Here is a 54895-nt window from a genome sequence, read left to right as displayed (position 1 = left end):
GTTGGGGTGATCCACCAGATTCACCTCGTCCAGGGTTAAGGGGCCATAGCTCAGCTGGGAGAGCGCTTGCATGGCATGCAAGAGGTCGGCGGTTCGATCCCGCCTGGCTCCACCACGCTTCGTCCTTCGAGCTACGCCTGGCGCAGCCGCGCGGGGAGCATATCGGAAGTCGCACTCGGGGCGAGCCTTCTCGAAGAAGCGGCTCTGCTAACCCCTACTCCTCGATCACCGCATTCAGCCTGTCCCGCAGCGCGACGATCTCGTCCTTCATCGCCACCAGCTCCGACACCGAGCAATTCGACGCCGCCAAAATCGACTGCGGCACGGCCCGCGCCTTTTCCTTCAGCGCCTGGCCCTGCGGGGTCAGGGAGATCAGCACCTGTCGTTCGTCCTCGCGCGAGCGGGTGCGCTTGACGAGATGGGCGGCCTCGAGCCGCTTGAGCAGCGGCGTCAGCGTGCCCGAATCCAGAAACAGCCTTTCGCCGATCTCCTTGACCGGCACGTCGTCGCGTTCCCACAGCACGAGCATGACCAGATATTGCGGATAGGTCAGGCCGAGCCGGTCGAGGAGCGGCTTGTAGACGCGGTTGAAGGCGTGCGCGGCGGAATAAACCGCGAAGCAGATCTGGTTGTCGAGCCGCAGCGGGGCGTCCGCTGCCGAATGCTTCCGGGCCATGGCGAACCTCACGAGGTTTGACGCCATTGTGGTGCCCGGCGACCGCAGATTCAATTGCGAACAATTAAATGTGAGGCATGGGAATTTCAATTGCGCACAATCTAATTGGAAGCAATATAGGTCGCACTCGCTCCAACACCAGGGAGATCAAGATGTCCGTGAACGTCCTCTACAAGACCAGTGCCAAGGCCACCGGCGGCCGCGACGGCCATGCCGCGACCCTCGACGGCGCGCTCGACGTCAAGCTGACGACGCCGAAGGAGCTCGGCGGCGGTGGCGGCGCCGGCAACAATCCCGAGCAGCTTTTCGCGGCGGGCTATGCCGCCTGCTTCATCGGCGCAATGAAGTTCGTGGCTTCGCAGGGCGGCCCCAAGGTTCCGGCCGATGCCTCGGTCACCTCTACGGTCGGCATCGGCCCGCGCTCCGAAGGCGGTTTCGGCCTCGACATCGACCTCGCCGTCTCGCTGCCGGGTCTTGCCCGCGCCGAGGCCGAGGCACTGGTTCAGAAGGCGCACCAGGTGTGCCCTTACTCCAATGCCACGCGCGGCAACGTCGACGTTCGCCTGACGGTCGTCTGATCACGAGCGGATCGGCTGGCCCGGGATCCCCCTCGGGCTGGCCGCTTCCGTGATTTGCCACGTCACGGGATGACGCGGCGGCGCATACGGCCCCACGCGCGGCGCCATTGCTGGCGCAAAAAAACCTCGCTAGGCCTGTGATCGAACGCCGACACAGGAGAAGCGAAGGCATGAGTTCTGAAGCCGCGGGTTCTGAAGCCGCCCCAGGTGCCATGAGCGGACTGCGCGTCATCGATCTCACGCGCGTGCTCGGCGGACCGTACTGTACCCAGATCCTCGCTGACCACGGCGCCGACGTGATCAAGGTCGAGCCGCCCGCAGGCGACGAGGTGCGCGACTGGGGCCCTCCCTTCCACGAGGAGGACGCGGCCTATTTCATCGGCATCAACCGCAACAAGCGCTCGATCGGCCTCGACCTCGCCTCCGAGGGCGGCCGTGCCGTGCTGCTGAAGATGCTGGAGACCGCCGACGTCCTGATCGAGAATTTCAAGCCGGGCACGCTGGAGAAGTGGGGCATCGGCAACGAGACCTTGCGCGACAAATTCCCGCGCCTCGTGCATTGCCGGATCTGCGGCTTCGGCGCCGACGGCCCGCGCGGCGGCAATCCGGGCTATGACGCCATCATCCAGGCCATGACCGGCATGATCGCCGCGACCGGCTCGCCCGAGAGCGGTCCGATGCGGATTGGCGTGCCCTTGGTCGACATCGGCACCGGGCTCTATGCGGCGATCGGCATCCTGATGGCGCTGTCGGAACGTCAGCGCTCGGGCAAGGGCCAGTTCCTGGAGACGACGCTGTACGAGACCGGCCTTGCCATCATGCATCCGCACACCGCGAACTATTTCATGCATGGGAAGCCGCCGAGCCTCACCGGCAACGAGCACCCGAACCTTGTGCCTTACGCGATCTTCCCGACCAAGACCGACAACATCTTCATCGGCGTCGGAAATGATGGCACCTTCCGCAAGCTCTGCAAGGAGATCGGCAAGCCGGAGCTGGGCACCGATCCGCGCTTTGCGCGCAACAAGGACCGCATCGCCAACCGGGAGGCGCTGCGTGCCGAGCTTGCCGCGGTGTTCAGCCAGCACGAGGCCGAGCCGCTGTGCGATCGCCTGCTCGCTGCGGGCCTGCCCGCAGGTCCCGTCCAGAAGATCGACCAGGCGTTGACCAATCCGCACACGATCTACCGCGGCGATATTATCGAGAAGGACTGGTACAAGGGCGTTGCCTCGCCGATCCGGCTCGACCGCTCAAAGCCGAGCCTGCGCCGCCTGCCGCCCAAGTTCAGCCAGCACTCCCGGGAGGTGCTGGGCGAGTTCGGCTACTCCAAGGCCGAGATCGACGCGATGGTGGCCAAGGGCACGGTCTGCGGCCCCGAGCGCAAGCGTTGAGATAAGACGAGCTTCAATTGCAATGCACGCCCTCTTCCGCTTGCGGGGGAGGGGTTGGGAGAGGTGTCTCCGCAACGGGATAATCTCCCAGAGGACAGAGCCCTCACCCGCGCCTTCGGCGCGACCGCTCCCGCAAGCGGGAGAGGCTTTCGGGCCCGCGGCCTGTTCTTTCGGCGCTCATGATCTGATGCCGCGCTGCGGCGCGGGCACGATAGTGCAGCGCGAACGGGAAAGGCTGCCCGATCCGTCTTCGCCTATTTGACGAGCAGCGCTTGCCGCTTTCGTTTCGGCCGCTTACACAGTCATGTGAACGTCATATGGCGCTGCTAGCGCAAGCGCTTCTTCATTGACGGGCAAGGGAGGTTTTCTTGATGGCTCTTCGACATTTTGGTGCGGCTGCTGCTGTTGCACTCACGGTTGGTTTCGGCGCCTCGCCGGCACTCGCCGTGACCGAAATCCAGTGGTGGCACGCGATGACCGGCGCCAACAACGACGTCATCGTCAAGCTCGCCAACGACTTCAACGCCTCGCAGGGCGATTTCAAGGTGATCCCGACCTACAAGGGCAACTACGCCGACACGATGAACGCCGGCATCGCCGCGTTCCGTGCCGGCAATGCGCCGCACATCATGCAGGTGTTCGAGGTCGGCACCGCCACCATGATGGCCGCGACCGGCGCCGTGAAGCCGGTCTACAAGCTGATGGCCGAGACCGGCGAGAAGTTCGATCCCAAGGCCTATCTGCCCGCGATCACCGGCTATTATTCGACCTCGAAGGGCGAGATGCTGTCCTTCCCCTTCAACTCGTCGTCGACGGTGATGTGGGTCAATCTCGACGCGCTGAAGAAGGCCAATGTCGAGATCCCGAAGACCTGGCCCGAAGTGTTCGACGCGGCCAAGAAGCTGAAGGCGGCCGGCCACGCGACGTGCGGCTTCTCCAACTCCTGGGTCACCTGGGTCAATCTCGAGCAGCTCTCCGCCTGGCACAACGTGCCGCTGTCGACCAAAGCCAACGGCCTCGACGGCTTCGATACCGTGCTCTCGTTCAACGGACCGCTCCAGGTCAAGCATCTGGAGAACCTCGTCGAGCTCCAGAAGGACAAGACCTACGACTATGCCGGCCGGACCAACACCGGCGAAGGCCGCTTCACGTCGGGCGAATGCCCCCTCTACCTGACCTCGTCGGCGTTCTTCGGCAACGTCAAGGCGCAGGCCAAGTTCGCCTTCACCGCGGTGCCGATGCCCTACTATCCCGACGTGAAGGGCGCACCGCAGAATTCGATCATCGGCGGCGCCTCGCTCTGGATCATGGGTGGCAAGTCGGCCGAGGAGTACAAGGGTGTAGCGAAGTTCCTGACCTTCCTGTCCGATACGGATCGCCAGGTCTATATCCACAAATCGTCGGGCTATCTGCCGATCACCAAGGCGGCCTATGAGAAGGCCAAGGCGGAAGGCTTCTACAAGGATCAGCCTTATCTCGAGACCCCGCTGCTCGAGCTGACCAACAAGGAGCCGACCGAGAACTCGCGCGGCCTGCGCCTCGGCAACATGGTGCAGCTCCGCGACGTCTGGTCGGAAGAGATCGAGCAGGCCCTGGCCGGCAAGAAGACCGCCAAGCAGGCGCTGGATTCGGCCGTGGAGCGCGGCAACACCATGCTGCGCCAGTTCGAAAAGACCGCCGTCAAGTAAGGCGACAAGCGGCAGGCCGGTCAGCCGGCCTGCCGCTCCCGCGGGCATCATGCAAAAGCAAGCCATTTTCCAGTCGAAGCTATTGCCCTACGCGCTGGTTGCACCGCAGCTCGCGATCGTCCTGGTTTTCTTCTACTGGCCGGCCTTGCAGGCGATGATCCAGTCGTTCCTGCTCCAGGATGCCTTCGGCCTTTCGACCAGCTTCGTCTGGTTCGAAAATTACATCGATCTGTTCAAGGAGCCCGCCTATTTCGAGGCGATCCTGCGCACCTTCTTCTTCTCGTTTGCGATCGCGGTGTCGTCGCTGTCTTTTGCGCTGCTGCTCGCGGTGATGGCGGACAAGCCGCTGCGCGGCTCGATGCTCTACCGCACACTCCTGATCTGGCCCTATGCGGTGGCTCCGCCGGTCGTCGGCGTGCTCTGGATCTTCATGCTGCATCCCTCGCTCGGCGTGCTCTCGCGCTATCTGCGCGCGCTCGGCGTCGACTGGAATCCGCTGCTCGACGGCGACCAGGCCGCAGCGCTGATCATCCTCGCCGCCGCCTGGAAGCAGATCTCCTACAATTTCCTGTTCTTCCTCGCCGGCCTGCAGAGCATCCCCAAAAGCGTGCTCGAAGCCGCCGCGATCGACGGCGCCCGGCCGATGCGGCGGTTCTGGACCGTGACGTTCCCGCTGCTGTCGCCGACCATCTTCTTCCTCCTGGTCGTCAACATCGTCTACGCCTTCTTCGACACGTTCGGCATCATCGACACCATGACCCGCGGCGGTCCCGGCAAGTCGACGGAGACGCTGGTCTACAAGGTCTATACCGACGGCCTGCTCGGCGGAAACCTCGGCAGCTCGGCTGCGCAATCGGTGATCCTGATGATCATGGTCATCGTGCTGACCGGAATCCAGTTCCGCTTCGTCGAACGCAAGGTGACCTACTGATGGTCGAGGAAGAAGGCTTCCGGCGCTACATCGCCCACATCATCCTCTGGATCGGGATCGCGATCGTCGCCTTCCCGGTCTATCTCGCAATCATCGCGTCGTCCCAGGACAACGCGGTGATCGCGAACGGCCAGATGTCGCTGCTGCCCGGCGGTCATTTCTTCGAGACCTACTACCAGACGATCTTCGTCGGCACGAGCGGCTCGACCCGCGAGCCGGTCGGCAACATGATGCTGAACTCGCTGGTGATGGCGCTCCTGATCGCGATCGGCAAGATCGCGATCTCGATCATCTCGGCCTATGCGATCGTGTATTTCCGCTTTCCGTTCCGGATGGCGATCTTCTGGCTGATCTTCATCACGCTGATGCTGCCGGTCGAGGTGCGCATCTATCCGACCTACAAGATCGTCGCCGATCTGCACATGCTCGACAGCTATGCCGGCCTGTCGCTCCCGCTGATCGCATCCGCCACCGCGACGCTGCTGTTCCGCCAGTTCTTCATGACCGTGCCGGACGAATTGCTGGAGGCCTCGCGCATCGACGGCGCAGGCCCCTTCCGCTTCTTCTGGGATACGCTGCTGCCGCTGTCGCGCACCAACATGGCGGCGCTGTTCGTGATCCTGTTCATCCTCGGCTGGAATCAATATCTCTGGCCGCTGCTGATCACGACGCGCGACGACATGCAGACGATCCAGATCGGCATCCGCAAGATGATCACCACCACCGACGCGCTGACCGAATGGCCGATCGTGATGGCAACCGCCGTGCTGGCCATGCTGCCGCCGGTGTTCGTCGTCGTCGTCATGCAGAAGCTGTTCGTGCGCGGCCTGGTCGAGACTGAAAAGTGAGAGGGGCGAATAGTGAGTAGCGAATGGCGAATCGTACGCCGACGATCGAACGGGCGTTGCATTCCAAGCAGATCAACTACTCGCCACTCACGATCCGCCACTCGCCCGAGCGGAGCTCGCAATGGCTAACGTCACCCTGCGCAACGTCCGCAAGACCTATCCCGGCGGCTTCGAGGCCATCAAGGGCGTCGACGTCGATGTCGGCGACGGACAATTCTGCGTGCTGGTCGGTCCCTCCGGCTGCGGCAAGTCCACGCTCCTGCGCATGGTCGCGGGCCTCGAGACCGTCACCGGCGGCGAGATCGACATCGGCGGCCGTGTCGTCAACGGAATCGAACCCGCCGATCGCGATATCGCGATGGTGTTCCAGAACTACGCGCTCTATCCGCATATGAGCGTCTACAACAACATGGCCTATGGCCTGCGCAACCGCGGCATGGCCGAAGCCGAGATCAAGACCCGCGTCGAGGAAGCCGCGCGCGTGCTCGAGCTCTCCGCGATGCTGGACCGCAAGCCGCGCCAGCTCTCCGGCGGTCAGCGCCAGCGCGTCGCCATGGGTCGCGCCATCGTGCGCCAGCCGAAGGTATTCCTGTTCGACGAGCCGCTCTCCAACCTCGACGCCAAGCTGCGCATCGCGATGCGCGTCGAGATCCGCAGACTGCAGCGCCGACTCAACACCACGTCGATCTACGTCACCCATGACCAGCTCGAGGCGATGACGCTCGCCGACATTCTCGTCGTGATGAACGGGGGGCAGGTCGAGCAGGTCGGTAATCCCCTGGCGATCTACGAAAAGCCGGCGACCACCTTCGTCGCCTCCTTCATCGGCGCACCGCCGATGAACTTGATGTCGACGCGTCCCGAGGAGATCCGGTCGCAGCTGGCGGGCAGCGCGGCGGCCGACGCCGGCGTCCTCGGCATCCGCCCGGAGGATTTCGTCATCACCGACCAGACCCCGGACGGCGGCGTCGCGCTGCCGCTCACCGTGGAAGCGATCGAGCGCGTCGGCGCGGAAACCTTCGTCTACGGCTCCCGTGAGCAGGAGGAGAAGCACGTCGCCGCCACCCCCGGCGAGCTGCCGCCCGGCGAGATCATCGTCCGCATTCCCGGAACCGAAGCCCCCGCGATCGGCGCGAGGATCCGCGTCGCCGCACGACCGGCGAAGCTGCATCTGTTCAGCGGCGACGGGCGCAAGCGGCTCGAGGCCTGAGGGGTTCCGGCCCCCGACAACCCGAGCGCAAAAACAACCCCATGCACAGTAGAAGACGCCATGTTTTCGCTGGGGTATTCGCCCGCAACTTCGTCGTGCCCGGGCTTGTCCCGGGCATGACGTCCGGCAGCACCTGACGGCCGGGCGACCATCCACAGCCCCCCGCTACGTGCTTGAACCCACAGCAGAACGTGCCCATATTGCTGGGCAAGGGGTGCCACTACGGGCCCCGACACACCAAAGTCGCTTCCGCGAGGACTTTGTAAACTATGTCTCGTGTTCCAACGCTCTCCAGCCCCTTCCTGCTGGGCTTCGACGAGATCGAGCGCGTGCTCGACCGCGTCGTCAAAGGCGCCGACGGCTACCCTCCCTACAATATCGAGAGGTGTGACCGCACGGACGGCCAGCCCGAGCGTTTGCGCATCACGCTGGCGGTTGCCGGATTCACCCGCGACCAACTCGATGTAACCATTGAGGAAAACCAGCTCGTGATCCGCGGGCGGCAGCAGGACGACAAGACCCGGCAATACATCCATCGCGGCATCGCCGCGCGCCACTTCCAGCGCACCTTCGTGCTGGCGGAAGGGATGCTGGTGCTGGGTGCGGATCTGAAGAACGGGTTGTTGTCGATCGATCTGGCCCGGCCTGAGCCGGAGAGGATCGTTAAGACAATCGCTATCAATGAGCACGAATAATGGAACGAGTAGCGGACTCGACCGCTTAGTGTTCCAGAGGAGTCGAGACCATGAGTGAAGGTCACGTTGCGTTCGAATACGAAGCCAAGAACGTCTCTCCGGAGACGCTGGCAACTCTGGGCGAAGGCCATATCGCCTATGTGAAGCAGATCCGCTCCGAAGACGTGCCGGGCCTGTTTCCGGAGGCGCCGAAAATCGCGCCGGGCCTCAAGCTGTTCGCGCTTCATGCCGCCGACGGCACGCCGATCATGCTGACCGACAGCCGCGAAGCCGCGGTCGCCAACGCCTGGAGCAACGAGCTGCAAGCCGTCAGCGTGCACTGAGCACGCGCGTCGTACGAAGAGAGTTTTGAGCGGGCATGCCTTCGAGCGAAGGCGTGCCCGTTTTCATTTTGAGTGATGATATGCGCATCATCATTCGGAGCCGACGGGTTCGCGCAAAGCGCGGCCGATGAGGCTTCGAGACGCAATCCAGATCCTCGCGCGGAGGGACTCTGGATTGCTTCGTCGCAAGGCTCCTCGCAATGACGGTGTCGAGAGCTAGGCACGAAAGGCGGATGTTGCCGCAGTTGCGCCTCGCGATGAGGCTCAGGCCGCCGTCGCCGGCGGCAGCGCCAGCACCGAATAGATCGCCTGGGCATCGCGCGAGGCGCGGAGCTTCTTGGCGATGTCCTGGTCGCGCAAGAGGCGGGCGATGCGGGCGAGCGCCTTCAAATGATCGGCGCCGGCGCCTTCGGGCGCGAGCAGCAGGAAGACGAGATCGACCGGCTGGCCGTCCATCGCCTCGAAATCGATCGGGCGATCGAGGCGCGCGAACAGGCCGAAGATCTTTTCCAGCTTGGGCAGCTTGCCGTGCGGAATGGCGACGCCATAGCCGACCGCGGTCGTGCCGAGCTTCTCCCGTTGCAGCAACACCTCGAACACGGAGCGCTCGTTCTGCCCGGTCAGCTCGGCGGCCTTGGCGGCGAGCTCCTGCAGGGCCTGCTTCTTGCTGTTGACCTTCAATGCCGGGAGAATCGCCTCGGGTGCGACCAGATCGGTAATCGGCATGGAGGGTTTCCGAGGTGAATGAAGCCGTCAGGTTCCGAATTGGCCCGCTTGATAGACCAAGCTGAGCCGGCGTCAATAACATGAAGCAGGAGGCGGACTTAGCCCAAGTCCCGTTAGGTCCTGATGTGGGGGGCTTCTACTCCAACGCAATCCCGGTGCCAACTCCCGCGTGCGGCTTTGCCACGGCCATTGTTAAGGGCCGGAATGGTACGGGTGCCGGTCCCCCGGCCTAACCGTCCGACTTGCCGTCGACCTTGGCTTCCGGCGGATCAATCCAGCCGACATTGCCGTCCGCGCGGCGGTAAATGATGTTCACCCGGCCGGACGAACCATGCTGGAATACCAGGCACGGAGCTCCGCTGAGGTCGAGTTCCATCACTGCCTCGCTGACCGAGAGCCGCTTCAGCGAGGTGGTTTGCTCGGCGATGATGACGGGGCTGTAGCCGGTGACTTCCTCCTCGTCCTCTCCGGGCGCTTCCAGCACATAGCTGGTGGCGTCGAGTGCAGCCATCGCCTCGGAGGCGGCATGGGCCTTGCGGGCGGAGCGGTCCTTGAGGCGGTTCTTGTAGCGACGCAGCCGCCTCTCGATCATCACCAGCGCCTGGTCGGCACTGGCATAGGCATCCGGCGCGTTCGAATCAGCTTCCAGCGTAATTCCGGAATCGAGATGCAGCGCGCAATCGGTGCGAAAGCCGAAGCCGTCCTTGCTGAGCGTGATGTGGCCGGAATAATTGCCGTCGAAATATTTGCGCAGCACCTCTTCGGTGCGCTCGGCAACGCGGCCGCGCAGGGCCTCGCCGACGCTGATGCTCTTTCCCGAAACCCGGAGAGTCATTTGATGCCTCGCTTGGTTTGATTGCCCAGCTTGGATCGATCGCGAAAGGGAGATGAGAGTAGCGCGATTTCGCGCCAGCGCAATCAGGCCGGCTCGGTGTTGCGGGAGCGATCAGACAATGCGGTGGAGAGGACGTTACCAAGAGCGCTCTGCTTGTCGCGGCGGCGTTGCACCGAGGAGGGTATGCGCATGGCTTCGCGGTACTTCGCGACCGTGCGGCGGGCAATATCAATGCCCGAGGCGCGCAAGCGTTCCACGATGGTGTCATCCGACAAGATCGCCGAGGGCTCCTCGGAATCGATCAGCTGCTTGATATGGTGACGCACGGCTTCGGCCGAATGCGCCTCGCCGCCATCGGCCGAGGCGATCGAGGCCGTGAAGAAATATTTCAGCTCGAACGTGCCGCGGTTGGTCGCCATGTACTTGTTGGCGGTCACGCGCGACACCGTGGATTCATGCATCTGGATGGCGTCGGCGACGGCCTTCAGATTGAGCGGCCGCAAGTGAGCCACGCCATGGGTGAAGAAGCCGTCCTGCTGCCGCACGATCTCGGTTGCGACTTTCAGGATGGTGCGGGCGCGTTGGTCGAGCGCGCGCACGAGCCAGGTCGCGTTCTGGAGCGCGTCGGTGAAATAGGACTTGTCGCCATCCTTGCCGATCTTCTTCGACAGCTCGGAATAGTAGGTCTGGTTGACCAGCACGCGCGGCAACGTGTCGCTGTTGAGCTCGACATGCCAGCCGCCGTCGGGGCCCGGACGGACATAGACGTCGGGCACCATGGTCTGCAGGCGCGCCGAGCCGAACTTCATGCCGGGCTTGGGATTGAGACGGCGGATTTCGCCGATCATGTCGGCGATGTCCTCGTCGTCGACGCCGCACAGCTTGCGCAAGGACGCAATGTCGCGCTTGGCGAGGAGATCGAGATGCTCGACGAGAGCCTGCATCGCCGGGTCGTAGCGGTCGAGCTCGCGGAGCTGGATCGCCAGGCATTCACTCAAAGAACGCGCGCAGACGCCGGGCGGATCGAATTTCTGCAGCACCGCGAGGACGGCTTCGACGTCCTGTTGCGACGCGCCGAGCCGCTCGGCGGCCTGGCCGAGATCGGGCGGCAGGTAGCCGGCCTCGTCGACGAGGTCGATCAGGTATTGGCCGATCATGCGCTGGGCGGGTGCGGCGAAGGCGACCGACAGCTGCTCGGCGAGATGGTCCGACAAGGTTGTCTCGGCCGCGACAAAGGCTTCGAGATTGTAATCTTCGTCACCAGAGGCGCCGCCACCCCATTCGGTATAGGTGGTCGGCGCGGCGTCCTGGGCGGTGCGGGCCGCAGCCTCGGCAGGCTCCTCGGAGAAGACGTTGTCCAGACCGGTATCCAGGGTCTGCTCGATCTCGGCGCGGGTGCCGAGATCCTTGCTCATCCATTCTTCCTGGCCGGGCTCGAAACCGTCGCCGCTGCCGCCGAATCCGTCCTCGCCCGGACCGTCGCCGTGGCCATCCCCCTGGCCACCCTCGGAATCGCCGTAACTTCCGACCTCGGCCGGGGACTCGCCCGCCGGGCCCTCGTCACTGGCCCGTTCCAGCAGCGGATTGCGCTCAAGCTCCTCTTCCACAAAGGTCGTGAGATCGAGATTGGACAATTGCAGCAGCTTGATCGCCTGCATCAGCTGCGGCGTCATGACCAGCGACTGCGACTGCCGGAACTCTAATCTCTGCGTGAGGGCCATGAAGCAAGAACCGTTCCCTAAATTGGTCCGATTTTTGCTTATCCTAGTCTGAGCCCGATGTACACGTCTTGACGAAACGCAAAAACGGGCTAGAGGCGGAATTCCTCGCCAAGGTAAAGACGGCGAACGTCCGGATCCGCGACGATCTCATCCGGGGTTCCCTCGGTCAAGATTTCCCCGGCATAGACGATATAGGCGCGATCGGTGAGACCGAGCGTCTCGCGGACGTTGTGGTCGGTGATGAGCACGCCGATGCCGCGATTGGTGAGGTGGCGGACCAGATCCTGGATGTCGCCGACCGCGATCGGGTCGATGCCGGCGAAGGGCTCGTCGAGCAGCATGTAGTTCGGCCGCGTCGCCAGCGCGCGTGCGATCTCGACGCGGCGCCGCTCGCCGCCCGACAGCGCGATCGAAGGCGATTTGCGCAGGCGGGTGATGTTGAACTCGTCGAGCAGCGAATCGAGCTGCTGCTCGCGCTTCTTGCGCGAGGGCTCCACCACTTCGAGCACGGCGCGGATGTTCTGCTCGACGGTGAGGCCGCGGAAGATCGAGGCTTCCTGCGGCAGATACCCGATTCCGAGCCGCGCACGCTGATACATCGGCAGCTTGGTGACGTCGTGGCCGTCGAGCTCGATCGCGCCGTGGTCGGCCTTGATCAGCCCGGTGATCATGTAGAACACGGTGGTCTTGCCGGCGCCGTTCGGCCCGAGCAGGCCGACCGCTTCGCCGCGCCGCACATAAATACTGACGCCGCGCACGACCTGACGGCTGCCGAAGGACTTTTTCACGCCATGCACGGCCAGGAAGCCCGGCCGCTTCAGCAGCTGAGGACCGCCGCCATTGGACGCGGCGGCGCTTCTCAGGGGGTGAACAGCCTGCGGGCGCGGCGGCTCGACCTGATAGTCACCCTGGAACGGATCGGGCGCGCGCATCGGCTGGTCCCGGGCGATCGGCGGTGCGTCGCGGACAGGACTGGGCACGAGGCCACCGACGCTGTCACCGAGCGCGGTGATGTCCTGGCGCGCAAATCCTGGCCGGCCGCGCTTGGCGGGGCGCCGACGGAACATGCTGAAGAGATCGACCATCCCCGCCTTCTAGCGTTGCGCGTGCTCTTTGCGCGACTTTTGCGCGATCTGCCGCGCCAGCCTGACCAATCCGCTGACGCAACTGGGTGAAGGGATGTCTCATGCCCAGTGAAACACGCCCGAAAAGCGGCGGCCCCGCTTCGAAAGCCCTGCGCGCTAGATACAGTCTCGCCAGCCAAGCTTCAACCTTGGATCGGGCGCACCCGAAGCAAGTGGTTGGACTTACTTTTGTTTACTTGCACCGGGCAATTGCAGAGGCGGCGCCGCGCCGGGTTTGGCACTCTGCCCCGCTGGGCCGCAATCGCTGCCGCCGCCCTGCGGCAGCAGCGCCTGAACCCGGCCGCTGTCGGATTCCACACGCGAGACGCCGGTCGTCATGTCGACCATCAGGCGGTCACCGCGCAGCACGTTCTTGCATTGCGTCAAGACCACGCCACCGAGCATGGTGATGAGGTTGGTCCTGGTGTCGAACACGGCGGTCTCGCCCGTCACCACCTGATCCTTCTGGGTGACCACGACATTGCCGCGTGCCTCCAGCCGCTTGATCGAGGAGCTGCCTCCGGGTCCCGGCGTCGCCGATTGCATCGGAGCCGATTTCGCGCCCTTCGCCGCGGGCTGCGGCGCGGCCGGCTTTTCGCCACCGCCGGAATCGTAGAACACCACGAGCGTCTTCGAGGTCATCGTGGTGTCGCCCTGCACCACCTTCACATTGCCGGCGAAGGTCGCCTCCTTCTTCTTGTCGCGCATCTCGAGCGAGGCCGCCTCGATCTGGATCGGCTGATCGCGGTTCTGCGAAAAGCCCTGCATCGCATTGGGCACGCCCTGCATCGTGCTCTGCGCGACGGCCGCACCGGTGACGAGCAGCGCGAGGCCGGCGGCGAGCGCGGCTGCGCCAGAGATGCCGCACCGCTTGCCGGCGCCACGCGAAAGAATCCTGGTCATCAAAATCATCTTGAACTGGCGGCCTTGTTCTGAGGCGTACGTGGCTTTGCCGGCGGGGCAGGGTCTGCAGGCGCAGGCTGTGCGGCGGCAGGATCATCCAGCTTTTCCAGATGCATCACCACATTGCCCTCGAAGCGGATGAGTTCGCCGCCTTCGGTGATGCGCAGCCTGTCTGCGGTCAGTGTGCCGTTGGTGAGCTTGACGTCGACACGCTCGTCCGAGGAGACCGTGCCCTTGCCCATGTCGACAAAGGCGGAGTTCAGCCGCGCCTCATAGCCGGCCGAGGTGCGCAGGAAGATGTCCTTGCGCAGCTCGAGCTGCTGCTGCTTGTTGTCGAAGCGGCCGGTGCGGGCATCGAGCAACAGGGTGGATTGGTCCTCCATCAGCACCTTTGCGCGCACATCGGAGAGATCGACATGATCCGGGTCGGTGATGTCCTGGGTCGCGGTCTTGGCCCAGAGCTCGTAGGGCCGCTGGTCCGGCGTGAAGCCGGCCAGATGCGGCGATTCCATCGTGATCTTGGTGCCCGAGACCACCAGGTTCCCGGAATCGAGCGGCAGCTTCGGCATCAGCATGCGGAACGGGTTGAAGATCGACACGCCGACAATGACCGCCATGGACAGCAGCACCGCCCCCGGCACGGCCACGCGCAGGATCCGCACCAGGCGGCTGTGGCGCGCCGCGCTGGCAAACTTCGCCGCGAGCGCGGCGTCGTAGGTCGGATTCTGGGCCGAATTCACCTGGGCTCCTGAGTCAACCTGGGCTCCTGAGATATGCCTCGCCTTGTCCGGTTGAAGGACGTTCCACTCTATCCCGGGCCGGCCAAATATGCAGCCGGCGACAGGCGGTTACGAAAGTGTCCGAAACGGGGCGGCAAGCTCGGGCCAACTGCCGCGCAGGGCCTTCAGGAATGCGCGAAGATGTCCTCTTCCGACCAGCCCTGGAGGTCGAGCAATGCCCGGGTCGGCAGGAAGTCGAAACAGGCCTGGGCGAGCTTGCTACGGCCTTCCCGGACCAGCATGGTGTCGAGCCGCTCGCGCAAGCCATGCAGATGCAGCACGTCGGAGGCGGCATAGGCGAGCTGCGGCTCGGTCAGGTTGTCGGAACCCCAGTCGCTGGACTGCTGCTGCTTGGAAAGGTCGATGTTGAGGACCTCGCGCACGAGATCCTTGAGACCATGGCGGTCGGTATAGGTGCGGGTCAGGCGGGAGGCGATCTTGGTGCAATAGATCGGCCCGGTCATGACGCCGAAGGTCTGGTAAAGCACCGCGACGTCGAACCGCGCGAAGTGGAAGATCTTGGTCACCGCCGGATCGGCGAGCAGCGCCTTCAGGTTCGGCGCGTCGGTGTGCCCCTTGGGGATCTGCACCACGTCGGCGCTGCCGTCGCCGGGCGAGAGCTGCACCACGCAGAGCCGGTCGCGATGCGGGTTCAGCCCCATGGTCTCGGTGTCGATCGCCACCGCTCCGGTGTAGCGGGACAGGTCGGGCAAGTCGCCGCGGTGCAGGCGTACGGTCATGGCGTGTCAAAACCTCGGATCGATTCGGTGCGCGATATCATAGGCTAATCGGATGGACCGCGATGTAGCCAGTGGCGGCAGGTGACGCAAGCGGCGGCCGTGACTTACGGGCGGTCAGATCGCGGCGAGCATGATGCAGATCATCGCCGCAACCGCGATGCGGCTGGGCCCATCCCGGAACGCGTACAGGATCGGATCGTCCGGCATCTCGCGGCGATGCGCCATCATCAGGGCGCGGCCGAACCAGTACAGCAGCAGCGGGGTGAGCAGCCACAGCATCCAGGGACGGCTGTAGAGCGGCGTCACCGCAGACGAGGAGACATAGAGTGAGAACACCGTCACCGCGTTCATCGCACTCGCCGCCGCCATCGCGGCGATGACGTGCAAATCGGTGATCCTGTAGTCTCGATTGGAGGGATCGGCGAGCCCTGCGCTCTCGCGCATGCTGAGTTCGCTGAAGCGCTTGATCAGCGCCAGCGAGGTGAACACGAACAGCGAGAAGATCAGGAGCCATTCCGACAGCACCACGCCGACACCGACGGCGCCGGCGACGATGCGGAGCGTGTAGAGAGCGGCGAGGGTGACGATGTCGACCAGCATCTTGCGCTTGAGCACGAGCGAATAGGCGATCGTGGTGGCGAGATAGGCGCCGAGCACAGCGAGGAAGAGGGGCGAGATGCAGAGGCTAGCTCCGACCGCAAGCAACCACAACACGGGGATCGCCGCCAGCGCCGACGAGATCGGCAATTCGCCGGCGGCGAGCGCGCGATGGCGCTTGGTCGGATGCTGCCGGTCCGCGGCGAGATCGAGCAGATCGTTCATCAGATAGGCGCCCGACGCGCAGGCCGAGAACGCCAGAAAAGCGAGCAGCGCGTAGCCGAGCGTCTGGAAGTTCAGCTGATGCGCGGTGATGACCGGCACGAATACCAGCGTGTTCTTGGCGTATTGGTAGACGCGCAGCGCCTTCGCCCAGGTCTTGAGGCCGGGCCTCGGGGTGCCGCGACGTTCGATCCGCTCGATCGCGGCGCGGTCGAACGGCAGGCCGCCCGCAGCGAGCTCGGCCGGCGTGACGATGCCGTCAAAGCCGAGATGCGTCGCGATGCCGGCGGCATGACCGGCAAAGCGATCCGCGACGAGATAGATCTTCTCACCCCGCGCCCGCGCCGCCAGCGCCCGGTTCAGCACGTCGGAATCATAGGGCAGATGGGCATAGTCGATCTCGGCCCGCGCCAGGACATCCGTGAGCGCCGCCATGCCGGCGCGTCCGCCGGCGCCGAAGCGGGCCAGCATGCGTCCGGGACTGGACAACAGCGCCTCCATCAGCAGCTCGGAACGCAGCAGGGCGCCTTCGAGATCGATGACGAGCGTCCGGTCCGCCGCCGGGCTTGCTGCCGGCTCGGACACGCCAGGATCGTAGTGCCGGGCAGGCTGCTCCATCCGAAAACGCTCTGAATTACCGCAACATGACCGGCATTCGGCCGGGGAGCAGGGAAATGGAAGGTCAGGACATTAGCGGAGCATTCGCTAAAGGCGGCTTAATCGGCGGACCAGGGCAGCGGTACGAACCTCGATCGGGCTGCAGGACTGTTGCAGGGATCCCACAACCTTCAGGGATCCCGTATTCCGGCACAATGTGCGCCGTGCGGCCCGTGGAAATCGTGCTTGCTCACCCCATCTGCCAGTTCCCCCTCCCCTTCGCCCTCAACCAGGTGCCAATGACCGAACAGACGCTCGCAGCGCCCGTCGACGATCCACAGCAACGCCAGCGCGGCTTCTCGCGCTACCAGATGCTGCTCATCGCGCTGCTCGCGTTCACGCAGTTCACGATCATTCTCGACTTCATCATCATGTCGCCGCTCGGCGCGATCCTGATGCCCGCACTCGACATCACGGCGGGGCAGTTCGGCGTCGCGGTATCGGCCTACGCGTTCAGTGCGGGACTCTCGGGCATTCTCGCCGCCGGCTTTGCCGATCGCTTCGATCGCAAGCGCCTCTTGCTGTTCTTCTATGTCGGCTTCACGCTCGGAACGGCGCTATGCGCCGCCGCGCAGAACTATCACGTGCTACTGCTCGGCCGGATCGTGACCGGATTGTTCGGCGGCGTGATCGGCGCGGTCGTGCTGGCCATCATCACCGACCTGTTCCCGCTGCATCAGCGCGGCCGCGTGATGGGTTTCATCCAGACGGCGTTTGCCGCGAGCCAGGTGCTCGGCATTCCCGCCGGGCTGTTTCTCGCCAATTACTGGAACTGGCATGTCTGCTTCGTTGCGATCGTCGCGCTGTCGATCGCGGCAATCGCCATCATCGCCTTCGCCATGGAGCCGGTCGACGCGCATCTGAAGCTGAAGCAGGACAGAAACCCGTTCCACCATCTGGTCGCGACCATCGGTCAGCCGCGCTATACGCTCGCCTTCCTCGTCACGACGCTGCTGGCGACGGGCGGTTACATGCTGATGCCGTTCTCCAGCGCCTATACCGTGCACAATCTCGGCATCGACATCGCGCATCTGCCGACGATCTATCTCGTCTCCGGGCTGTTCAGCATCGTCACGGGACCGCTGGTCGGCCGCGCCAGCGACGCCTTCGGCAAGTATCCGACCTTCGTGTTCGGATGCGCGATGACCGTGGTCATGGTGCTGATCTACACAAACCTCGGCCACGTCTCGCTCGCGACTGCGATTCTAGTCAACGTCCTGATGTTCGTCGGCATCTTCTCGCGCATGATCCCGTCGCAGGCGGTGATGTCCGCGATCCCCGATGCGAGCCAGCGCGGCTCGTTCAGCGCGGCGAGCGCCTCGCTCCAGCAGCTCTCCGGGGGTATCGGCGCGGTGCTCGCCGGCGCAATCATCGCGCAAGCGCCCGATGGCGCGCTGATCCATTTCGACCGGATCGGCTACGTCGTCGTCGCGACGACGATCATCACGCTGGTGGCGATGTATTTCGTGCAGAAGGCCGTGGCGGAGCAGACGGGGAAACTGGTGGTGTAAGGGCACCATGCAGCAGCAGCAGCCCGGCTCGTCGATCAGCCGCCACCGAACTTGGATGGATCGTCATAAGCTGGAGGGTCGTCGTGGTCGGTCCGCAGACCGCCGGGAACGGAGTCGTCGCGATAGATGCGCACACCATTCGGAGTGACGTAGACTGGCACCACGGCCTGGCCCGGCCGAACGACGACATGTTGCGACTTGTGATGCCCTCGTGCGGCGGCCTTCGCGGAAACGCACGGACCGATGAGGAGGCAAAGGCCCAAGACGCTCGATCCCAAGACACTCGATCCCAAGACGCACCATCCAGAGACGCCGCGCATTGCACCTACTCCGATGAATCAGCCGAGCTCCCAACCGGCAGCACGGGTTGCATCAGCTAACGATGGCTGTATCTCCATTGCAAAGAGGGCACCGCCGTCGGCCTAAGGCCCGATACCATCGCAACACTCTGAAAGGGCTTATCTATCTGGATCTGCTTGCGATCCAGGAAAGCATGGTGCCCAGGAAAGGACTCGAACCTTCACGGCCGTTAAGCCACTGGCACCTGAAGCCAGCGCGTCTACCAATTCCACCACCTGGGCATGCCGTTTGGGGCACGGAGGCGGTTACTACGGTTCGGTGACGCCGTTGTCAATTCATGCTTGAGGCCCGGTTCGGGATGCCGATTGCGCATCGCAAACCGGCCCGATACAAGCCTGACAAGACGCACTCTTTCGGCAGGACGGGACCCCTCATGGCATCGAATCTGGACACGCTCGTCACGGTTTTCGGCGGATCGGGGTTTTTGGGCCGCAGCGTCGTCCGCGCCCTGTGCAAGAGGGATTACCGGGTCCGGGTGGCGGTCCGGCGGCCGGAACTCGCCGGGCATCTCCAGCCGCTCGGCCGCGTCGGGCAGATCCACAGCGTACAGGCGAATCTGCGCTATCCGGCCTCGGTCCAGGCCGCGCTGCGTGATTCGCATGTCGCGATCAATCTCGTCGGCGTCCTCACCGAGGGCGGCGCGCAAACCTTCGACGCCGTCCAGGCCAGGGGTGCCGAGACCGTTGCCAAGGCGGCCGCCGCCGCTGGGGCACAGCTGGTGCATGTTTCAGCAATCGGCGCCGATGCCGAATCGCCCTCGCGCTACGCCAGGGCCAAGGCGGCCGGCGAGACCGCGGCCCTGGCCGCGGTGCCGTCGGCGACGATCTTCCGTCCCTCCGTGATATTCGGCCCCGAGGACCAGTTCACCAACCGCTTTGCCGCGCTTGCCCGGATGTCGCCGGTGCTGCCGCTGATCGGCGGCGAAACGAAGATGCAGCCGGTCTATGTCGGCGACGTCGCCACCGCGATTGCGGACGCCGTCGACGGCAAGACCAAGGCGGGCGGCACCTACGAGCTCGGCGGGCCGGAAGTGCTGACCATGCGCGAGATCATCCAGACCATCCTTGAGATCACCGATCGCGAGCGAATGCTGATCCCGCTGCCGTTCGGCCTCGCCCGGTTCAAGGCGGCCTTCCTGCAATTCGCGCCGGGCGCTTTCAAGCTGACGCCGGACCAGGTCACGCTGCTCGAGCGCGACAATGTCGTCTCGGAGGCGGCGAAGGCGGCCGGCCTGACGCTGGAAGGCCTCGGCATCACCCCGGATTCGCTGGAAGCAATCGCCCCGCAATATCTCTGGCGTTTCCGCGCAGCCGGTCAATTCCAGCGCAAGAGCGCGTAAAGCGTCATTGCTCTGGGCTGGGCAGAGAGCCTACCGTCAGCGCGGCAGCGGTCAGAACTTCAGCTTCTTGAACACCGCTTCCGGCAGCGTCTTGATGATCAGCATCACGAGGCGCCATTTGCCGCTGACATAGACGACGTCGGTCTTTCTCTCGACCGCCTGAAGAATTGCATCGCCCACCACGCTCGCCTCGACGGTGAGCGGGCCGATCAGCTTCATGCCTTCGGTCATCCTGGTGCGGACGAAGCCGGGCTTCACCGTGACCACGTGAACGCCGCCACGGCTGGAGCGGGCGCGCAGGCCGGACAGGAAGGCGGAGAAGCCGGCCTTGGCCGATCCATAGACATAGTTCGAGGCACGGCCGCGATCGCCCGCGACCGAGGACACGCCGACGAGCGTACCGCTCCCGCGTGCCAAGAACTTCTCCGCGAACAGGCCGAGGATCAGCGACGGCCCCTCGTAGTTGGAGCGCATGATCGCGGTGGCGTGGGCGAGATCGCTCTCGGCATTCTGCTGCACGCCGAGCAGGCCGACGATGGAAATCACGACGTCGGGCAGCGCCGAAAGGGACCCGGCAAAGGCGTCGAATGAAGCCGTGTCGAGCACGTCGAACCTGGCGAGACCGACGTCGATATCGTAGCGCGCGCGCAGATCGGCGGCATCCGGATCGAGCGCGGCGACGTCGCGGCCGGCGAGCACCACATCGTATCCCGCCTTGGCAAAGGCGCGCGCGGCGGCGCGGCCGATGTCGGAGGAGCCACCGAGCACCAATACAGTCTTGCGTGACGTCATGGCCTAGACCTCATCGAAGAGACGTTGCGACAATTTCGAGCGGATATTGCCAGCGGGATCGAGCGATTTGCGAATGGCGTTGAAGCGCGACAGAGCGGGATAGCCCGCCGCGAACGTCGCACGCGACTGGCGCGCATCCTTGGCGAGGTAGAGACGTCCGCCGGCGGCGACGACGAGACGATCGATCTCGTCGAGAAAATTCAGGATGTCGCCCCTCAACGGGAAATCCAGCGCCAGCGTATAGCCGGGCAGCGGAAACGACAGGATGCCGTCGCCCTGGCCGAGCCTCTTCAGCACCGCCAGGAACGAGGCATCGCCGCGTCGCGCGACTCGATCGAGGAGGTCGCCGAGCACATCGCGCGCACCGGTTTCGGGAACGACGCATTGATGCTGCAGGAAGCCGCGCTTGCCATAGATGCGATTCCAGTCCTTGAGACTGTCGAGCGGAAAGAAATAGGGATAGAGCGAAACCACGCGGCCGCCGCCGGCGCGCCGCGCGCCCATGCGGTAGTACAGCTCGTTGAAGGCGCGGATGCTGAAGCGGTTCAGCGTCATCGAGGGCAGGTCGACGGGCACACCAAGGCCGGGATCTTTGTCGACGGGAAACGCGGCGGCGCCGGCAGGGAGTTCGTCCCTTGCCGCCTGCTCGCCGAGATAGATCAGCGAGCGGCCGAGATCACGCCCACGCGCGGCGCAATCAATCCACGCCACCGAATAGGTCGCAGAATCGCTCATCTCGAGCGCGCGCATCGCGGCGTCGAGATCGGATGCCGAAATCACGCGCTCCCAGATCCACCCCGTTTCGACCTGCCGCAGCCGCAACGTCGCTTCGAGGATGATTCCGGTCAGTCCCATGCCGCCGATGGTGGCGAAGAACGCATCGGAATTCTGCTCGCGCGAGGCTTCGATGGTCTCGCCCTGTCCCGTGCGCAGCAGGATGCTGTCGACATAGCGGCCGAAGCCGCCTTCGCAATGATGGTTCTTGCCGTGCACGTCGGCCGCGATGGCGCCGCCGATCGACACGAAACGCGTGCCGGGCACGACGAAGGGCAGGAAACCGCGCGGGCCGAAGGTGTCGATCAGGTCCGAGAGCAGCACGCCGGCCTCCAGGCGGATGCGCCCGCTCGCCGGATCGAACGACCTGACCCGGTCGAAGCCCGTCATCGTCACGGTCCTGAGGGCGCCGATCGCGGCATCGCCGTAGGCGCGGCCATTGCCGCGCGCGATGCTGCCGGCCGAGACGGCCTCGCCGACCGCTCCGAACGAACGCGGACGCAGCACTTCGCTATCGACGACCGGGAAACGGCCCCAGCCGCTGACGAGGGTCATGGCTCAGCTCCTGTGCCGGGCGCGCCGCCCGGCTTTGGAAACTGACTACCGATCAAAAGCTTATTTTGGGTTGAGGCGCAGGAGGAGCGTAGCCTGGATGGAGCGCCAGCTTGATCCGGGATCGCGCCCCAAGTGATACCGGCCCCGGGTTACGCTTCACTGCATCCGGACCACCGGCCCGAAATCTACCGTCCCAGCGCCAGCGCGATCAGGCCGAGCGTGCCGACGATGACGCGCCACCAGGCGAACACCACGAAGCCGTGGCGGGTGACATAGGTCAGGAACGTCTTCACCACGATGATGGCGGTGATGAACGACACCACGAAGCCGATCGCGACGATGTTGATGTGGTCCATCGTCATCTCGGCCCGGCTCTTGTAGAAGTCGTAGGCGAAGGCGCCGATCATGGTGGGGATGGCAAGGAAGAACGAGAACTCCGCCGCTGCGCGCTTGTCGGCCCCGAGCAGCATTGCCGCAACGATGCTGGCGCCGGAGCGCGACACGCCAGGGATCATCGCCACGCACTGCGCGATGCCGATATAGAGATACGTCAGCAGAGGAAACTTGGTGGCGTCATGCTCGCGCGGCTTGAGATCGAGCTTGTCGACCCAGAGCAGGACGGCGCCGCCGACGATCAGCGTGAAGCAGATGACCCACGGATTGAACAGCAGGCTCTTGATGTACTTGCCGGCGACAAGGCCGACGATCACGGCGGGCAGAAACGCCACCAGCACACCGATCACGAAGCGCCGCGCATAGGCGTCGCCGGTAAACAGACCGATCGCAACGTCCCACAGCTTCCTGAAATACAGACCGACGATCGCGAGAATCGCGCCGAGCTGGATCAGAACCGTAAACGAATCCCAGAACGCGCCCTCGCCGAGATGAAAGAAGCGCTCCGCCAGCAAGAGGTGACCGGTCGAAGATACGGGAAGGAACTCGGTCACACCCTCTATGATGCCGAGGATCACTGCCCGTATTGCGTCTGACATATTTACGGTCCATTTCGGCTGGAAAAGCGGGGCTCTTCTCGCCCATTCGTTCCCACGCTGCAATCGCAAAATGCGAAATCACGCCCTTGCTTCGCGGTTTTGAGGGACTAGTGTGGCGCCGCACAAACATTGATGGATTCTTAAGCACCATCAAATAGTCAAAGGCTTCATGTTTACGCTGTATCATCATCCGTTCTGTCCGCATTCGCGCTTCGTCCGCTTGATCGCGGGCGAATACGGGTTCGACCTGAAGCTGATCGAAGAGCGCAGCTGGGAACGGCGCGAGGCATTTCTGCTGCTCAATGCGGCCGGCACCACGCCCGTCGTGGTGGATGACGAGCAGCCGCCGATCCCGGGCGCGGCGATCATCGCCGAATATGTCGACGAGGCCTATGGCGCCGAGATGGGGCCAAAGCGCCTGATGCCGGAAACGCTTGCCGGGCGCGTCGAGGTGCGCCGGCTGATGGCCTGGTTCAATGAAAAGTTCTTCGAGGAGGTCTCGCACCCTCTCGTCACCGAGCGCATCTACAAGCGCTTCATGAGCGAGGAGAACGGCGGCGGCCCGCCTTCGGCCGACGTGATGCGCGCAGCAAAAGCCAATGTGCGCTATCATCTGGCCTATATCGGCTGGCTGGCACAGACCCGCAATTTCCTCGCCGGCGACCGGCTCACCTACGCGGATCTCGCCGCCGCGGCCCATCTTTCGGCGATCGACTATCTGGGCGACGTGCCATGGAGCGAGGACGACGCAGCAAAGGCGTGGTACGCGCGGGTGAAGTCCCGCCCGTCGTTCCGTCCGCTGCTGAGCGAATGGCTGGCGGGCGTGCCGGCGTCGCGGACCTACGTGGACCTGGATTTCTGAGCTCCGATCCGACTGAACTGAAGACCGCGCTTGCCCGCGAAGCGCGCGCGCTCGGCTTCGACTGCATCGGCGTCACCGCGCCGGGCACGATCGAGAGCGCCGGGAACTACTTCCTCGAATTCATCGCATCGGGCGGCCATGGCGACATGGACTGGCTCGCAGCCCAGCCCGAGCGCCGCGTCGATCCGCGCGGGCTGTGGAGCGACGTGCGCAGCGTGATCATGCTCGGCGTCAATTACGGCCCCGACCGGGATCCGCTGGCGGTTCTGAGGCAGCGCACGCGCGCTGCGATCTCGGTCTATGCGCAGGGCGACGACTATCACGACCTGATCAAGAAGCGGCTGAAGGCGCTGGCGCGCTGGCTGGTCGCGACCGCACCCAGCGAGGTGAAGGTATTCGTCGATACCGCCGCCGTGATGGAGAAGCCGCTCGCCCAGGCCGCGCATCTGGGCTGGCAGGGCAAGCACACCAATCTGGTCTCGCGCGAGTTCGGCTCGTGGCTTTTTCTCGGCGCGATCTACACCACGCTCGAGCTGCCGCGCGACGATGCGGAGATCGATCATTGCGGCTCCTGCCGGGCCTGCCTCGACATCTGCCCGACGGCGGCATTCCCCGCGCCATACAAGCTCGATGCGCGGCGCTGCATCTCTTACCTCACCATCGAGAACAAGGGGCCGATCCCGCGCGAATTCCGCAAAGCGATCGGCAATCGCATCTATGGTTGCGATGATTGTCTTGCCGCATGTCCCTGGAACAAGTTCGCACGGGAGGGGCGCGAGGCGAAGCTCGCGGCCCGCGACGAGTTGCGCGCGCCTGCGCTCGCCGAACTGGCACGGCTCGACGAGGGGGCGTTTCGCGCGCTGTTCACGAAATCACCGGTCAAGCGCATCGGCCGCGACCGGTTCTTGCGTAACGTGCTGATTGCGACCGGCAACTCGGGTGACGTGTCCCTGGCGGACGAGGCGCGACGATTGCTGGACGATGAGAATCCGCTGGTGCGCGGGGCTGCGGTGTGGGCGCTGCGGCAGCTGGTGGCGCGGGAGGAGTTCGAGGTGCTGAGGCTGCACGCTCTCGAACTCGAGCACGACGAGAGCGTTCGCGAGGAGTGGCAAGCAGAAAGCACTGCCGGCTCCTCGCCATGAGGATCGTGGACCTTGATTTCCCCATCCATTCCCGCAATCTCGCACGCATGACAAACATGCCTTTCTTCACCCGCGACGGCGACACATTCCATCCGACGGAAGTCGCCAATGGTCCCTGGGATCCGACATCGCTGCACGGGCGCGTCATCATCGGGCTGCTCGGCTTCGTCATCGAAGAGCGCCATTCCGGTCCTGAATTCGTGCCGGCGCGGCTCACCGTCGACATGTTTCGGCTGCCGACCATCGATAAGCCGATCGAAGTGACGACGCGCCTGGTCCGCGACGGACTGCGAATACGCGTGGTGGAAGCGGAATTCTTTTCCGGCGGGGTCGGCATGGCGCGCGCCTCGTGCCAGTTGCTGCGCAAGACACAAAATCCCGAAGGCAATGTCTGGTCGCCGCCGAACTGGGACGCGCCGAAGCCGGCCGAGATTCCCAAGCCAACCGATCCCAGGCTCGGCATGAACGGCAAATGGGCAACGCGCCCCATCATCGGCCATATGGGCTCGCTCGGACCGCGCCGGCTCTGGATGAGCGAGGTGCGCGAGCTCGTTGCGGGCGTGCCGATGACCCCGTTCGTCCATGTCGCGACCGGCGCCGATTTCGCCAGCCCGTTTGCGAATGCGGGCGACAAGGGGCTCGGCTACATCAACAGCGACGTCACGATCTATCTGCACCGCCTGCCGGTCACTGAATGGATCGGCTTCGAGGTCGTGAACCACCACGCCACCGATGGCGTCGCGATCGGCGAATGCTGGCTCTATGACGAACAGGGCCCGATCGGCACGGCCACGGTCGCCGCGCTGGCGCAGCGCAAGCCGATGGCAAATCCGTCGAAGCGATAACTCACCGTCGTCATTCCGGGGCACGCGTAGCGTGAGCCCCGGAATGACGAGTGGAGAGACCCTAACCCAGATGCCGCTGCATCTCGGGGCGCGCCTTCAGTTCGGCGCCTTGCTTGGCCACGATCTTCGCAATCCGTTCCGGTGCGAATTTCAAGTCGACGAACGCCGGCGCGGTGTTGGCGACCTCGTGATAGCTCGCAATCTTTCCGTCGCGCAGCGTCATGATCGCCACGCCCTCGAACATCGCGCGCGCGCCGTTCGCCTCCGGCAGGGTTGACTTGTAGCTGAACGTGTAGCGCGCATAGAGCGTGGTGCCGTCGGTGACGGGGTGGTGCATGTCCCAGCGGAAGTCGGTCGCCGTGCGGTAGAACCAGTCGTCGATCATCGCGGCGATCTTCTCGCGGCCTTCGAAGGCGCCGTAGAAGACGTCGTGATAGACGCCGTCCTCGGTGAAGAGTTCGGCAAAGGCGCGGCCGTTGCGCTGCTCGACCGCATCGCAGAAGGCGCGCAGCAGGGCGGTGGTGGTCATTAGCTTGCCTCCCAGTGCTTCTTTTTGTGTTTTTGTGCCCTCTCCCCTTTTGGGAGAGGGCAGCTCCGCTCGTCGAAACACATTCGCTCGGGAGGTTTATCTCACCCGATCTCCGCCACCGCCGCAAGGATGCGCGCGATATCCTGCGGGCGGGAGAGGCGGTGATCGCCGTCCTGGATCATGGTCAGTACGACGTCGTCAGCGGGCAGACGGTGCGTCAATGCGAAAGCGTGCTGCCAGGGCACGTCCGGATCCCTTGCGCCTTGCAGGATGCGGACAGGGCAACCGAGATCGATGGCGCTGCCGAGCACGAGGTGGTTGCGGCCCTCCTCGATCAGGTTCCGCGTGATCGGATAGGGCGAGCCGTCGTCGTATTCCGACGGCCGCAGCCAGACGCCCTTGGTCTCGATCTCCTTCTTCACCGCCGGCGGAAAAGTCTTCCACATCAGTTCCTCGGTGAAGTCGGGCGCAGGCGCGATCAGCACGAGCCCGGCCAGCGACGCCTTGGCAGGACGTTTCTTGATTTCGCGCGCGAGCAGCAGCGCCATCCAGCCGCCCATGGAGGAGCCGATCAGGACCTGCGGGCCCTCGCAGAAGCGCTCGAACACCGCAACGCTATCTTCGAGCCAGCGTCCAATGGTTCCATCGACGAAGTCGCCGCCGGATTCGCCGTGGCCCGAATAGTCGAACCGGACCATGGCGCGGCCGTGATCCCTGGCCCAGGCATCCAGCGCCAAGGCCTTGCTACCCTGCATGTCCGACTTGAAGCCGCCGAGCCAGAACAGTCCGGGCCCCTGTCCACGCCGACTGCGCACGGCGATCCTGCGTGTGCACGGGCCCTCGCCCACATCGATGAAGTCGAGCACGGCATCTGGAATTATATCCGTCATGGAACGTTTACTCTGGCTATGCGGTTTGAACTGAACCGGGCGTGCCGCCACGACGCAGCCCGATGCCGACATTGGCCGTTTGGGACGCTTGCGGAACAGAAGCAAGGTGTCTATGTCGTCAGCGTGCCCAGGCGTGGCCAAAATGCCTCGCATTTGAGGGTTTTTCGCGCCTCGCACGAGCGACTTGCTTGCCGGCAAACGCATCTTCCTTCAAGATAGCCGCTTCCTTCACAACTTTGGAGAACCACCCATTCGCCGTCCTAATAAAGCTCCGCCCGCTGCCAGCAAAGACGGGCCGCGCATCAATGATGATATCCGCAATGCGCAGATCCAGCTGATCGACCAGACCGGTGAGAACAAGGGCACGGTCGAGACCGTCCTCGCCATCCGGATGGCTCAGGAAGTCGGCATGGATCTGGTCGAGATTTCGCCGAATGCCAGCCCTCCCGTCTGCAAGATCATGGACTACGGGAAGTACAAGTATTCCGCTCAAAAGAAAGCCGCGGAAGCCCGCAAGCGGCAGAAGACCGTCGAGATCAAGGAGATCAAGCTCCGCCCGATGATCGACGACCACGATTACGACGTGAAGATGCGCGCGATGCAGCGATTCTTCGAAGAGGGCGACAAGGTCAAGATCACGTTGCGCTATCGCGGCCGCGAAATGGCGCATCAGGAGATCGGCACCAAGCTGCTGGACAAGATCAAGACCGACGTCGCCGAGCTCGCCAAGGTCGAGCAGGACGCGCGGTTTGAAGGCCGCCAGGTCGTCATGGTGCTCGCGCCGCGCTGACGCCGGTGTGTTGGGACTGAGAGTTCAACGGCCCGTCCGGATCTCCGGCGGGCCGTTTTGTTGTTCACCTCTCCCGCTCCCGAGAGAGGTCGCGCCCAAGGCGTGGGGGAAGGTTCTTACCCCTCCGGGCTCTCGCTTGCGAGACACCCTCTGCCCAGCCATCCTCGCAAGCGGAGGAGGGAGCGCACCAGCTTCCTGGCGACTACGTGCGCGTTGCCTGCCAGATGCCACTGCACTGGTCGCCGGAAATGACGCCTTTCCACGATCCCGTGCCGTTCATGCCACCGAGGCGGCCGCCGCCGCTGGCATGGGAGGCGCCGACCGAGACCTGGACGGCGACGGCGCCGGAACGATTGACCCTGCCCGAGACGCGGCCGCCGCCGGCGGACGAGACGCGGCTGCCGGTTACCGTGAAGGGGACGCTGTAGCCCGAGCTGCAATTTCCCCGCGTGGTGGCGAAGGTGACGTTCCAGATGCCGTCATAGCCGCGGACACGGGCATCGGCGGTCGACGGCAGCGCGGCCGCGGCAAGCACGGCGAGCAGCGCCAGGCGACGCGGGCGGCCAAGGGTCGGCAAAGAGGAGATCGATTGCGGGAAATGGGCCATTTTGGTCCTGCTCCGGGTGCGACTGGGGGCATGAGGTGGCGACAGCCGATAGTCTCCGGGCCTGTTCCGCGGGTTCATCGTTGCCATTTCGCCGATCCTCTGTCATAAGCCCAGCCTTCATCGCCCGGCTGATTAAGGGCTGCCGTGGCGGTGTCTCGTGCGGGGTTTCGCGCTCGTTCGCAAAACCTAAGCACAATCAACGCTCTAACGAGCATTTTTGACGGTCCAGCCGCCTTCGCGGGCGGATCCCTGTGGCCATTAGGAGAGCCAAATGCCCAAGCTGAAGACCAAATCGGGCGCTAAAAAGCGCTTCAAGGTGACTGCCACCGGCAAAGTGATGCACGCCCAGCGCGGCAAGCGTCACGGCATGATCAAGCGGACGAAGAAGCAGATCCGTCAGCTCCGCGGCACCCGCGTGCTGTTCAAGACCGACGGCGACAACGTCAAGAAGTACTTCTTGCCGAACGCCTGATCGCGTCCACGATCACTGCCACTCTGCCGCGCATCCCGCGGCAATCCGATAACCAAAGTCATCTCTGAAGGATTTCGTCATGTCTCGCGTCAAACGCGGTGTGACCGCCCACGCCAAGCACAAGAAAGTCTACAAGGCCGCCAAGGGTTTCTACGGCCGCCGCAAGAACACCATCCGCGCCGCCAAGCCGGCCGTCGAGAAGGCGATGCAATATGCCTTCCGTGACCGCAAGCGCAAGAAGCGGACGTTCCGCGCGCTCTGGATCCAGCGCATCAACGCGGCAGTCCGTCCGTTCGGCCTGACCTACAGCCGATTTATCGACGGCATGGCCAAGTCCGGGATCACCGTGGACCGCAAGGTGCTGTCGGATCTCGCGGTTCGCGAGCCCGCCGCGTTCCAGGCGATCGCCGAGAAGGCCAAGGCCGCGTTGGCGGCGTAAGCCGTCCTCCACTGTGCTCTGCGCAGCATTCGGCTTGTGATGGCCCGGGCAGAGGTGCATCTCGCGCCTTAAAGCCCCGGCCGTCATTTCTTGCGCAAACACACTTCTCCGACGTGGATGCCCGGCGAATCTAACGCGAAGACGCGCTTCGCGCTTTTGGGCCGGGCGTGACGGGCTAGGATCATCGGCTCAGCATCCTGGCCAAAAGGGATTGCCATGACCGATCTTGTCCAACTTCAAGCCCAGATCATCGCCGACATCGCCGCGGCCGCCGACGAGGCGGCGTTGGAAGCCGTGCGCGTCGCAGCCCTCGGCAAGAAGGGTTCGATCTCCGCACTGCTCGCCACGCTCGGCAAGATGTCGCCGGACGAGCGCAAGACGCAGGGCGCCGCGATCAACCAGGCCAAGGACGAGGTCACCACGGCGCTCGCCGCACGCCGCGACGTGCTGAAGTCGGCCGCGCTCGACGCGCGGCTCGCCGCCGAGACTGTCGACGTCACCCTGCCCCTGCGTGATGCGCCGGCCGAGGCCGGCCGTATCCATCCTCTGAGCCAGGTCTGGGACGAGCTGACCACGATCTTCGCGGACATGGGATTCTCTGTCGCCGAAGGCCCGGATATCGAGACCGACGACTACAATTTCACCAAGCTGAATTTCCCGGAAGGCCATCCGGCGCGCGAGATGCACGACACGTTCTTCTTCCATCCGAAGGAGGACGGCTCGCGCATGCTGCTGCGAACCCACACCTCGCCGGTGCAGGTGCGCACCATGCTCAGCCAGAAGCCGCCGATCCGCGTGATCTGCCCGGGCCGCACCTACCGCATCGATTCGGACGCGACCCACACGCCGCAATTCCACCAGGTCGAAGGCCTCGTCATCGACAAGAGCTCGCATCTCGGCCACCTCAAATGGATCCTGCACGAGTTCTGCAAGGCGTTCTTCGAGGTCGACCACATCAACATGCGCTTCCGGCCGTCGTTCTTCCCGTTCACCGAGCCGTCGCTGGAAGTCGACATCCAGTGCCGCCGCGACAAGGGCGAGATCCGCTTCGGCGAGGGCGAGGACTGGCTCGAGATTCTAGGCTGCGGCATGGTGCATCCGAACGTGCTGCGCGCCTGCGGCATCGATCCGGACGAGTACCAGGGCTTTGCCTGGGGCATGGGCATCGACCGCATCGCCATGCTGAAATACGGCATCGCCGACCTGCGCCAGCTGTTCGACAGCGACGTCCGCTGGCTGGGCCACTATGGCTTCAGGCCGCTCGAAGTGCCGACGCTTGCCGGAGGGCTGAGCTCGTGAGGGCGGTGATCCAATGTGAGATTGCGCAGACTCTCTCCGTTCCCTCCCCCCTTGTGGGGGAGGGTCAGGGAGGGGGGTAGCCGCGGATGCCGCACGCAGTTGTGAGCGAGCGTCAACGCAGCAAGGCGAAGCAGCTTCGCCGAGCGATGTCGCACGATGAAACACTGCTGTGGCGCTACCTGAAAGCCAATCGCATGGATGGTGTCGGCATCCGGCGGCAAACGCCGATCGGAAACTACATCGCTGACTTTGTGTGCTTCTCCTCTAAGCTCATCATTGAGCTCGACGGAGAATCCCACGATTTCGAGGAGCGTCAGAAGAAGGATGAGCGTCGCGACGCCTTCTTCGCCGCCGAGGGTTTTCAGGTTCTGCGCTTCACCAACGATCAGGTGATGACGAACCTCGAGGGAGTTGTTGAGGCAATCCGCCAGGCAGCTTCCGCCGGCGCCCGCGGCTCACCCCCCTCCCTTACCCTCCCCCACAAGGGGGGAGAGTACACTGACATCGACCAAGATCAATTCTTAGACACAGACAAGAGCCAAGGCGCACAGCCATGAAATTCACCCTCTCCTGGCTGAAAGACCATCTCGACACCGACGAGCCCCTGGAAAAGCTCGCCGACAAGCTCACCATGATCGGTCTCGAGGTGGAGAACATCGAGGACAAGGCGAAGGCACTGAAGCCTTTCACCATTGCGAGAGTGATCTCGGCCGAACAGCATCCGAATGCGGATCGCCTGCGGATCTGCATGGTCGACACCGGCGACGGCGGCGCGCCGGTGCAGGTGGTGTGCGGTGCGCCGAATGCGCGCGCAGGCCTCGTCAGCGTGTTCTCGCCGCCCGGCACCTACATTCCCGGCAAGGATATCACGCTCGGTGTCGGCACCATCCGCGGCGTCGAGAGCCGCGGCATGCTGTGCTCGGCGGCCGAATTGCAGATCTCCAATGACCATGACGGCATCATGGAATTGCCGGCGGATGCACCGATCGGGGCCGGCTATGCCGAATGGGCGGCGCTCGGCGATCCCGTGGTCGAGATCAACCTGACGCCGAACCGGCAGGACTGCACCGGCGTGCACGGCATCGCGCGCGACCTCGCCGCCGCCGACATGGGCAAGTTCAAGGACCCCACGATCAAGCCGATCAAGGGCGAATTCCCCTGCCCGGTGAAGGTGACGGTCGAGGATGCCACCTTGTGTCCCGGCTTCGCGCTGCGCCTCGTGCGCGGCGTCAAGAACGGACCGTCGCCGGAATGGCTGCAGAAGCGGCTGACCGCGATCGGGCTGCGCCCGATCAACGCGCTGGTCGACATCACCAACTTCATGACCTTCGACCGCGCGCGGCCGCTGCATGTGTTCGACGCCAAGAAGGTGAAGGGCAATCTCGTCGTGCGCCGGGCCCGCGAGGGCGAGAGCCTGCTCGCGCTTGACGGCCGCACCTACAATCTCGATCCCTCGATCTGCGTGATTGCCGACGAGCATGGCGTCGAGTCGCTCGCCGGCATCATGGGCGGCGAGGCCTCGGGCTGCGACGAAGACACCACCGACGTGCTGATCGAATCGGCGCTGTGGAACGAGATCAACATCGCGCAGACCGGCCGCAAGCTCGGCATCAATTCCGACGCGCGCTACCGTTTCGAGCGGGGCGTCGATCCGGCCTTCATGGTGCCGGGGATCGAGCTCGCGACCAAGCTGGTGATGGAGATGTGCGGCGGCGCGCCGTCCGAGACCGTCGTGGTCGGCAAGGCCTTTGGCGACGATCGCCTGATCGAATTCCCGATCACCGAGGTCAAGCGCCTGTCGGGCATCGAGGTGCCGCAGGCCGAGATGAAGCGCATCCTGACCCATCTCGGTTTCATGATGGCGGGCCCCGGCCCGGTGGTGAAGGTCGCGGTTCCGTCCTGGCGTTCCGACGTGCACGGCAAGGCCGACATCGTCGAGGAGATCGTCCGCATCTTCGGCGTCGACAAGGTGCCGATGACGCCGTTCGAGCGCGGCGATGACGCACGCAAGCCGGTGCTGACCCCGCTCCAGCTTCGCACCCGCCGCGCGCGGCGCGCGCTCGCGAGCCGCGGCATGGTCGAGGCGGTGACGTGGTCGTTCATCGCCAAGCCCGCCGCCGAGCTGTTCGGCGGCGGCCAGCGCGCGCTCGAAGTGGCCAACCCGATCGCCTCGGATCTCTCCGACATGCGTCCGACCCTGCTCGCCGGCCTGATCGCGGCGGCACAGGCCAATGCCGATCGCGGTTTTGGCGATGTCGCCCTGTTCGAGGTCGGCCAGCTGTTCAAGGGCGATCGCCCGCAGGACCAGTTCATGGCGGCGAGCGGCGTCCGCCGCGGCCTTGCGTCGTCCGAAGGTCTGGGACGGCATTGGTCGGGTTCGGCGCAGGCTGACGTGTTCGATGCCAAGGCCGACGCGCTGGCGGTGCTGGCCGCCAGCGGTGCGCCGACGCAGGCGCTTCAGATCGTGGCCGGCGGTCCTGGCTGGCTGCACCCGGGCCGCTCCGGCACGATCCAGATCGGACCGCAGAACGTGCTGGGCTATTTCGGCGAGATGCATCCGCGCGCGCTGGAGACGCTGGGTGCCGACGGGCCGCTGATGGTGTTCGAGGTGATCCTCGACCGCATTCCAGAGGCGAAGAAGAAGCCGACCCGCGCCAAGCCCTTGATCGAGCTGTCGGCATTCCAGCCTGTATCACGCGACTTTGCCTTCATCGTCGACCGCAGCGTGAAGGCGGGCGACATCGTGCGCGCGGCGCAGGGCATCGACAAGAAGCTGATCACCGGCGTGAATGTCTTCGACGTCTACGAGGGCAAGGGCATCGATGAGGGCAAGAAGTCGATTGCGATCGCGGTCACGCTGCAGCCGCGTGAGAAAACCCTCACCGACCAGGAGATCGAGGCCGTCGGCGCCAAGATCGTGGCCGAGGTCACGAAGAAGACGGGCGGCACTCTGAGAGCATGACACCGGAAGGCGTGAAGCGGTCTTCGGACAGCATCATGCTCCAGAATGACAGAGCATGAGTCTCGCCGACTTTCTCCCGACGGACGTCAGCTTCGCCATCGCGATGGCACTTTGCGCCGTCGCCTTCGTTTCGGGCACCGCGCGCGGCTTCTCCGGCTTCGGCTCGGCGCTGATCTTCATGCCGCTGGCGAGCAGCATCGCCGCCCCGCGGCTCGTTGCCGCCCTGCTGCTCGTGATCGATTTTGTCGCGGCGGCGCCGCTGCTGCCTGACGCCTGGCGCAAGGCGGACCGCAAGGCCACGGCGGTGATCGTGCTCGGCGCGCTGATTGGCGTACCCGTCGGCACCTATTTCCTCAGCGTGCTCGAGCCCGTCACCACGCGCTGGATCATCTCCTGTTTCGTCGCAGCGCTCTTGCTCCTGCTGCTGTCGGGCTGGCGCTATCGCGGCAAGGACCACGCCTGGCTCTCGGTCGGCATCGGCGGCCTCTCCGGCTTCTGCAGCGGGCTCGCACAGACCGGCGGCCCGCCGATCGTCGGCTATTGGCTCGGCCGCCCCATCCCACCGATCGTCGCGCGCGCCAACATCGTGCTGTTCTTCGGCGCGTCGGATTTCTTTTCCATGGTCAGCTATGCGGCCACCGGTCTGATCAGCCGTGAGTCTCTGGTGCTCTCCCTGATCGTCGGCCCGATCTATGCGCTTGGCGTCGCCTTCGGCGCCTCGCTGTTCGGCCGCGCCAGCGAGAAAGTGTTTCGCGGCATCTGCTACGCCCTGATCGCCATGGCTGTGATTGCCGGGCTGCCGGTGCTGGACGGGATCTTGCGGTAAACCACCGCCTCACCGTCGAGGCGCTCTGCGCTTCTTCGTCGACTGGGTCGGCACATCGGCGGGCTCGCTCTTCAGCGCGCCGATCTTGCGCAAGGCTGCCTCAGCGGCGCGCTCGCCGCTTTCCCAGGCGCCATCCACCGTGCCCCACAAGGTCTCGTGGGTGGCTTCGCCGGCGAGAAACACATTGCCAACAGGCTCGCTCAGGATCTTTCGCGAGAGCTGGCCGCCGGGCGATGCTGCCGACATCGCGCCCATGACATAGGGCGAGGCATTCCAGCGCGTGGCGCTGGTCTTCTGCACCGCGGCCGCGGCCTCGCTGCCGAACAACTTCGTGATCCACTCCTTCGAGAAGGCAACCATCGCGCTCTCGCCCTGCTGGGAGAGATCGCGGCCGAACGAGCCGCCGACATCGATCGAGCACAGCGACGAGCCGCCGATATTCGCGAACAGCAGCGCCGTGCGCGTCGAATTGCTTTGCTCGACGAGGATATCGTCGCGCGAGAGGCCGAGCGGATTGCCCGGCAATTGCAGCACGATGCGATCGTAACTGCCGAGGCCCAGCTTGGATGCCGCGTCCAGCGTGCGCTTCGGGATGTCGGGTGCGAACCTGATCGCACCCGATGTCAGCACGTTGGTGGAGACTGTGACGATGGCGGCGCGCGCGCCGATCTTGCCGGCTTGTGTCTCCACGCTGACGTCGCGGCTGCTCCACGCGATGCGGCTCGCCGGCGTTGCCAGCGCCACCGGCACCTGCTCGCCAAGTTTCGTGATCAGCGTGCCGAGACCCTGGCGGCAGGCGATCGCGGCGTTGCGGTCCTGCGCGCGGCCCTTGTCGATCGCGGACAGTTCCTTGAGGTCCTTGCCGGCGAAGCTCGCGCCCAGCATGAACTCGGCCGCGCCGGCCCAGTCGCCGAGATCCTTCGGCAGCACCGATGCGCAGGACGTATCGAGCTTGGCGCGCGCGGCCTCATCGATGGCGCGGTTGGCGCGCACCAGCGCCGCCAGGAACTGCTCGGTCTCGCCCGCGCGCGCGTTGCGGCGGCCGATACGCATCTTCTGGCCCGATGGCGCCGGCAGCACGTCGAGCCCAACGCTGCGAGCCAGCCGGATCATCGGATTGGTATCGGGGTTGTACATCCAGCGCGCACCGCGCTCGAACGGCGTGTCGAACGTCGTGCTGTCGGTGACGCAGCGGCCGCCGACTTGGGATGCCGCTTCCAACACCACGACCTTGCGGCCCGTCGCCATGATACGCCGCGCTGCGGCAATTCCCGCAGCCCCCGCCCCGATCACGACAATGTCGGCCTCCCGCGGCAGGGGCGCTGCGGTGGCGCGCAGGACCGGCAGCGCGGCAAAACCCGCTGACGCGACAAGGAAACCGCGGCGCGTGATTGTCATGTCATGGTTTCCGGAGACTTGCGGCGAACGGGAACAGCCAGCGAACCTTGCCGCATCTGATGTTGCACGGCAACCATCATGGTGAATCAATCGTGCTTGACCTCACGGAGTGATGAACCGAATTGCAACACGTTTCGACCATGATAGAGATGGGAAAAAGACGGCCGGAAAAGGCCGTGGGGGGAGTTTGACATGGGGACGGTCCTGGATTCGGTCGGCAAGCTGATTGCCACGTACCTCTCGAAGGAGGTGCCGGGCTATGAGCCGTTCACGCCGAGCGACCCCGAGCATCTGCGCGGCGTCATCGAGCCCGGCGACGTTCTGCTGGTCGAGGGCAACAACCGCATCTCCGGCATCATCAAGTATCTGACGCAGTCGACCTGGTCGCATGCCGCGCTCTATGTCGGCCCTGTCGCGGGCGCGGAGGAGCCGGACGGCGAGCCGCATGTGCTGATCGAGGCCAATATCGGCGAAGGCGTCACCTCCGCGCCGCTGTCGAAATACTTCCCCTACCACACCCGCGTCTGCCGCCCGGTCGGCCTGTCCTATGAAGACCGCACCACGGTCTGCCGCTATGCGATCAACCGCATCGGCTTCGGCTACGACACCAAGAACATCGTCGACCTGATGCGCTACCTGTTCCCGCTGCCGGTACCGCAACGCTGGCGGCGGCGCATGATCGCCATCGGCTCGGGCGACCCGACCAAAATCATCTGCTCGGCGCTGATCGCGCAGGCCTTCGACGCGGTGCGCTATCCGATCCTGCCGAAGATCACCAAGGCCGGCAGCCGCTCCGCCCGCCGCGAGATCCTGCACATCCGCGATTCGTCGCTGTACATGCCCCGCGACTTCGACATCTCGCCCTATTTCGAAGTCGTCAAACCCACCATCGTGCACGGGTTCGACTACACCGCCCTGCACTGGGCCGACAAGCAGAAGCCGCTCGAGGAGGTAGCGGGCTCGTTCAGTGTGTTTCCAGAAACGTTCGTGGCGCCGCCGCTCGTTCCTGAAGCGAGTGACGAAGAGGCGTCGGCTCAAATTCCCGCTGAAGAAGTGAGCGCGCAGCTTGCGGAGACGGGCACCACGTTTTCCGCGCATTTCGTGCAACTGAGCGAACACGCGACCTACCGCGCACGGCGCCGCGGAGACGTATGCGAGGTCGCGGCATAACACTGCTGTTGTCCCTGCGAACGCAGGGGCGACAGGCGTGAGTGGGGCGCGAGCCATCCACAACACTCGTCATTGCGAGCGCAGAGAAGCAATCCAGGCTGTCACCACGGTGGCAGTCCGGCTTGCTTCGTCGCAAGAGCTCCTCGCAATGACGGTGGAGAGATCGTGCGCTACCGCTCCGCCCGTCCGATCACCGCCATCAACTCCGCGATCTTCTCGCGCTGGTCGGCCTTGTCGCCGCTCGCGATGGCGTGCTCGACGCAATGGGCGACGTGATCCTTCAGGATTTCCTCCTCGACCCGACGCAGCGCGGCGCGCACCGCCGAGATCTGCGTGACGATGTCGATGCAATAGCGGTCTTCCTCTACCATTTTCGACAGGCCACGAACCTGGCCCTCGATCCGGCCGAGACGTTTTCCGACAGATGCCTTGATGTCCTTGCGCATGCGGTTTATATACCCCTACCGGGTATGGGTTGCAAGACCGAAACTGAGATCGGAGCAGGCGATGACAAGCAGCGAGCATGAGCATCAACATCACGTGGACGGACATTCCGGCTGCGGTTGTTCCGCCAAGGCCGCACCAGCCACGCCGAAGCCAGCGTCCTCGTGTTGTGGCGGGCACGGGGACCATGCCGGCCATGCCCATCATCACGCGCATGTCTCCGGTGATGACGCGGCGAAGGTCCTCGATCCCGTTTGCGGCATGACGGTAGATCCTGCGACATCCAAGCACCGGTTCGAGCATCACGGTGAGACCTTCCATTTCTGCTCGGCCGGATGCCGCACCAAGTTTGCCGCCGATCCCGCCAAATACCTTGCGAAGGAGAGGGCGCCCGAGCCGGAGATGCCCGCGGGCACGATCTATACCTGCCCGATGCATCCCGAGATCCGCCAGGTCGGCCCTGGCAGCTGCCCGATCTGCGGCATGGCACTGGAGCCGGAAGTCGCAAGCCTGGAGACCGGCCCCAATCCGGAACTCGCCGACATGACGCGGCGGTTCTGGATCGGCGGCCTGCTGTCGCTGCCGCCGGTGGTGCTGGAGATGGGCGGCCATCTGGCGGGCCCCCACAGCTGGATCGATCCGACGCTGTCGAACTGGATCCAGCTCGTGTTCGCAACGCCGGTGGTCCTGTGGGCCGGCTGGCCGTTCTTCGTCCGCGGCTGGCAGTCGCTGCTGACGCGCAACCTCAACATGTTCACGCTGATCGCGATGGGCACGGGTGTCGCTTACGTCTACAGCCTCATAGGCACCCTCGCGCCGCAAATCTTCCCCGCCACGTTCCGCGGCCATGAAGGCGCGGTCGCGGTCTATTTCGAGGCCGCTGCTGTCATCACCGTGCTGGTGCTGCTGGGCCAGGTGCTCGAGCTGCGCGCCCGCGATGCGACGTCGGGTGCGATCAAGGCGCTGCTCCAGCTTGCGCCGAAGACCGCCCGGCGTGTGGACGCAGATGGCAGCGAGCATGAGGTCGAGATCGACACGCTCCATGCCGGTGAGTCCTTGCGCGTTCGTCCCGGAGAGAAGGTGCCGGTCGATGGCACCATCCTGGAGGGACGCTCTTCGCTCGATGAATCCCTGGTCACGGGCGAGTCCATGCCTGTCACCAAGGAGACCGGCGCCAGGGTCATCGCCGGCACGCTGAATCAATCGGGCAGCTTCATCATGCGTGCCGACAAGGTCGGACGCGAGACGCTGCTGTCGCAGATCGTGCAGATGGTTGCGGACGCGCAGCGCTCGCGTGCGCCGATCCAGCGGTTGGCCGACCAGGTTTCCGGCTGGTTCGTGCCGACGGTCATCGTCGTCGCGCTCGCTGCTTTCGGCGCCTGGGCCTGGTTCGGACCGGAGCCGCGGCTGGCTTTCGGCCTCGTCGCCGCGGTCAGCGTGCTGATCATCGCCTGCCCGTGCGCGCTCGGCCTTGCCACTCCCATGTCGATCATGGTCGGCGTCGGCCGAGGCGCGCAAGGCGGCGTGCTGATCAAGAATGCCGAGGCGCTGGAGAGGATGGAGAAGATCGATACGCTCGTGGTCGACAAGACCGGCACGCTGACCGAGGGCAAGCCCAAGGTGGTCGCGACCGTGCCGGCGGCCGGCTTCGCGGAAGACGACATTCTTCGGCTCGCCGCCAGCGTCGAGCGCGCCAGCGAGCATCCCCTGGCGGACGCCATCGTGCGCGCGGCGAAGGAGAAGCAGATCAGCATTGGCCAAGTCGAGCAATTCGATTCGCCGACGGGCAAAGGCGCGACCGGAAAGGTCGACGGCAAGACCATCGTGCTCGGCAATGCAAAATACCTGACCTCGATCGGCATCGATACCAAATCGCTCGACGCCGAGGCCGAACGGCTGCGTGGTGACGGCGCGACCGTGATCAATATGGCTGTGGATGGCCGGCTTGCCGGCCTGTTCGCGATCGCCGATCCGGTCAAGGCCTCGACTCCGGAGGCGCTGAAGGCGCTCGCGGCCGAAGGCATCAAGGTCATCATGCTGACTGGCGACAACCGCACCACGGCACAAGCCGTGGCCCGCCGGCTCGGCATTGCCGAGGTCGAAGCCGAGGTGCTGCCGGATCAGAAGAGCGCTGTGGTCACGAAGCTGCAGAAGGCCGGGCGCAGCGTCGCGATGGCCGGCGACGGCGTCAACGACGCACCGGCGCTGGCCGCCGCCGAGGTCGGCATCGCCATGGGCACCGGCACCGACGTGGCGATGGAGAGCGCCGGCGTCACCCTGCTCAAGGGTGACCTCACCGGCATCGTGCGCGCGCGAAAACTGTCGCAGGCGACGATGAGCAACATCCGCCAGAACCTGTTCTTCGCCTTCATCTACAACGCCGCAGGCATTCCGATCGCAGCCGGCGTGCTCTATCCCGCCTTTGGCCTGCTGCTCTCCCCGATCATCGCCGCCGCGGCGATGGCGTTGTCCTCGGTGAGCGTCGTCGGCAATGCGCTGCGGCTTCGTACGACGCGGCTGTAGGGACACCGTAGCCCGGACGGAGCGAAGCGCATCCGGGTGCATGCCCACACATCGGCCCGTCCCGGATTGCGCTCCGCTCCATCCGGGCTACGGTTCACCGGACCGGCGAGACGTATGAGGAGCATCTGATGCAGCGAATTACGATCACCATCGAGGACGATCTGTTGGCGGAGATCGACGCCGCGGCGGAGGCGCGCGGCTATCAGAATCGCTCCGAGATCATCCGCGATCTCGCCCGCGCCGGGCTTCAGCAATCCAGCGAAGACACGGCACAGACCGGCCCCTGCGTCGCCGGCCTCGTCTATGTCTACGACCATGCCGCCCGCGATCTCTCAAAACGCCTGGTGCAGGAATTCCATGGCCATCACGACCTCGCGCTGGCGACGCTGCATGTCCATCTCGACGACAACAATTGCATGGAGATGACGGCGCTGAAGGGGTCGGCGGACGAGGTCAGGCATTTCGCCGACCATATCATCGCCGAGCGCGGCGTGCGCTACGGCCGGGTGGTGATGATTCCGACCGGGGAAGGGAAGCCGACGAAGGGGCGGAAACACGGGCACGGCCATCGGCATGAGTAGGCTGGATTGACCCTCCCCTGGAGGGTGAGGGTCAGCAGGAGATGGCGCCACCTTTGCCGCGGCCCACTCCTCCCTTGCCGAGACGACATCGGGTGTCTACCTCTCGCGAAGTGTTGACCTCAGAGGGTGCCCCCATGCTGGATGCCGCCGTCAAGGCGCTGTCGCAAATGATCTCTCCGCCGATGCGCTCGATCCTGTGGCGATCGATCGGGCTGGCGCTGGTGTTGATCACCGTGCTGGCGATTGGCTTGCAACGGCTCCTCAGCTGGTTTGCGACCCATGGCGCGGTCTGGCTGGAGGGCCTGCTTGGGGCGGGCTGGCATTCTTCGATCGAAATCCTCTCGTGGATCGTCTCGATCGCGGCGGGCTTCGGCGTCGTGTTCGGCGGCGTCTTCCTGATGCCCGCGATCACCTCGCTGGTAGCGAGCCTGTTCGTCGACGATGTCGCCGACATCGTCGAGCGTGAGCATTACCCCGCTGAGCGGCCGGGCGTGGCCCTGCCGTTCAGCCAGGCGATCCTCGAAGGCATCAAAACCGCCTTTTTGACGATCCTGATCTATCTCGTAGCGCTGCCTCTGGTGCTGTTCGCGGGCGCGGGTTTTCTGATCTTCTTCCTCGCCGCCGCCTGGCTGCTCGGCCGCGAATATTTCGAACTGGCGGCCATGCGCTTCCGTCCGCCGGAGGAGGCCAAGGCGATGCGGCGCGACAACGCCGCGACGATCTTCACGGCCGGCCTGTTCATCGCCGCCTTCGTCTCGATCCCGATCGTCAATCTGGCGACGCCGATCTTCGGGATGGCCTTGATGGTCCACATGCACAAGCGCCTGTCAGGCCCGCGGCCCGAGCTGATCGAGCCGGCGCGGTAGGTGCGGTGACGGCGCCCGGCTCGACGCTGTCTCACACCGTCTTCTCCGGCCACCGACAGAGATCGTTGATCAGGCATACCTCGCAGCGCGGCTTGCGGGCGAGGCAAGTATAGCGGCCGTGCAGGATCAACCAATGATGGGCATGCAGCATGAACTCGGCCGGGATCACCTTTTCGAGTCCGAGCTCGACCTCGAGCGGCGTCCTGCCCGGCGCAAGTCCGGTCCGATTCCCGACGCGGAAGACGTGCGTGTCGACCGCCATGGTGTGCTCCCCAAAAGCCATGTTGAGCACGACGTTGGCCGTCTTGCGTCCTGCACCAGGCAGCGACTCGATCTCCGCGCGCGTGCGCGGCACTTGGCCACCGAACTCGCTGAGCAGCTTTGCCGACAGCGCAATCACGTTCTTGGCCTTGGTGCGGTAGAGGCCGATCGTCTTGATATACTCGCGCAGCCGCTCCTCGCCGAGATCGACCATCTTCTGCGGGGTGTCGGCGACTTCGAACAAGGCGCGCGTGGCCTTGTTGACGCCGGCATCGGTCGCTTGAGCCGACAGCACCACGGCGACCAGGAGCGTGAACGGATTAACGTGTTCGAGCTCGCCCTTCGGCTCCGGATTGGCCTTGCGGAAACGGCTGAAGGCCTCATGGACCTCAGCCGGGGTCCAACGCCTTATCGCCTTCAGCGTCTTCCTGGCGGGGGCGTTGGGCTTCGCGACCACCGCTTTTGCCTTTTTCTTCGGCACGGCCGCTTTGCGCGTGACCGGCTTGCGGGTGATTTTCGCCATGATCGGGATATACTGATGGATGATGAGCACAGGCAACGAAATTGAGCGCAGCGCTTCTGGGGATCCGCGTGACGTGCAAATATTCTCGGCGCTGCTGACGCCGCACCGCTCGCTGAACCGCACCGGCTTTCTCGCCGTGATGCTGTTCCTGAGCGTCGTCAGTTTCGTCACCGGCCTCGCTTTTTTGATGATGGGTGCGTGGCCGGTGTTCGGCTTCTTCGGCCTTGATGTTCTCGTGATCTGGTGGGCCTTCAAGGCCAATTTCCGCGCCGCGCGGGCCCGCGAGGAGATCGTGGTGACCCCTTCCGAATTGCGGGTTCGCCGTGTCAGCCACCGCGGCCAAGTCGCCGAATGGACGTTCAATCCGCTCTGGGTCCGGCTCGACCAGGAGGTCGACGAGGAATACGGCATCGAGCATCTCTATCTGGTTTCGCGCGGTCACCAGATCCAGATCGCCCGTTTTCTTGGTCCTGAGGAAAAAGCAAGCTTTTACAAAGGCTTGGTTGAGGCTCTGAATGCCGCGAGGCGTGGACCGACCTATAATCCGATCACCTGAATCCCGGTCGGAAATCGGGTGGCTCCAAACCCTTCGCTCTCCTACATTCCCGGTCATGATGACCCTTGCGATACATGACCAGCGCTTGGCCAGGCCGGGCACACAGAACGCCGCGTTGCGCGATTACGATTCGGTGCGGCGGGCGATCGCCTTCATCTCGGCGAACTGGCGCGCCCAGCCGACCATCGAGGCGATGGCGGATGCGGCCGGGGTCACGCCGGACGAGCTGCACCATCTGTTCCGCCGCTGGGCTTCGATCACGCCGAAGGCGTTCATGCAAGCGCTCACGCTCGATCATGCCAAGAACCTGCTCAGGGACTCCGCCAGCATTCTTGACGCGGCGCTCGATTCCGGGCTGTCCGGGCCGGGCCGGCTGCACGATCTCTTCGTCACCCACGAAGCGATGTCGCCGGGCGAATGGAAGAACGGCGGTGCCGGTTTGACGCTACGCTACGGCTTCCATCCATCGCCGTTCGGCACCGCGATCGTGATCGCCACGGATCGCGGGTTGTCCGGACTTGCCTTCGCCGATCACGGCGAGGAGAAGATCGCGCTCGCCGACATGACGCGGCGGTGGCCCAACGCCACCTATGTGGAAGATCACGACGGCACGGCGCAGCTCGCAACGCGCATCTTCGACCCAAAGCTGTGGCGGCCGGATCAGCCGCTGCGCGTTGTCCTGATCGGCACCGATTTCGAGGTGCGGGTGTGGGAGACGCTTCTGAAAATTCCGATGGGACGCGCCGTGTCCTATTCCGACATCGCCTGCAACATCAAGAGCCCGAAGGCCTCACGCGCGGTCGGCGCCGCGGTCGGCAAGAACCCGGTCTCGTTCGTCGTCCCCTGTCATCGCGCACTTGGCAAGAGCGGCACGCTCACCGGCTACCATTGGGGCATCACCCGCAAGCAGGCGATGCTGGGCTGGGAAGCCGGCCAGCTGGGGATGCAGTGAAGGACCACCGTCATTCCGGGGCAGTGCGTCAACACTGAACCCGGAATGACGCAACCAGGATTACCCCGCCAGATCCAGCTTCGAGGCGACCGTCGAATCCGCATTGAGCCGATAGATGATCGGCACGCCGGTGGCGAGCTCGCGCTTCAGGATGCCTTCGGGCGAAAGCTTCTCCAGCACCATGATCAGCGCGCGCAGGGAATTGCCGTGGGCGGCGACGAGCGTGCGCTTGCCATTGAGCACGCCGGGCAGGATCTCCTGCACGTAGTACGGCAGCGCGCGCGCGAGCGTATCCTTCAGGCTTTCGCCGCCGGGCGGCGGCACGTCGTAGGAGCGGCGCCAGATCAGCACCTGCTCCTCGCCCCATTTTTTGCGCGCATCGTCCTTGTTCAGGCCGGAGAGATCGCCGTAATCGCGTTCGTTGAGCGCGAGGTTCTTGGTGATCGGCAGTCCCTTCTGCCCGAGCTCGTCGAGGATGAGATCAAGCGTGTGCTGCGCGCGCGTCAGGACCGAGGTGAAGGCGACGTCGAACACGAGACCCTGCGCCTTCAGCTTGCGGCCGGCTTCCTTGGCTTCGTTCACGCCGAGCTCGGTGAGGTCGGGGTCCTTCCAACCCGTGAACAGGTTCTTCAGATTCCATTCGCTCTGGCCGTGGCGCACGAGCACGAGAAGACGTTCGCTCATCAACTGCTTTCCGTTTGGTTTCATGTTCTGAGCATGACCTTGTCGGAAACCGCGTCACGCTTTTCCGGGTCATGCTGGGTGTTCAGATGTCGGACAGGCCGAGCACGTCGGCCATGGAATAGTGCCCCGGCTGCTTGCCGTGCGCCCACAGCGCCGCCTTCAGCGCGCCATGGGCGAACAGCATGCGATCCTCGGCCTGATGCGACAGCGTCAGGCGCTCGAACGGACCGAGGAAAGTGACGCTGTGATCGCCAGCCACGGTGCCGCCGCGCAAGGAGGCGAAACCGATATTGCCCGGCCTGCGGGCACCGGTGATGCCGTCACGCCCACGCTCGGAATGGTCGTCGAGCGTGACGCCGCGGCCGCTGGCTGCGGCCTGGCCGAGCATCAGCGCCGTGCCCGAGGGCGCGTCGACCTTCATGCGGTGATGTGTTTCGACGATCTCGATGTCGAAGTTCTGATCGAGCGCCTTGGCGACGCGCTTGACCACCGCAGCGAGCAGGTTGACACCGAGGCTCATATTGCCGGATTGCACCACCACCGCGCGGTTCGTGACGCTCTTGATCACCGCATTGTCGGAGCCGGACAGCCCGGTCGTGCCGATGACATGCACGATGCCGCGCTCGGCCGCGATCGCGACATTGGCGATCGTCGCCGCCGGTATGGTGAAGTCGAGGATACCGTCGGCCTCCCTGGACATGGCCCAGAGATCGGCGGACAGCTTGATGCCGTTGGCCGGCAGGCCTGCGAGCACGCCGGCATCCTTGCCGAGCAGCTCCGAGCCCGGCGCTTCCAGCGCACCGGCCAGCACCGCGCCCTTGCTCTCGGCAATCGCCCGCACCAGCGCCCGGCCCATCCGGCCGCCGGCCCCAGCAACAATCAAGCGCATGTCGGACATGGTGTGATCCTCTTCGGAGCCGTTGTAGCGGGGGCAGGCAGTTCCGGCAACCGAGGGGGATCAAACGCAAATGGTCATTCCGGGGCGATGCGCAGCATCGAACCCGAAATCTGGAGAGTCCCCGGTGCGCGATGCGCACCTGTAGTCTGGTCCTTCGGACCATCCCGGAATGACAGGATACCTCAGCCGTCCTGCGGCTGCGGGCCGTCATAGCCCTCGATGATGATGAGGTCGGCGACCGAGTGCGGCTGGCGCACCTTGATGTTGGCCTGGTATTCCGGCGAGTTGTAGCAGGCCAGCGCGGTCTCGTAGTCCGGGAATTCGATCACGACGTTACGGGTGCGGCTGGCGCCTTCGACGGTGGTGAACTTGCCGGCGCGGACAACGAAACGGCCGCCCCATTTCTTGAAGATCGGACCGTTGGCGACCGCGTAGGGCTTGTAGCCTTCGTCATTGCTCACGTCGACACGCCCGATCCAGTAGCCCTTTGCCATCGTTGTTCTCCCTGTTGTGTTGGCGGTTAGCCGAGCGCCTCGGCGATCTCTTCTTGGATAGCTTCAGCGGCCGCCTTTGGGTCCGCCGCTTCCACCACCGGGCGCCCGACGACGAGATAATCCGCCCCCGCAGTGATCGCACGGCCCGGTGTCATGATGCGCTTCTGGTCGCCGCTGGCTGCGCCGGCCGGACGAATGCCGGGGGTGACGAGGCTCATCTGGTGACCGACGATCTTGCGCAGGCTCCCGACCTCCTCTGGCGAGGACACCAGGCCGTCGACGCCGAGCACCTGAGCCTGCTGCGCGCGTGCCTCGACCAGCTCCGACACGCTGAGCCGATAGCCGGCCGCATGCAAATCGTCGTCGTTGTAGGACGTCAGCACCGTGACGGCGAGGATCTTCAGGGCGGCGCCGCCGCGGCCTTCGACGGCGCCCTTCATGGTCTGCGGATAGGCGTGCACGGTGACGAAGGTGGCGCCCAGCTTGGCCACGCTCTCCACGCCGCGCGTCACCGTATTGCCGATGTCGTGCATCTTGAGATCGGCAAACACCTTCTTGCCCCTGTTGGCGAGCTTGCCGATCAGCGGCAGGCCGCCGGCATAAGCGAGCTGATAGCCGATCTTGTAGAACGAGACGCTGTCGCCGAGCTTCGCGATCATCGCCTCCGCGGCATCAACGCTCGGCAGATCGAGCGCAACGATCAGGCGGTCCTTGGGGACGATCTCGGCTGGCCTCATGTCACCTCACATCATGCGTTGGGAAACGTCGATCAATTGTCGCACAAGCTCCTTCAGCGCGGCGATATCGTTCTCGTTCTTCAGCCTGTCCATATCGTCATAGGCCTGGTCGGCAAAGGCGAGCGTGAGCTGGCTGGCAATCACGTTGGCTTGGCAGGAGGAGAGGATCAGCCGCAAGGCCTGGAGCGCGCGGGCTGCTCCAAGCCGGCTCTGTGACGCGCCGGCGAGCGCGAAGACGCGGTTGCGGAACACCTCGCCGCGCGCCTCGTGCAGCTCGTGCACGCGGCTGACCCAGTCGATCGCATTCTTGAGTAGCGGCGGCACCGAGGCGTTGTATTCCGGCGTGACGAACAGCACCCCATGATGGGCGCCGATCATGCGCTTGAGATTGATGGCGTGCTTGGGCACGCCGGATTTGGCTTGAAGATCGCCGTCATAGATCGGCAGCGGAAAATCGGCGAGCGAAATGCGGGTGACGTCGACGCCGGCCTGAGCGAATTCATAGGCGGCAACCGCTGCAAGCTTCGCATTGTGCGAGCCGGTGCGCAGCGAGCCGGGAATGATCAGGATCTTGGGAGCCGACATCCAATCCCACGCGTTCGGCGAAACGAGCACGCCGCGCAAGGAAGGCCGCCGGCGGAATTAGTCCTTGCGATACACCCAGACGCGGGCGGGCGGAAGGTTCATCCAGATCCGTTCCGACGCCTCTGTGGACACGCCGGGCAGCGATTTCGGGATGGGCGGCACCACCGCATAAGTAAATTGGATGAACGGCGCACCGGGCGCAAGCGCCGCGAAGGCGTCGCGGATGAGCCGCAACCGCGTCAGCATCGGCTTTGTGACCAGCGGCAGGCCCGAAACGACCGCGCCAGCCGGCGCACTCAAGACGTTCCAGAGCGTGTCGCGCAGGCGGTAGGCGTCGCCCTGCACAACCTTGGCCTGCGGGTAGCGGTCGCGCAGCAGCGCGCAAAAGCCGGGATTGTATTCGACGAGGACGAGACGCTTCTGGTCCACGCCGCGCTCGATCAGCGCGGAGGTGATGGCGCCGGTACCGGGTCCGAGCTCGACGACCGGTGCGTCGGAGTCGACATCGACGTAGTGAGCCATGGTCCGCGCCAGCAGCTTGCCCGACGGCATCACTGCGCCCATGTGCAGCGGCTTTTCGATCCACGACCTGAGAAAGCGCACCTCGTCATCAAGACGAGGCTTCTTCAACGCACGCGCGGACGATGGCAATGGCATGTCGGGACCGGACGGGACCGCGGGACCGCGGCGTGTCAGAAAATGGTCATAAAGACGTATAGGCCGAAGGCGGCACGGTCAAGACGAGTCAGTTCGCCCGATTACCGAAGAAATCCTTGACCTTGGCGAAGAAGCCCTCGGATTCCGGCTGCGTATTGCCGGAGGAGAGTTTCTCGAATTCGGCCAGCAATTCCTGCTGCTTCTTGGTGAGGTTCTGCGGGGTCTCGACCACGACCTGAACGTACATGTCGCCCATCTGGCGCGAGCGCAGCACCGGCATGCCCTTTGATGCGATGCGGAATCGGCGACCCGATTGGGTTCCTGGCGGCACCTTGACCTTGGTCTTGCTCTTCTCGATCGTCGGCACCTCGAATTCGCCGCCGAGAGCGGCGGTCACCATCGAGATCGGCACACGACAATGCAGATCGGCGCCGTCGCGCTGGAAGAACTGGTGCTGGGCCAGCGAGAGGAAGATGTAGAGATCGCCGGGCGGTCCGCCGCGGACGCCGGCCTCGCCCTCGCCGGCGAGCCTGATCCGCGTGCCGTCCTCGACGCCCTGGGGAATGTTGACCGACAGCGTACGCTCGCGCGTGACGCGCCCCTGGCCCGCGCAGGACGGGCAGGCATCCTCGATCATCTGGCCGCGCCCCTGGCAACCGGGACACGTACGCTCCAGCGTGAAGAAGCCCTGCGACTGCCGCACGCGGCCCGCGCCGCCGCAGGTCGAGCAAGTCTTCGGCTTGGTGCCGGCCTTGGCACCGGTGCCTGAACAAGCCTCGCAGGTGACCGAGACTGGAATCTCGATCTGCGCAGTCTTGCCGCCAAAGGCTTCCTCGAGCGTGATTTCCATGTTGTAGCGCAGGTCGGCCCCGCGCTCGCGGCCGCCGCGGCCGCGCTGTCCGGCCATGCCGAACAGGTCTTCGAAAATGTCGGAGAAAGAGGAGGCGAAGCCCGCGCCGAAACCTGCAGCGCCGCCAAAACCGCCGCCCTGCTCGAACGCGGCATGGCCGTAGCGGTCATAGGCGGCGCGCTTGTCCTTGTCCTTCAGGACCTCGTAGGCCTCGTTGATTTCCTTGAACTTGACCTCGCTGGTCTCATCCCCCGGATTGCGGTCGGGATGGAATTTCATCGCCAGCTTGCGGAACGACGATTTCAGCTTGCCTTCATCGGCATCGCGTTCGACTTCCAGGGTCTCGTAATAGCAGCGCTTGGTGGACGTGGACATGTTGAGCTCGGTCTATCCAATCGCGATTTCAAGTCGGAGCGAAACGACGTCGCCACGCGGCTATATGGGCAGCCTCCTGCCTTGCGGCAGAGGACAGCATGGCGGCGTCCAGCATTACGATGGGGAATTGATCGGTCGCAACGGGCACTCGTCCCGAGCCCGACACGGTGGCCTCCCCCGCGAGGGAGGAGGCCGACAGCGCGTGTGGGGTCCAAGCCGCCCGCATGATCACCCTCTCGGGGCTTAAGCGGACTTCTTGTTGTTCTTGTCGTCGTCGACTTCGGTGAATTCCGCGTCGACGACGTCGTCCTGGGCCGCATCCTTCTTGGCGTCGGCTTCGGCCTGCTGCTTGTACATGGCCTCGCCGAGCTTCATCGAAGCCTGGGCCAGCGTCTGGGTCTTGGCCTTGATCGCCTCGGCGTCGTCGCCCTTCAGCGCTTCCTTGAGATCGCTGACGGCGTCCTCGATGGCGCGGCGCTCGCTCTCGGCGACCTTCGAACCGTGCTCGGCAAGCGCCTTCTCGGTCGAATGCACCAGGCCATCGGCCTCGTTCTTGGCGGTCACGGCCTCGCGGCGCTTCTTGTCCGCCTCGGCATTGGCCTCGGCGTCCTTGACCATCTTCTCGATGTCGGCTTCCGACAGACCACCGGAGGCCTGGATGCGGATCTGCTGCTCCTTGCCCGTGGCCTTGTCCTTGGCCGAGACGTTGACGATGCCGTTGGCGTCGATGTCGAAGGTCACCTCGATCTGCGGCATGCCGCGCGGGGCCGGCGGAATGCCCATCAGATCGAACTGGCCGAGCATCTTGTTGTCGGCCGCCATCTCACGCTCGCCCTGGAAGACGCGGATGGTGACGGCATTCTGATTGTCTTCAGCCGTCGAGAACACCTGGCTCTTCTTGGTCGGGATCGTGGTGTTGCGGTCGATGATGCGGGTGAACACGCCGCCCAGCGTCTCGATGCCCAGCGACAGCGGGGTCACGTCGAGCAGCAGAACGTCCTTGACGTCGCCCTGGAGCACGCCGGCCTGGATCGCAGCGCCGATCGCCACGACCTCGTCCGGGTTGACACCCTTGTGCGGCTCCTTGCCGAACAGCTGCTTCACGACCTCCTGGACCTTCGGCATGCGCGACATGCCGCCGACCAGAACGACCTCGCCGATCTCACCGGCGGTGACGCCGGCATCCTTCAGCGCTTTGCGGCAGGGCTCGACGGTCTTCTGGATGAGGTCATCGACCAGCGCCTCGAACTTGGCGCGGGTGAGCTTCATCGTCAGATGCTTCGGGCCGGTCTGGTCCGCGGTGATGAAGGGCAGGTTGATCTCGGTCTGCGTCGTCGAGGACAGCTCGATCTTGGCCTTTTCAGCGGCTTCCTTCAGACGCTGCAAGGCGAGCTTGTCGTTGCGCAGGTTGATGCCCTGCTCCTTCTGGAATTCATCGGCGAGATAGCCCACGAGGCGCATGTCGAAATCTTCGCCGCCGAGGAAGGTGTCGCCGTTGGTCGACTTCACCTCGAACACGCCGTCGCCGATCTCGAGGATGGAGATATCGAAGGTGCCGCCGCCGAGGTCATAGACGGCGATCGTGCCGGCCTTGGTCTTGTCCAGGCCATAGGCGAGCGCAGCCGCGGTCGGCTCGTTGATGATGCGCAGCACTTCGAGGCCCGCGATCTTGCCGGCGTCTTTCGTCGCCTGGCGCTGGGCGTCGTTGAAGTAGGCGGGAACGGTGATGACGGCCTGGTCGACCTTCTGGCCGAGATGGGCCTCCGCGGTCTCCTTCATCTTCTGCAGGATGAACGCCGAGACCTGCGAGGGCGAGTAGGTCTGGCCGTCGGCCTCGACCCAGGCATCGCCGTTGGAAGCCTTCACGATCTTGTACGGGACGAGCTTCTTGTCCTTCTCGACCATCGGGTCGTCGTAGCGGCGGCCGATGAGGCGCTTCACGGCGAAGAAGGTGCGCTCGGGATTGGTGACGGCCTGGCGCTTGGCCGGCTGGCCGACGAGGCGCTCACCGTCATCGGTGACGGCGACGATCGACGGCGTCGTGCGCATGCCTTCGGAATTCTCGATGACTTTGGCGTTCTTGCCATCCATCACGGCGACGCACGAATTCGTGGTGCCGAGGTCGATCCCAATGACCTTTCCCATGGTCCTGATATCCTTCTTTTTGCGGCAGGTTGGCTGGGCCCAGAAGGCACCCGAACCGAAACCCCCTAAGATCAAACATCCGCGATATTGCGATGATTGAGGCTCATATAGGAGGGGGGTAGGGGCCCGCAAGGACCGAACCTACGTTTGTGCCGCGAAAACATCGGGTTTTGGAAGATGATATCCGGGCTCCACCGCCCTTGCGGGTGAGGAATTATTAACAGGTTCGCCCTTCGGCAAGCCCCCGCTACCGCAACCGGCCCGCCCTGTCGCGGCGAGGCCAAACCCGCTAAAAGGCGGACCGGCCGGAGAACCGGTGCAGCTGCTTCGCGCGACAAAGCGGCCCGGTAGCCGACCATCGAACGGCCTCAATGTGAACCAATCAGAGTGCCCATGAAGCTGATCCGCCCCCTCGCCGCGCTCGCCCTCCTCGCCGCAACAGCGTTTCCGGCCTTCGCCGCCGACGCCGTCTTCCCGCCCGGCTTGCGTCTCGGCATGGTGCCGTTGATCGGGCTCAGCACGGCCAAGAGCTTTCCGGGCTTCGAGAGCGAGGACGGCAGCGTCAAAGTGCTGATCACCGAGTTGCCGCCGGCGGCCTATGGCGAGGTCGCGAGCGCCTTCAACTCCGGTCCCGCCGGCGTCAATGGCGTCAAGCAGGACAAGATCGAAACGCCCGCGGGCCTGGCCTATTTCACCACCGAGAGTGGTAAGGCCGGCGATACTCCGGTGAAGCGCTATTCGATGATCGTGCCGGGCGCCGGGTTCTCCGGTTATGTCGCGGTGCAAATTCCGGAGAATGCGACCAAGATCTACACGGATGAAGCGGTGCGGCAGATGTTCGCGAGCACCGTCACCCGCAGGCAGGTCTCGGCGGAAGAGCAGATCGCGCTGATGCCGTTCAAGATCACCGATCTGGCCGACTTCAAGGATATCCGGACGCTCGCGCCGGGCTCGAGCATCATCCTGGCCGACGGCGATGAGAGCATCGGTTACGAGTCGAAGCCGTTCATGATTCTAGGCGTGATCGGCGCGACCCCGCAGCAGCCCGACGACCGCGCCCGCTTCGCGCAGGAGGCGGCACTGCAGATTCCCGGCGTGCGCGAATCGCGCATCACCATGTCCGAGCCGATCCGCATCAACGGCCAGCAGGGCTTCGAGACCCGGATCGACGGCGTCAGCGGCAAGGACAAGATCCCCGTGACCGTGGTGCAGTGGATCCGCTTCTCGAGCGGCGGCGCCTCGCTGCGCATCATCGCCAGCGCCCCGCGCGAGCAGTGGCTGCCCGCCTTCACCCGATTCCGCGCCGTGCGCGACGGGATTCAGCCGAAGGGCTAGGCCAAGGCGGCATCGAATCCTCGGTGTCGCCTAAATAGCGCGAGCCGCCGAGCAACCCCGCGGCTCCTCACCATGAGGATCCGAGACTCAGTTCGGCGCGCCGCTCGACTCATTGTTGTTGGCCGCGGGCGCCGCCTTCGCGCCGCCCTTGGCAACGCCGACCAGCGCCGGGCGCAGCACGCGCTCGCCGATCGTGTAGCCGGCCTGCATGATCTGCACGACGGTGCCCGACGGCACCGAGGCATCAGGCACTTCGAACATCGCCTGATGGAAATTCGGATCGAACTTCTGCCCCTGGGGATCGAGTTTCTTGACACCGTGCTTCTCGAGCGCGCTGTGCAGCGAGCGCTCGGTGAGCTCGACGCCTTCGATCAGCCCCTTCAGGCCGGCATCGGCATTGGCGCGCGCCTCCGCCGGGACGGCATCGAGCGCGCGCTGGAGATTGTCGGCGATGTCGAGCACGTCGCGGGCAAAGCCGGTGATGCCGTAGAGGCGGGCGTCGGCGACTTCCTTGCTGGTGCGCTTGCGCAGATTTTCCATCTCGGCCAGCGTCCGCAGCATGCGGTCGCGCGCTTCAGCCGCTTCCTTCTGCAACGTCTCGACCGAACCGGGCTCGGGATCGTCCGGCATGATGTAGGGTTTCGACACCACGGGCTCGCCGGTCGCTGCAGTCGTGTCTTGAGGTTGCCGGTCTTGCTCGGTCATCGGCTCTAATCTCGAACTGTTTCAGGGATGTTGGCCCGGATATCGTGCCTAAACTCGCGAAAATCAAGCGCCCGTGATCGGCGGAAACGCCGGTCAGCCCCCCAGAAGGCGGCTGACGATCCGTGCGGCGTAGTCCACGGTCGGGATCACGCGGGCATAATTCAGTCGCGTCGGGCCAATCACGCCGAGGACGCCGACGATGTGGCCGGCGGCATCCCGATAGGGCGAGATGATGGTGGACGATCCCGACAGCGAGAACAGCTTGTTCTCGCTGCCGATGAAGATGCGCACACCCTCAGCGGTTTCGGCCCGGCCGAGCAGGTCGATGACGCCGCGCTTGGTCTCGAGATCGTCGAACAGCAGGCGCACCCGCTCCAGGTCCTCCAGCGCGTGCAGATCTTCGAGCAGATTGGCATGGCCGCGGACGATGAGCTGGCGATCCTCGTTCTCGCCGCCGGACCAGCTGGCGATGCCGGCCGAGATCACTTTTTGCGTCAGCTGATCCAGCTCGGCGCGCGCAGCGCCGAGAGCAGTCTCGAGCTCGAGCCGCGCCTCGGCCAGCGTGCGGCCGCGGATGCGGGAATTGAGGAAATTGCCGGCCTCGGCGAGTGCCGAGGAGGGAACTCCGGGCGGCAGCGTCAGCACGCGGTTTTCGACCTGGCCGTCCTCGCCGACGAGGATCACCAGCGCCTTCTCCGGTTCCAGGCGGACGAACTCGATATGCTTCAGCCGCGCATTGGATTTTGGCGTCAACACGACGGCTGCGGCGCGGGTCAGGCCCGACAGCCGCATCAGGGCCTGGTCCAGCGCCGCCTCGACCGACTGCGCCTCGCCGACGGAGGAGAGCTGGCTCTGGATCGACTGCCGCTCGGCCTCGTTGAGGTCGCCGACCTGCATCAGGGCGTCGACGAAGAAGCGCAGCCCCAATTCCGTCGGCAGCCGGCCGGCGGAGGTGTGGGGCGCATAGATCAGGCCGAGCTGTTCCAGATCGGCCATGACGTTGCGGACCGAGGCCGGCGACAGCGGCATGGCGATCAGGCGGGAAATATTGCGCGAGCCCACCGGCTCGCCGGTCGCGAGATAGCTTTCGACAATTTGACGAAAGATGTCGCGGGAACGCTCGTTGAGCTGGGCAAGGCCTGCGCGCGGCGCGATCAGATGGATCGGATCGTGATGGGCCACAGACGGCAACTCCTCTCAGGTGCTCGTAATTTGTCCATCCGGACCGCTTCTGACAAGCGCGGCGTTTGCGGCCTCCAGGGGTGAAAAAGCCTTGCCGCCCATCCCTGCCGCACCTACAAGCACCGCCAGCAGCCTTTCCCGCGAGTTTTGGAGGATTCCCATGCGGCCAAGCCGCCGTGCGCCCGACGAACTGCGCCCCGTGACGCTGGAGCGGGGCGTGGTCAAATATGCGGAAGGTTCCTGCCTGGTGAAGTTCGGCGACACCCATGTGCTGGTCACCGCCACGCTGGAGGACCGCCTGCCGCCGTGGCTGAAAGGCCAGGGGCGCGGCTGGGTCACCGCCG

At 64.7% G+C, this 54895-nt stretch carries 56 protein-coding genes and 2 tRNA genes (1 of these 58 cut by a window edge); 29 read left to right on the top strand and 29 right to left on the bottom strand.

Annotation, left to right across the window (positions count from 1 at the left end; genetic code table 11):
- The first annotated feature begins 39 nt into the window (after positions 1-39).
- Positions 40-115: transfer RNA gene (locus tag ASG57_RS31240), tRNA-Ala, on the top strand.
- 99 nt (positions 116-214) lie between these two features.
- Here the strand turns inward: ASG57_RS31240 and ASG57_RS31235 are convergent.
- Positions 215-676 (bottom strand): MarR family winged helix-turn-helix transcriptional regulator, encoded by a 462-nt coding sequence (locus ASG57_RS31235; RefSeq protein ID WP_024338605.1) that lies wholly within the window; start codon positions 674-676, stop codon positions 215-217.
- A gap of 152 nt (positions 677-828) precedes the next feature.
- On the opposite strand from ASG57_RS31235, the gene ASG57_RS31230 reads away from it, so the two are divergent.
- From ASG57_RS31230 to ASG57_RS31195, 8 genes are all read left to right on the top strand, one after another.
- Complete coding sequence (locus ASG57_RS31230; protein ID WP_024338606.1) at positions 829-1254, top strand: organic hydroperoxide resistance protein; 426 nt, start codon at positions 829-831, stop codon at positions 1252-1254.
- 170 nt (positions 1255-1424) lie between these two features.
- Positions 1425-2645 carry a CaiB/BaiF CoA transferase family protein gene (locus ASG57_RS31225; RefSeq protein ID WP_035698016.1) on the top strand — a complete coding sequence of 407 codons (1221 nt, stop codon included), beginning with the start codon at positions 1425-1427 and terminating at the stop codon, positions 2643-2645.
- A 371-nt stretch (positions 2646-3016) separates the two neighbouring features.
- Positions 3017-4333: a sn-glycerol-3-phosphate ABC transporter substrate-binding protein UgpB gene (gene ugpB, locus ASG57_RS31220; protein ID WP_024338608.1), complete on the top strand. Its 1317-nt coding sequence runs from the start codon at positions 3017-3019 to the stop codon at positions 4331-4333.
- Positions 4334-4382: 49 nt separating this feature from the next.
- Positions 4383-5264: a sn-glycerol-3-phosphate ABC transporter permease UgpA gene (gene ugpA, locus ASG57_RS31215; RefSeq protein WP_024338609.1), complete on the top strand. Its 882-nt coding sequence runs from the start codon at positions 4383-4385 to the stop codon at positions 5262-5264.
- Positions 5264-6112, top strand: coding sequence for a sn-glycerol-3-phosphate ABC transporter permease UgpE (gene ugpE / locus ASG57_RS31210; protein WP_024338610.1), 849 nt, complete (start codon positions 5264-5266; stop codon positions 6110-6112). Before ugpA ends, ugpE begins: the two co-directional genes overlap by 1 nt.
- 121 nt (positions 6113-6233) lie before the next feature.
- Positions 6234-7322, top strand: coding sequence for a sn-glycerol-3-phosphate import ATP-binding protein UgpC (locus ASG57_RS31205; RefSeq protein WP_024338611.1), 1089 nt, complete (start codon positions 6234-6236; stop codon positions 7320-7322).
- Positions 7323-7591: 269 nt separating this feature from the next.
- Positions 7592-8017, top strand: coding sequence for an Hsp20 family protein (locus tag ASG57_RS31200; protein ID WP_024338612.1), 426 nt, complete (start codon positions 7592-7594; stop codon positions 8015-8017).
- A gap of 50 nt (positions 8018-8067) precedes the next feature.
- Positions 8068-8340 (top strand): BQ00720 family protein, encoded by a 273-nt coding sequence (locus tag ASG57_RS31195; protein ID WP_011083553.1) that lies wholly within the window; start codon positions 8068-8070, stop codon positions 8338-8340.
- Between the two features lie 264 nt (positions 8341-8604).
- Here ASG57_RS31195 and ptsN read toward each other — a convergent pair whose 3' ends face one another.
- From ptsN to ASG57_RS31155, 8 genes are all read right to left on the bottom strand, one after another.
- Positions 8605-9066 carry a PTS IIA-like nitrogen regulatory protein PtsN gene (ptsN, locus tag ASG57_RS31190; RefSeq protein ID WP_008141251.1) on the bottom strand — a complete coding sequence of 154 codons (462 nt, stop codon included), beginning with the start codon at positions 9064-9066 and terminating at the stop codon, positions 8605-8607.
- A gap of 229 nt (positions 9067-9295) precedes the next feature.
- Positions 9296-9901 carry a ribosome hibernation-promoting factor, HPF/YfiA family gene (hpf, locus tag ASG57_RS31185; protein WP_024338613.1) on the bottom strand — a complete coding sequence of 202 codons (606 nt, stop codon included), beginning with the start codon at positions 9899-9901 and terminating at the stop codon, positions 9296-9298.
- Positions 9902-9984: 83 nt separating this feature from the next.
- A complete protein-coding gene (gene rpoN, locus ASG57_RS31180; protein ID WP_024338614.1) occupies positions 9985-11622 on the bottom strand; it encodes an RNA polymerase factor sigma-54 in 1638 nt (545 codons plus the stop codon).
- 89 nt (positions 11623-11711) lie between these two features.
- A complete protein-coding gene (gene lptB, locus ASG57_RS31175; RefSeq protein WP_024338615.1) occupies positions 11712-12707 on the bottom strand; it encodes an LPS export ABC transporter ATP-binding protein in 996 nt (331 codons plus the stop codon).
- 222 nt (positions 12708-12929) lie between these two features.
- Positions 12930-13658 (bottom strand): LptA/OstA family protein, encoded by a 729-nt coding sequence (locus ASG57_RS31170; protein WP_156402868.1) that lies wholly within the window; start codon positions 13656-13658, stop codon positions 12930-12932.
- Entirely contained in the window at positions 13655-14389 is a 735-nt protein-coding gene (lptC, locus tag ASG57_RS31165) for an LPS export ABC transporter periplasmic protein LptC (RefSeq protein WP_024338617.1), read from the bottom strand. Before lptC ends, ASG57_RS31170 begins: the two co-directional genes overlap by 4 nt.
- Before the next feature lie 164 nt (positions 14390-14553).
- The gene (locus ASG57_RS31160) at positions 14554-15168 is read right to left on the bottom strand and encodes a ribonuclease D (RefSeq protein ID WP_024338618.1); all 615 of its coding nucleotides are present in this window, start codon (positions 15166-15168) and stop codon (positions 14554-14556) included.
- Positions 15169-15282: 114 nt separating this feature from the next.
- Positions 15283-16605, bottom strand: coding sequence for a UbiA family prenyltransferase (locus ASG57_RS31155; protein WP_057198809.1), 1323 nt, complete (start codon positions 16603-16605; stop codon positions 15283-15285).
- Between the two features lie 278 nt (positions 16606-16883).
- Here ASG57_RS31155 and ASG57_RS31150 point away from each other — a divergent pair, with 278 nt between their 5' ends.
- Positions 16884-18155 carry an MFS transporter gene (locus ASG57_RS31150; protein ID WP_057198830.1) on the top strand — a complete coding sequence of 424 codons (1272 nt, stop codon included), beginning with the start codon at positions 16884-16886 and terminating at the stop codon, positions 18153-18155.
- A gap of 494 nt (positions 18156-18649) precedes the next feature.
- On the opposite strand, the gene ASG57_RS31140 is transcribed toward ASG57_RS31150, so the two are convergent.
- Positions 18650-18736 (bottom strand) — tRNA-Leu (locus ASG57_RS31140).
- Positions 18737-18888: 152 nt separating this feature from the next.
- Between ASG57_RS31140 and ASG57_RS31135 the strand changes: the two genes are divergently transcribed.
- Positions 18889-19854: a complex I NDUFA9 subunit family protein gene (locus tag ASG57_RS31135; protein WP_057198829.1), complete on the top strand. Its 966-nt coding sequence runs from the start codon at positions 18889-18891 to the stop codon at positions 19852-19854.
- Positions 19855-19905: 51 nt separating this feature from the next.
- Here the strand turns inward: ASG57_RS31135 and ASG57_RS31130 are convergent, their stop codons facing one another.
- From ASG57_RS31130 to ASG57_RS31120, 3 genes are all read right to left on the bottom strand, one after another.
- Entirely contained in the window at positions 19906-20646 is a 741-nt protein-coding gene (locus tag ASG57_RS31130) for an SDR family oxidoreductase (protein WP_057198808.1), read from the bottom strand.
- Positions 20647-20649: 3 nt separating this feature from the next.
- Positions 20650-21975 carry an FAD-binding oxidoreductase gene (locus ASG57_RS31125; protein WP_057198807.1) on the bottom strand — a complete coding sequence of 442 codons (1326 nt, stop codon included), beginning with the start codon at positions 21973-21975 and terminating at the stop codon, positions 20650-20652.
- A gap of 185 nt (positions 21976-22160) precedes the next feature.
- Positions 22161-22967, bottom strand: a complete 807-nt coding sequence (locus ASG57_RS31120) for an undecaprenyl-diphosphate phosphatase (protein ID WP_024338625.1) — start codon at positions 22965-22967, stop codon at positions 22161-22163.
- 169 nt (positions 22968-23136) lie between these two features.
- On the opposite strand from ASG57_RS31120, the gene ASG57_RS31115 reads away from it, so the two are divergent.
- From ASG57_RS31115 to ASG57_RS31105, 3 genes are read left to right on the top strand one after another with little or no spacing between them, the layout of a single operon-like run.
- Positions 23137-23829 carry a glutathione S-transferase family protein gene (locus ASG57_RS31115; RefSeq protein WP_024338626.1) on the top strand — a complete coding sequence of 231 codons (693 nt, stop codon included), beginning with the start codon at positions 23137-23139 and terminating at the stop codon, positions 23827-23829.
- Positions 23778-24971 carry a tRNA epoxyqueuosine(34) reductase QueG gene (gene queG, locus ASG57_RS31110; RefSeq protein WP_057198806.1) on the top strand — a complete coding sequence of 398 codons (1194 nt, stop codon included), beginning with the start codon at positions 23778-23780 and terminating at the stop codon, positions 24969-24971. Before ASG57_RS31115 ends, queG begins: the two co-directional genes overlap by 52 nt.
- A 47-nt stretch (positions 24972-25018) precedes the next feature.
- Positions 25019-25816, top strand: coding sequence for an acyl-CoA thioesterase domain-containing protein (locus ASG57_RS31105; RefSeq protein ID WP_024338628.1), 798 nt, complete (start codon positions 25019-25021; stop codon positions 25814-25816).
- A gap of 61 nt (positions 25817-25877) precedes the next feature.
- Here the strand turns inward: ASG57_RS31105 and ASG57_RS31100 are convergent, their stop codons facing one another.
- Both ASG57_RS31100 and ASG57_RS31095 read right to left on the bottom strand, forming a co-directional pair.
- Positions 25878-26345, bottom strand: coding sequence for a nuclear transport factor 2 family protein (locus ASG57_RS31100; RefSeq protein WP_024338629.1), 468 nt, complete (start codon positions 26343-26345; stop codon positions 25878-25880).
- Positions 26346-26446: 101 nt separating this feature from the next.
- Complete coding sequence (locus ASG57_RS31095; protein WP_024338630.1) at positions 26447-27235, bottom strand: alpha/beta hydrolase; 789 nt, start codon at positions 27233-27235, stop codon at positions 26447-26449.
- A 250-nt stretch (positions 27236-27485) separates the two neighbouring features.
- Between ASG57_RS31095 and infC the strand changes: the two genes are divergently transcribed.
- Positions 27486-28025, top strand: coding sequence for a translation initiation factor IF-3 (infC, locus tag ASG57_RS31090; protein ID WP_080654865.1), 540 nt, complete (start codon positions 27486-27488; stop codon positions 28023-28025).
- Between the two features lie 202 nt (positions 28026-28227).
- Here infC and ASG57_RS31085 read toward each other — a convergent pair whose 3' ends face one another.
- Complete coding sequence (locus ASG57_RS31085; RefSeq protein WP_057198805.1) at positions 28228-28632, bottom strand: hypothetical protein; 405 nt, start codon at positions 28630-28632, stop codon at positions 28228-28230.
- Positions 28633-28903: 271 nt separating this feature from the next.
- Between ASG57_RS31085 and rpmI the strand changes: the two genes are divergently transcribed.
- The 6 genes from rpmI to ASG57_RS31055 all read left to right on the top strand — a co-directional run bounded on the left by rpmI (position 28904) and on the right by ASG57_RS31055 (position 34630).
- Positions 28904-29104 (top strand): 50S ribosomal protein L35, encoded by a 201-nt coding sequence (gene rpmI / locus ASG57_RS31080; RefSeq protein WP_008539890.1) that lies wholly within the window; start codon positions 28904-28906, stop codon positions 29102-29104.
- Positions 29105-29183: 79 nt separating this feature from the next.
- On the top strand, positions 29184-29543 hold the full coding sequence (gene rplT, locus ASG57_RS31075) for a 50S ribosomal protein L20 (protein WP_024338633.1): 360 nt from the start codon (positions 29184-29186) through the stop codon (positions 29541-29543).
- 216 nt (positions 29544-29759) lie between these two features.
- Positions 29760-30842: a phenylalanine--tRNA ligase subunit alpha gene (gene pheS / locus ASG57_RS31070; RefSeq protein WP_024338634.1), complete on the top strand. Its 1083-nt coding sequence runs from the start codon at positions 29760-29762 to the stop codon at positions 30840-30842.
- Between the two features lie 86 nt (positions 30843-30928).
- A complete protein-coding gene (locus ASG57_RS31065; protein ID WP_057198804.1) occupies positions 30929-31399 on the top strand; it encodes an endonuclease domain-containing protein in 471 nt (156 codons plus the stop codon).
- Positions 31396-33804, top strand: coding sequence for a phenylalanine--tRNA ligase subunit beta (gene pheT / locus ASG57_RS31060; RefSeq protein ID WP_057198803.1), 2409 nt, complete (start codon positions 31396-31398; stop codon positions 33802-33804). The genes ASG57_RS31065 and pheT overlap by 4 nt, the downstream gene beginning before the upstream one ends.
- Positions 33805-33859: 55 nt before the next feature.
- On the top strand, positions 33860-34630 hold the full coding sequence (locus ASG57_RS31055; RefSeq protein ID WP_057198802.1) for a sulfite exporter TauE/SafE family protein: 771 nt from the start codon (positions 33860-33862) through the stop codon (positions 34628-34630).
- A 9-nt stretch (positions 34631-34639) separates the two neighbouring features.
- Here ASG57_RS31055 and ASG57_RS31050 read toward each other — a convergent pair whose 3' ends face one another.
- Entirely contained in the window at positions 34640-36028 is a 1389-nt protein-coding gene (locus ASG57_RS31050) for a flavin monoamine oxidase family protein (protein WP_024338638.1), read from the bottom strand.
- A gap of 192 nt (positions 36029-36220) precedes the next feature.
- Between ASG57_RS31050 and ASG57_RS31045 the strand changes: the two genes are divergently transcribed.
- Positions 36221-37198: a YiiX/YebB-like N1pC/P60 family cysteine hydrolase gene (locus ASG57_RS31045; RefSeq protein ID WP_057198801.1), complete on the top strand. Its 978-nt coding sequence runs from the start codon at positions 36221-36223 to the stop codon at positions 37196-37198.
- Positions 37199-37368: 170 nt separating this feature from the next.
- On the opposite strand, the gene ASG57_RS31040 is transcribed toward ASG57_RS31045, so the two are convergent.
- Complete coding sequence (locus tag ASG57_RS31040) at positions 37369-37644, bottom strand: metal-sensitive transcriptional regulator (protein WP_024338640.1); 276 nt, start codon at positions 37642-37644, stop codon at positions 37369-37371.
- A 61-nt stretch (positions 37645-37705) separates the two neighbouring features.
- Between ASG57_RS31040 and ASG57_RS31035 the strand changes: the two genes are divergently transcribed.
- The 3 genes from ASG57_RS31035 to ASG57_RS31025 all read left to right on the top strand — a co-directional run bounded on the left by ASG57_RS31035 (position 37706) and on the right by ASG57_RS31025 (position 41612).
- On the top strand, positions 37706-40165 hold the full coding sequence (locus ASG57_RS31035) for a heavy metal translocating P-type ATPase (protein ID WP_024338641.1): 2460 nt from the start codon (positions 37706-37708) through the stop codon (positions 40163-40165).
- A 128-nt stretch (positions 40166-40293) separates the two neighbouring features.
- Entirely contained in the window at positions 40294-40746 is a 453-nt protein-coding gene (gene nikR, locus ASG57_RS31030) for a nickel-responsive transcriptional regulator NikR (protein ID WP_024338642.1), read from the top strand.
- Positions 40747-40880: 134 nt separating this feature from the next.
- Positions 40881-41612: a sulfate transporter family protein gene (locus ASG57_RS31025; RefSeq protein ID WP_057198800.1), complete on the top strand. Its 732-nt coding sequence runs from the start codon at positions 40881-40883 to the stop codon at positions 41610-41612.
- 31 nt (positions 41613-41643) lie between these two features.
- On the opposite strand, the gene nth is transcribed toward ASG57_RS31025, so the two are convergent.
- Positions 41644-42396: an endonuclease III gene (gene nth, locus ASG57_RS31020; RefSeq protein WP_024338644.1), complete on the bottom strand. Its 753-nt coding sequence runs from the start codon at positions 42394-42396 to the stop codon at positions 41644-41646.
- Between the two features lie 22 nt (positions 42397-42418).
- Here nth and ASG57_RS31015 point away from each other — a divergent pair, with 22 nt between their 5' ends.
- The gene (locus ASG57_RS31015; protein ID WP_057198828.1) at positions 42419-42952 is read left to right on the top strand and encodes a DUF2244 domain-containing protein; all 534 of its coding nucleotides are present in this window, start codon (positions 42419-42421) and stop codon (positions 42950-42952) included.
- Positions 42953-43007: 55 nt separating this feature from the next.
- Positions 43008-43904 (top strand): methylated-DNA--[protein]-cysteine S-methyltransferase, encoded by an 897-nt coding sequence (locus ASG57_RS31010; protein ID WP_024338646.1) that lies wholly within the window; start codon positions 43008-43010, stop codon positions 43902-43904.
- 60 nt (positions 43905-43964) lie between these two features.
- Here the strand turns inward: ASG57_RS31010 and ASG57_RS31005 are convergent, their stop codons facing one another.
- The 8 genes from ASG57_RS31005 to dnaK all read right to left on the bottom strand — a co-directional run bounded on the left by ASG57_RS31005 (position 43965) and on the right by dnaK (position 51329).
- Positions 43965-44588, bottom strand: a complete 624-nt coding sequence (locus ASG57_RS31005; RefSeq protein ID WP_024338647.1) for a 2,3-bisphosphoglycerate-dependent phosphoglycerate mutase — start codon at positions 44586-44588, stop codon at positions 43965-43967.
- A gap of 82 nt (positions 44589-44670) precedes the next feature.
- Positions 44671-45486, bottom strand: coding sequence for a 4-hydroxy-tetrahydrodipicolinate reductase (gene dapB, locus ASG57_RS31000; protein WP_024338648.1), 816 nt, complete (start codon positions 45484-45486; stop codon positions 44671-44673).
- Between the two features lie 182 nt (positions 45487-45668).
- On the bottom strand, positions 45669-45980 hold the full coding sequence (locus tag ASG57_RS30995; protein WP_057198799.1) for a DUF1330 domain-containing protein: 312 nt from the start codon (positions 45978-45980) through the stop codon (positions 45669-45671).
- Between the two features lie 26 nt (positions 45981-46006).
- Positions 46007-46717 (bottom strand): orotidine-5'-phosphate decarboxylase, encoded by a 711-nt coding sequence (pyrF, locus tag ASG57_RS30990; RefSeq protein WP_057198798.1) that lies wholly within the window; start codon positions 46715-46717, stop codon positions 46007-46009.
- A gap of 6 nt (positions 46718-46723) precedes the next feature.
- Positions 46724-47302, bottom strand: coding sequence for an NADPH-dependent FMN reductase (locus tag ASG57_RS30985; protein WP_024338651.1), 579 nt, complete (start codon positions 47300-47302; stop codon positions 46724-46726).
- A gap of 57 nt (positions 47303-47359) precedes the next feature.
- Complete coding sequence (locus tag ASG57_RS30980) at positions 47360-47959, bottom strand: class I SAM-dependent methyltransferase (RefSeq protein ID WP_024338652.1); 600 nt, start codon at positions 47957-47959, stop codon at positions 47360-47362.
- Between the two features lie 88 nt (positions 47960-48047).
- Positions 48048-49184: a molecular chaperone DnaJ gene (gene dnaJ / locus ASG57_RS30975; protein ID WP_024338653.1), complete on the bottom strand. Its 1137-nt coding sequence runs from the start codon at positions 49182-49184 to the stop codon at positions 48048-48050.
- A 243-nt stretch (positions 49185-49427) separates the two neighbouring features.
- The gene (gene dnaK, locus ASG57_RS30970; RefSeq protein WP_024338654.1) at positions 49428-51329 is read right to left on the bottom strand and encodes a molecular chaperone DnaK; all 1902 of its coding nucleotides are present in this window, start codon (positions 51327-51329) and stop codon (positions 49428-49430) included.
- Between the two features lie 393 nt (positions 51330-51722).
- On the opposite strand from dnaK, the gene ASG57_RS30965 reads away from it, so the two are divergent.
- Positions 51723-52664, top strand: coding sequence for a hypothetical protein (locus ASG57_RS30965; RefSeq protein WP_024338655.1), 942 nt, complete (start codon positions 51723-51725; stop codon positions 52662-52664).
- A gap of 87 nt (positions 52665-52751) precedes the next feature.
- On the opposite strand, the gene grpE is transcribed toward ASG57_RS30965, so the two are convergent.
- Positions 52752-53369: a nucleotide exchange factor GrpE gene (grpE, locus tag ASG57_RS30960; RefSeq protein ID WP_024338656.1), complete on the bottom strand. Its 618-nt coding sequence runs from the start codon at positions 53367-53369 to the stop codon at positions 52752-52754.
- A gap of 93 nt (positions 53370-53462) precedes the next feature.
- Positions 53463-54551, bottom strand: coding sequence for a heat-inducible transcriptional repressor HrcA (hrcA, locus tag ASG57_RS30955; protein ID WP_024338657.1), 1089 nt, complete (start codon positions 54549-54551; stop codon positions 53463-53465).
- A 160-nt stretch (positions 54552-54711) separates the two neighbouring features.
- On the opposite strand from hrcA, the gene rph reads away from it, so the two are divergent.
- A protein-coding gene (gene rph, locus ASG57_RS30950; protein ID WP_057198797.1) for a ribonuclease PH crosses the window boundary here: on the top strand, positions 54712-54895 show its 5' portion. Its footprint extends 530 nt past the window's final position; only the first 184 of its 714 coding nucleotides appear in the window; the start codon lies at positions 54712-54714; its stop codon lies beyond the right edge, outside the window.

The sequence above is a fragment of the Bradyrhizobium sp. Leaf396 genome, from assembly GCF_001424605.1.
Lineage (GTDB): Bacteria > Pseudomonadota > Alphaproteobacteria > Rhizobiales > Xanthobacteraceae > Bradyrhizobium > Bradyrhizobium japonicum_C.
This window is presented reverse-complemented; position numbering and strand designations above follow the sequence as displayed.

What these genes read in the sequence shown, in the direction of transcription:
- ASG57_RS31055 (WP_057198802.1), top strand. Translation starts at nt 33,860, where the DNA reads ATGAGTCTCGCCGACTTTCTCCCGACGGACGTCAGCTTCGCCATCGCG.
- ptsN (WP_008141251.1), bottom strand. Translation starts at nt 9,066, where the DNA reads ATGCCGATTACCGATCTGGTCGCACCCGAGGCGATTCTCCCGGCATTG.
- ASG57_RS31035 (WP_024338641.1), top strand. Translation starts at nt 37,706, where the DNA reads ATGACAAGCAGCGAGCATGAGCATCAACATCACGTGGACGGACATTCC.
- nikR (WP_024338642.1), top strand. Translation starts at nt 40,294, where the DNA reads ATGCAGCGAATTACGATCACCATCGAGGACGATCTGTTGGCGGAGATC.
- ASG57_RS31135 (WP_057198829.1), top strand. Translation starts at nt 18,889, where the DNA reads ATGGCATCGAATCTGGACACGCTCGTCACGGTTTTCGGCGGATCGGGG.
- queG (WP_057198806.1), top strand. Translation starts at nt 23,778, where the DNA reads ATGGCTGGCGGGCGTGCCGGCGTCGCGGACCTACGTGGACCTGGATTT.
- dapB (WP_024338648.1), bottom strand. Translation starts at nt 45,486, where the DNA reads ATGTCCGACATGCGCTTGATTGTTGCTGGGGCCGGCGGCCGGATGGGC.
- ASG57_RS31155 (WP_057198809.1), bottom strand. Translation starts at nt 16,605, where the DNA reads ATGGAGCAGCCTGCCCGGCACTACGATCCTGGCGTGTCCGAGCCGGCA.
- ASG57_RS30965 (WP_024338655.1), top strand. Translation starts at nt 51,723, where the DNA reads ATGAAGCTGATCCGCCCCCTCGCCGCGCTCGCCCTCCTCGCCGCAACA.
- ASG57_RS31120 (WP_024338625.1), bottom strand. Translation starts at nt 22,967, where the DNA reads ATGTCAGACGCAATACGGGCAGTGATCCTCGGCATCATAGAGGGTGTG.
- ASG57_RS31235 (WP_024338605.1), bottom strand. Translation starts at nt 676, where the DNA reads ATGGCCCGGAAGCATTCGGCAGCGGACGCCCCGCTGCGGCTCGACAAC.
- ASG57_RS30980 (WP_024338652.1), bottom strand. Translation starts at nt 47,959, where the DNA reads ATGCCATTGCCATCGTCCGCGCGTGCGTTGAAGAAGCCTCGTCTTGAT.
- ASG57_RS31015 (WP_057198828.1), top strand. Translation starts at nt 42,419, where the DNA reads ATGAGCACAGGCAACGAAATTGAGCGCAGCGCTTCTGGGGATCCGCGT.
- ASG57_RS31205 (WP_024338611.1), top strand. Translation starts at nt 6,234, where the DNA reads ATGGCTAACGTCACCCTGCGCAACGTCCGCAAGACCTATCCCGGCGGC.
- ASG57_RS31065 (WP_057198804.1), top strand. Translation starts at nt 30,929, where the DNA reads ATGCCGCACGCAGTTGTGAGCGAGCGTCAACGCAGCAAGGCGAAGCAG.
- ASG57_RS31160 (WP_024338618.1), bottom strand. Translation starts at nt 15,168, where the DNA reads ATGACCGTACGCCTGCACCGCGGCGACTTGCCCGACCTGTCCCGCTAC.
- pheT (WP_057198803.1), top strand. Translation starts at nt 31,396, where the DNA reads ATGAAATTCACCCTCTCCTGGCTGAAAGACCATCTCGACACCGACGAG.
- lptB (WP_024338615.1), bottom strand. Translation starts at nt 12,707, where the DNA reads ATGGTCGATCTCTTCAGCATGTTCCGTCGGCGCCCCGCCAAGCGCGGC.
- ASG57_RS31025 (WP_057198800.1), top strand. Translation starts at nt 40,881, where the DNA reads ATGCTGGATGCCGCCGTCAAGGCGCTGTCGCAAATGATCTCTCCGCCG.
- ASG57_RS31040 (WP_024338640.1), bottom strand. Translation starts at nt 37,644, where the DNA reads ATGCGCAAGGACATCAAGGCATCTGTCGGAAAACGTCTCGGCCGGATC.
- ASG57_RS31150 (WP_057198830.1), top strand. Translation starts at nt 16,884, where the DNA reads ATGACCGAACAGACGCTCGCAGCGCCCGTCGACGATCCACAGCAACGC.
- ASG57_RS31170 (WP_156402868.1), bottom strand. Translation starts at nt 13,658, where the DNA reads ATGATTTTGATGACCAGGATTCTTTCGCGTGGCGCCGGCAAGCGGTGC.
- ASG57_RS31230 (WP_024338606.1), top strand. Translation starts at nt 829, where the DNA reads ATGTCCGTGAACGTCCTCTACAAGACCAGTGCCAAGGCCACCGGCGGC.
- ASG57_RS31200 (WP_024338612.1), top strand. Translation starts at nt 7,592, where the DNA reads ATGTCTCGTGTTCCAACGCTCTCCAGCCCCTTCCTGCTGGGCTTCGAC.
- ASG57_RS31005 (WP_024338647.1), bottom strand. Translation starts at nt 44,588, where the DNA reads ATGAGCGAACGTCTTCTCGTGCTCGTGCGCCACGGCCAGAGCGAATGG.
- ASG57_RS31105 (WP_024338628.1), top strand. Translation starts at nt 25,019, where the DNA reads ATGACAAACATGCCTTTCTTCACCCGCGACGGCGACACATTCCATCCG.
- rpmI (WP_008539890.1), top strand. Translation starts at nt 28,904, where the DNA reads ATGCCCAAGCTGAAGACCAAATCGGGCGCTAAAAAGCGCTTCAAGGTG.
- ASG57_RS31100 (WP_024338629.1), bottom strand. Translation starts at nt 26,345, where the DNA reads ATGACCACCACCGCCCTGCTGCGCGCCTTCTGCGATGCGGTCGAGCAG.
- dnaJ (WP_024338653.1), bottom strand. Translation starts at nt 49,184, where the DNA reads ATGTCCACGTCCACCAAGCGCTGCTATTACGAGACCCTGGAAGTCGAA.
- ASG57_RS31130 (WP_057198808.1), bottom strand. Translation starts at nt 20,646, where the DNA reads ATGACGTCACGCAAGACTGTATTGGTGCTCGGTGGCTCCTCCGACATC.
- pheS (WP_024338634.1), top strand. Translation starts at nt 29,760, where the DNA reads ATGACCGATCTTGTCCAACTTCAAGCCCAGATCATCGCCGACATCGCC.
- ASG57_RS31050 (WP_024338638.1), bottom strand. Translation starts at nt 36,028, where the DNA reads ATGACAATCACGCGCCGCGGTTTCCTTGTCGCGTCAGCGGGTTTTGCC.
- hpf (WP_024338613.1), bottom strand. Translation starts at nt 9,901, where the DNA reads ATGACTCTCCGGGTTTCGGGAAAGAGCATCAGCGTCGGCGAGGCCCTG.
- ugpE (WP_024338610.1), top strand. Translation starts at nt 5,264, where the DNA reads ATGGTCGAGGAAGAAGGCTTCCGGCGCTACATCGCCCACATCATCCTC.
- dnaK (WP_024338654.1), bottom strand. Translation starts at nt 51,329, where the DNA reads ATGGGAAAGGTCATTGGGATCGACCTCGGCACCACGAATTCGTGCGTC.
- rpoN (WP_024338614.1), bottom strand. Translation starts at nt 11,622, where the DNA reads ATGGCCCTCACGCAGAGATTAGAGTTCCGGCAGTCGCAGTCGCTGGTC.
- pyrF (WP_057198798.1), bottom strand. Translation starts at nt 46,717, where the DNA reads ATGAGGCCAGCCGAGATCGTCCCCAAGGACCGCCTGATCGTTGCGCTC.
- ASG57_RS31095 (WP_024338630.1), bottom strand. Translation starts at nt 27,235, where the DNA reads ATGACGGATATAATTCCAGATGCCGTGCTCGACTTCATCGATGTGGGC.
- ASG57_RS31115 (WP_024338626.1), top strand. Translation starts at nt 23,137, where the DNA reads ATGTTTACGCTGTATCATCATCCGTTCTGTCCGCATTCGCGCTTCGTC.
- ASG57_RS31085 (WP_057198805.1), bottom strand. Translation starts at nt 28,632, where the DNA reads ATGGCCCATTTCCCGCAATCGATCTCCTCTTTGCCGACCCTTGGCCGC.
- ugpB (WP_024338608.1), top strand. Translation starts at nt 3,017, where the DNA reads ATGGCTCTTCGACATTTTGGTGCGGCTGCTGCTGTTGCACTCACGGTT.
- rplT (WP_024338633.1), top strand. Translation starts at nt 29,184, where the DNA reads ATGTCTCGCGTCAAACGCGGTGTGACCGCCCACGCCAAGCACAAGAAA.
- ugpA (WP_024338609.1), top strand. Translation starts at nt 4,383, where the DNA reads ATGCAAAAGCAAGCCATTTTCCAGTCGAAGCTATTGCCCTACGCGCTG.
- ASG57_RS31125 (WP_057198807.1), bottom strand. Translation starts at nt 21,975, where the DNA reads ATGACCCTCGTCAGCGGCTGGGGCCGTTTCCCGGTCGTCGATAGCGAA.
- ASG57_RS30995 (WP_057198799.1), bottom strand. Translation starts at nt 45,980, where the DNA reads ATGGCAAAGGGCTACTGGATCGGGCGTGTCGACGTGAGCAATGACGAA.
- ASG57_RS31195 (WP_011083553.1), top strand. Translation starts at nt 8,068, where the DNA reads ATGAGTGAAGGTCACGTTGCGTTCGAATACGAAGCCAAGAACGTCTCT.
- ASG57_RS30985 (WP_024338651.1), bottom strand. Translation starts at nt 47,302, where the DNA reads ATGTCGGCTCCCAAGATCCTGATCATTCCCGGCTCGCTGCGCACCGGC.
- nth (WP_024338644.1), bottom strand. Translation starts at nt 42,396, where the DNA reads ATGGCGAAAATCACCCGCAAGCCGGTCACGCGCAAAGCGGCCGTGCCG.
- ASG57_RS31225 (WP_035698016.1), top strand. Translation starts at nt 1,425, where the DNA reads ATGAGTTCTGAAGCCGCGGGTTCTGAAGCCGCCCCAGGTGCCATGAGC.
- ASG57_RS31045 (WP_057198801.1), top strand. Translation starts at nt 36,221, where the DNA reads ATGGGGACGGTCCTGGATTCGGTCGGCAAGCTGATTGCCACGTACCTC.
- ASG57_RS31010 (WP_024338646.1), top strand. Translation starts at nt 43,008, where the DNA reads ATGATGACCCTTGCGATACATGACCAGCGCTTGGCCAGGCCGGGCACA.
- grpE (WP_024338656.1), bottom strand. Translation starts at nt 53,369, where the DNA reads ATGACCGAGCAAGACCGGCAACCTCAAGACACGACTGCAGCGACCGGC.